Genomic DNA, 53,231 nt, shown 5'->3' with positions numbered 1-53,231 from the left:
AACGGAACGGTCCAAATACACCTTGTATGGGCCAAGCCACGCCGTCTCACGACCAGCGACGCGACACGAGATAAACTCTGTTTAATTCGGCCGGCGGAAAACCGGCCGCGTGCATCAGGCGACGAATTTCTTCCCCTTCGTCGCCGCCTCCGACCGCCGCTGCCACAGCGCCATGTCGGCATCCTTGCTGAACATGACGCGCACACCCTTTCCGCCCTGGCTGACCCGGATCTTCCCGCCGTTGCGGGACTTGTGATCGGCCAGCCATTCCAGGAATTCGGGATCCTCGCTGGTGCGTCCATCGAATTCCAGGATCCCGGCGATGTCTTCCTCTTTGCGACGCTTGACCATTGTTGCCTCCGGGACGCCCTACACGGCGTTTCGGTTGAAAGAAAGCGGACTCATATGTGCCAAAGGCACACACGCGAAGAGGACGACGACCGCGTTATCCGCGGTTGAAAAATTACTTCCGGGCCTTGCGGGCGGCGTAGCGGGCATCCCGCGCGGCCTTGCGTTCGGCCTCCAGAGCCAAGGCCCGAGCCTTCGCTTCGGCGGCGGCGATCTGTTCCGCGGTCTTGCGAGCCGCTATCTCGGCAGCGATACGGGCGGCCTCGGCTTCCTTTGCGGCTCTGCGTTCGGCGGCACGCGCCTCCCGCGCGTCGCTGATCGCCTTCAGCGCGGCTTGGCGTGCGATCTCCGCCGGGTCGTCAGGGCTCGGGCGGGCGCGGAAGCGTTCCAGCAAGGCTTGTTTGGCGGCGGCGGCGGCACTCAGGCGGTCGTCGAAATTGGTTCGTGCATGGGCAGGCTTAGTCGAGGGGGCGCGTTTCACGTTCGGCATGGGCTGCCCAATACAGCGGACAACGCAAACGGGCAACCATTCCCTACCGAGTCCTCGACTTTGCGACCGCCGCCAGATGGCGTTCGTGATCCCCGGCGAAGCGCAGCACCAGGTGGGTAGCCCCGGCGTTCGTGTAACCGGCCAGCCACGCCGCCAACCCCGCTTCCGGTCCCGCATAGGACGCCTGGCGCCGGCGCGTCGCCGCGGCCGGCTGGCCATAGTAGCGCTCCAGGAACCCGTTCAGCCGTTCGTCCGCCTTCGCCGCGTCGTCGTCGAGCGACACCGTCAGGTACATCGCCCCGCTGACGGACGAGGGATCACGGCCATTCTCACGGGCAACATTCCGCACATGGGCAAGTCCGGTGGCGAAATCCGCCGCGCTAGGGGCGATCGGAAACCACCCGTCGAAAAACTTGCCCGCGCGGTCCAGGCTGCCCTGCAGATTGCCGCCGATCCAAAGCGGAGGCCCGCCGGCACGATGCGGGGTAGGCGCCACCACCGCCTGAGCCGTCTGCCATCGTCCATCCCAATCCACCGGCTGCCCCGACCACAGCGCCTTGCACAGGCGCAGGCCCTCCAGCATGCGGCCGATCCGGTGCTCGAACGGCACCCCCGCTGCCGCGAATTCAGCCCGGATGTTGGGACGATCCGCCGCGAACCCAACCCCCAGGATCAGCCGGCCTTCGGACAATTGGTCCAGCGTGGCCACCTGATGCGCCAAAATCACCGGATTGCGCAGCATCGGCAGCAGCACGGCGGTGCCAATCGTCATCCCCGGTACCCGCCCAACCACGCCCGCCAGCAGGGTCAGCGGGTCATGCCGTGGCCGAGCGGTCAGCGAGTCGCCAACCCAGACGGAATCGAAGCCGAGTGCGCCTGCCCGCGTGGCCAGATCGAGCAGAGGACCGGTTTCCGGCCGCCCCTCCATGATCTGCTCACGAGTCGGCAAGAGATACCCAAGCTTCGGCGCCATTTTGTTTCCTTGTGTCACGGTCGAGTTCGGACAATGTGACTCACAGACCCAGATCTCGCTTCACCTGCACCCAGCGATCCAGGATTGGCAGGATTTTGTCCTCTTTCTCCGCGGGCAGACTGAACACCACCCGATCGATCCCCACCTCCTGGCAGAATCGCAGTTTCGTCAGATCATCCGGCACCCGGAAGATCGTGATCGGCAGGGAAGACGGATCACGGCCAGCCTCGACGGCCATGTCGCGGAACTGCTTGATGATCACGCCGACGCCTGCATGCTCCAACCGGTCGGCACGCGGAATCCACCCATTTCCGTACCGGATGGCGCGCTGTGCCGCATAAGGAAAGGCACCACCGACGATGATCGGCGGATACGGTATCTGAAACGGCTTCGGCCACTGGCTCATCGGACCGAATTTCACGAACTCGCCTTGATACGACGGTTCGTCCTGCGTCCAGATCGCCTGCATCGCCTCGATCCGCTCGCGTGCCAGCTTGTTGCGCGTACCAAACGCGGTGCCGTGATTCTCGATCTCGTCCCGGTTCCAGCCGTTGCCGACGCCCAACAGAAACCGCCCCCGGGAAAGTTGATCGATCGTCGAGACCATCTTCGCCGTCACGATCGGGTCCCGCTGCACCACCAGGGCGATGCCAGTCCCGATCTTCAACGTCGTCGTGGCGGTCGCGGCGGCATTCAGCGCCAGGAACGGATCGTAGATGTCGTAATACGGCCGGGGCAGGGGGCCACCGCCAATGTAAGGCGTCAGCCGGGTTGACGGCACATGCGTGTGCTCCGGCACCCACAAGGACTCGAACTCCCGCTCCTCCAGCGCTCGGCCCAAAGCCGCCGGCTGCATGGAATCGGTGGTGAAGAACATGACGGCGCCAATTTTCATATCCAACGATCCTTTGTTTTCTCGCATGATTCACGCCTTTCGGCCTCAGGCGATCACGCTCTAGGCAGAGCGAACGGCAGGAAACACTTCTTCCGAGATCAACTGCATCTGTTCCATCGCCAGGCTAGCCGGCATGCCGACCCAGTGAATGCCCAGGATCAACGTGTTGATCCCAAAACGGCGCTTCAGTACCAGGATCTGCTCTACCACCTCATTCGGCGATCCGAACAGGAACCGGTCGTTCATCAGCTCCTCGAAATCCATGCTGAACGCATCGCCGGTCGGCATGACCTTGTCCTGCCCCCAATCCTTGTAAGCTTTGTATTTCGCCTCCAGCGACGGTTTCGCCAGCCGGATCGCCTCGTCGCGATTCCTGGCCACGAATACCTCGCGCGCCATCGGCAGTTCATCCGGGAACGGCTTGCCGCAATCATCCAGCGCCCGCTTGTACACCTCCATCTGTGCCGCGATGGTGTCGATCTTGTTGTGCGGGTTGATGAACCACGTATCCGCCATGCGCGCCGCCCGCCGTATCCCGACATTGGCATTGGCGCCGATCCATACCGGAGGCATCGGCTTCTGCACCGGCTTGGTCGTGCAGTTGGCATTGTCCAGCTTGAAGTAGCTTCCCTCCATCGAAACGAATTCTTCCGACCACAGTCGTTTCACCGCGGTCAGGCACTCCTCGAATCGAGGCCCTGACTGTTTTTGCGTCGATCCGAACGCATTGAACTCCACCTCGCGGTAGCCGATGCCGGCGCCGAACACCAGCTTCCCGTCGCACATGACGTCCAGCGAACCCAGCTCCTCCGCCACATGTAACGGGCTATGCAGCGGCAGCAGCACCACGCCGGGGCACAGGCGGAGTTTAGGCGCGATCATCGCCACCTGGCAGAGATACGGAATCTGCTGGATGTACTGGAACGGATAGGAACTGTAGTGGGACCCCTTGCCGATGATGTCGTAGCCGAGTTCCTCGGCCCGCTTGGCGGCGTCGAGGTCTTCCTTCAGGCGGATACGCATATCGTCGCCCTGCGGATATTGACCGCGGATGATCAGGCCGAAGCGCATGGTGTTTTCCTCCGTCGCGTTGCCCGAAGCGTGGCATTGTGGCCGCGCCTGTCAAGGATGCGGGCACCTTTCGCCGCGCCTTTGCCCTCAGCGGGACGCAGGCCACCGCGTCATACGGCTTTCATTTCGCGTCTCGCCGTTTGCGAATATCGCTCGGCGGCCGGTGATACACCTGGGCAAAGACCGTGTTGAATCGGCGCAGGCTGCCAAATCCCGCTCGCAGCGCCACCTCCGTCATAGAAAAATCCGTTGTGACCAGCAGGTGTTTCGCCCGCTGCACCCGCATCGTTCGCACGAACTGCGACGGACCAACCCCGACATGGCGGGTGAGCAGCCGAACAAGATGGCGGGCGCCGATGCCCAGACGCGCGGCGAGAGTCTCGACCGAACCATCCTCACCATCGAGGGCACCCTACTCGATCAGCCGCAACGCCCTGTGTGCCGTGGTCAGCGACCCGTTCCAGGTACCGCGGAATGGGGCCGTTTCCGGTCGGCAACGTAAGCAGGGGCGAAATCCGTCCGCCTCCGCGGCAGCGGCCGACGCGTAGAATCGCACATTTTCGGCGCGCGCCGGTCGCACCGGACAAATCAGACGGCAGTAGATGCGCGTGGTCAACACGCCGGTGAAGAAGCGCCCGTCATAGCTGGCATCGCGCGTGACCCGAGCGCGTTCGCACTCTTTCACATCCAGCATGTTCAGCCTCGGTGCCCAGGATGGAGTCCGATTCCGGCGAGCACGGTACCCCATGCGCCTGCTATTTGGGGCGCACCAGCATTCATGAGAAGAAGTAATCATATGCCAGATCCACTGGACAACCCGATATGGCATGCGCTCATCGGTCCGCACGCCAAATTCGCCGTGGGCCGAGGCGCCGCGCGTCACTACCTGCCTGAGGTGTCGCCGTTTTCCGCCATCGCCGAACCCACCGAAGCTGCCTACGCCGACCTGGCCGCTGACTCGGCCCCTGGCGCTGACGTCAGGTTGGTCCGCCGTTCGGAAGAACCGGCACCGTCCGGCTGGGAAGCCGTAAACGCCAGGTCGCTCGAACAGATGATCCTGCCTTCCACCGCCCTGCCGCCCCACGGGCTCCCAGCCGAATCCCGAGCCGTTCCGCTCGGTCTGGACGACGTGCCCGATATGCTCGCCCTTGTCGAACTGACCAGGCCGGGTCCGTTCGGCCCCCGCACTGTCGAAATGGGCGACTATATCGGCGTGCGAGACCCGGACGGCCACCTCATCGCCATGGCCGGTGAGCGTCTCCGCTTCGACGGGCATACCGAAATCAGCGCCGTCTGCGTCCATCCCGATGCGCAAGGCCAAGGCCTGGCCGCCGCCCTGATCTTTCGCGTGGCCCGCCCGATCTTCGCCCGCGGCCAGGTGCCGTTTCTGCACGTCTTCCCGGACAACCCCGCCATGGATCTCTACGCACGACTCGGTTTTCGTTGGCGCGCGACACTGTGGCTCACCTGGTGGCGCCCCATCCGCTAATTCTCTTCGTCGGACGTCCGCGACCTCGGGATCTGCGCTTCGGATTCGGGCGCTGGCCTAAACCGGTCCGACCCGCGATGCGTCTCGGCCAATCTCAGGGTGCGCTCCGCCTCGTCCTGCTTGATCTGCCAGCCGACCCGCCATTCTTCGTAACGGATCGTGCCGCGCGGATGTGGATTTGCGGACAGGCTCTGTCCGGCGACGGCGGCTACATAGCCCTCATTCGTCCTGTTCTGGGTCTCGTTGCGCTTGGTCTGCCACCCAGCACGCCATTGTTCGTAACGGATCGTGCCACGTGGATACGGGTTCTCGGAGGCGCCCCGGCCAGCCTCGGCCGCCAGATAGCCCTCGTCTTCCTCTTTGTGGGGATTGAAAGAAGTCATACCCGCCATTCCCGTCCTCCAAGGCTGCGCCAATCTGACGAAATCCGGCGTAAATGACAAATCCGTGTACTGAGCTTCCGCCGGCCCCGCCACGAACGCCGTTTTAGGGCACTGACCCATAGCAATTACAATGGCCACCTTCGGAGAAACCCTCCACCCAGGCCCCGGCGAGCCCGATCGATACGGGTTGGAACCGGGCGTCCGCATGGGCATGTTGCACCGATGCGTCTGACTCATCCCACCATCCGGCCCACCGGCCCGATGATCTCGTTCCAGTTCGACGGCCAGCCAATCGATGCACTGGAAGGCGAGACGATCGCCGCCGCGCTGTCCGCCGCCGGCATCACGACCCTCCGCCACACCGCATCCGGCGCACCCCGAGGCGTGTTCTGCGGCATGGGTGCCTGTTTCGATTGCGTCGTCACCGTCAACGGCCGAATCGGCCAGCGCGCCTGCCTGACGCCGGCGCAGGACGGCATGCAGGTGACCGGAAGCTTCCCCGCCGAACTGACGCTGGACGTCGCCCCGCCACCGGAGGAACGCAACTGCGACATCCTGGTCGTCGGCGGCGGAGTCGCCGGCCTGTCCGCGGCGATCGCAGCCGCCGAGGCCGGCGCCTCGGTCGTGGTCCTGGACGAGCGGTACGCCCCCGGTGGCCAGTTCGCCAAACCGCTGGCCCCAAGCCACGTCGATACCGACCCGGACCCCCAATTCCGCCTGGGCACCGACCTGCGCGCCAGGGTCGAACGCGCCGGCGTGCGGCTGGAGACCGGCGCCACCGTCTGGGGCGCCTTCGCCCCGGATGAGCTTGCGGCGATCGTGCGCGGCCAGTCCATCACCTATCACCCACGCCGTCTGATCCTGGCCACCGGCGCGCACGAAGCCCCCGTGCCAGTGCTGGGCTGGACGCTGCCGGGAGTCATGACCACAGGCGGCCTACAAACGTTGGTGCGCACCCAGCGCGTCTCCCCCGGCCAACGTGTGCTGATCGCCGGCAGTGGGCCGCTCAACCTGCAACTCGCCTGTGAACTCCTCGCCGGCGGCATCACCCCCATCGCGGTGCTGGAAGCGGCCCCCCGGCCCAGCGCGTCTTGCTGGCGAGACCTGGCCCGCATGGCCAAAGCCGCGCCCGACCTTCTGCTGGACGGTTGGCGCATGCTCCGCCAACTGCGGCAAGCCAACGTGCCGCTGCTGTGGGGCACCGCGCTGGACCGGTTGACCGGCAACGGCCAGGTCCGCACCGCCATCGCCGGCGCGCACCGTTTCGACGTCGATGTCGTCGCCCTCAACATGGGCTTCCAGCCGGAGGTCAACCTGGCCCGAGCGCTGGGCGTGCCGCATCGTTTCGTTGCGCGCGGCGCCGGCTATCTCGCCTCCGAAACCGACGCCAACGGCCGCACCACCGTCGATGGAGTCTTCACCGCCGGCGACGGCGCCAACTTCGGCGGCGCCCGCGTCGCCCAGGCAAGGGGGCGCCTGGCCGGCCTCGCCGCCGCCCGTGACCTCGGGTTCGCCGCACCGCCGGATGCCGCCGCCCGCACTGCCCTGGCCCGAGCCGAGGCATTCCAATCCGCCCTGTGGCGCGTGTTCACCGCGTCGCCGCCAGCCCTGGCCGACGCCACGATGGTCTGCCGGTGTGAGGAAGTCACCGCCGCTTGGCTGCAAGCCGAGATCGCGTCAGGCCTGACCTCGCTGCCGGCACTGAAGAAGGCAACCCGCGCCGGCATGGGCCGCTGCCAAGGCCGTTTCTGCGCCGCGACGATCGCCCGCATGTGCCCCGGCAATCCCGAACCGGATGGCTTCGCCGCACCACGAGCCCCGCTGCGCCCCGTCCCCGCCGCTCCACTGATGCGGGAGGCACCGGAATTCATCGCCCCCCTGCTGACCGACCCCGCCTCGCCGACGCGCCTGCATGCGTTGCCGCCGCTTCCCGTCGAGGCACGCCATGCCGACGTCGTCGTGATCGGCGGCGGCGCGGCCGGCCTGTCCACAGCTTATTTCTTGGCCAAGGGCGGCGCCGACGTCCTGCTGATCGACCGCGACGAAGCGGCGATGGCCGCCAGCACCGCCAACGCCGGCAGCCTGCATGTCCAACTGCTGTCCTACGACTTCACCGACGACACGCCGGAAGACGGCGGCCCGGCGGCCCACACACTGCCGCTCGCCCCGCGCAGCATCGCGCTGTGGAAGGCCATCGGCGCCGCGGTGGGCGAGGACCTCGGCATCCGCACCGAAGGCGGCCTGATGCTGGCCGAGGACGAAGCCGGCCTGGCCTGGCTGCGCCGCAAATCGGCGATGGAACGCCGCTGGGGCATCGAGAGCCACGTCCTGCAAGGCAACGAATTGCGCGACCTCGCCCCCGCTGTGTCCGACCACATGGTCGGCGCCGATTTCGTTCCGGCCGAGGGCTTCGGCGATCCGTTGCGCGGCATGATGGCGTTGCTGCACCAGGCCAAGGCCCATGGCACCCGCCTGTTGCGCGGGGCGGAAGTCCAGGCGATCGAGCGAACCGGCACCACATGGACCGTCACGACCAGCCAGGGCCAGGTGACCGCCAACCGGCTGGTCAACGCCACCGGTCCCTGGGCGGCCCGCATCGGCCGTATGGTCGGCCTGGACCTGCCGGTCACCGGCACGGTGCAGCAGGTGATCGTAACGGAACCGGCCCCGAAGCTGACCCGCCACCTGATTGCGCTCGCGAACCGGCATCTGTCCCTGAAGCAGCAGGCCAGCGGCGGCTTCCTGATCGGCGGCGGCTGGTTCGGCGACTTCGATCCGGCAACCGGACGAACCAGCCCGCTGCGCCGTAACATCGAGGGCAACCTGTGGGTTTGCGAGCGCGCCCTGCCGGTGGTGAAAGCCCTGCCCATCGTCCGCGCCTGGACCGGCATCAACCCCGCGATCGACCGAGCGCCTCTGCTGGGCGAAGTACCCAGCCTGCCCGGCTTCTACAACACGGTCACCGCCAACGGCTACACGCTGGGACCCGCTGTCGGCCAGATCACTGCTGAGTCCATCCTGCACAACGAAACCGTCGACCCGCGCTACACGCTGGCGCGATTCGGCTAGCCGCCCAACCGCTGCCCCGGCTACAACCACCCTTCCGAAACCCAGGGGAATCCGATGCCCGGCACGGCGGTGAAAGACGGTTGGACCCTGGCCGATGCGCCCCGGATGGACGGCAAGGTGGCTATCGTCACCGGCGCCACCGGCGGTCTCGGCTACCAAACCGCGCTCGGTCTTGCCCGCCAGGGCGCCACCACGATCCTTGCAGCCCGTAACCCCGGCAAGGGCGCGCACGCTGTCTCCCGCATCCGCCAGGCGATCCCCTCAGCGAACGTTGAATTCGCCCTTGTGGACCTCGCCAACCTCGCATCGGTGTCCGATTTCGCCACCGCAATCACCCAACAGCACGGCGGCGTCATCGACATTCTGGTCAACAACGCCGGCGTCATGGGTTTCCCCACCCGCCGCCAGACCCGAGACGGCTTCGAGCAGCAGATCGGCGTCAACCATCTCGCCCATTTCGCCCTGACCGCGTGGCTGAAGGACGCCCTGTGTGCCGCGCCCGGCGGCGGCCGAGTCGTCACCGTGGCCAGCGTCGCCCACCGTCGAGCGGTGCTGGACTTCGACGACCTGCAATCGCAACGATCATATGTCCCCAGGGATGTCTACGCCAGAACGAAGCTCGCCACGCTGATCTTCGCGCTGGAACTGCATCGCAGAGCGCAACGGAACAACTGGAACCTGCACAGCATCGCCGCGCATCCGGGCTGGGCCCGAACCGACATCGTCACCAACGGCATTGGCGACGGCGCGCCCGGCCCCAAAGCCTGGCTGATGGACAAGATCTTCGCGGCGGTGGCGCAATCGGCCAGCGACGGCGCTCTGCCCTCGCTGTACGCCGCTACGGCCCCACAGGCGCAGGACGGCGCCTATTACGGCCCCACCGGCTGGCGCGAAACCCGAGGCGCCCCCGGGCCGGCGCAAATCTACCCCCAGGCCGCCGACCCCGATGCCGGCGCCCGCCTGTGGGCACTGTCCGAGACACTGACCGGCATCACCTTCGCCTGACATGACGCGGCCGCCGCGAACCGTTAGGCTTCGTGGATAAATTAGTGCTTCGTTGTTGGCTCGGTCGCTCAATCCCGTCATGGCAGGCGCTGGCCTGTCATCCATGCCTTTTGCCGAGACCCACGCAGCAAGGCGTGGATAGCGGCCTGCGCCCGCCATGACGATGAGAGGCCGGCGGCGCTCGCCGGACGATTCGTTTATTTCCCGGAGAATCCTTAGCATCCGGAAAAAACCGGAGGGCCGTCATGACACAACCCACGCATCGCCGCGATCTGATGCTCGCAACGCTGCTCGCGTCCGTGCCGGCCGGCCTCCTGGAAACCGCCCAGGCCAGCCCGCTGAACCCCCAGCAGACCATCATCCGCCCGCCCGGCGAACTGAAGTGGAAAGCGAACCCTGCCTACCCCGAACCCAGCGTGGAGAACTGCCCGCTGACCGGGGACACGACCCAGCCCGGCCTCTACTACGGCCTGGTTCGTTGGTGGCCCGGTTTCATGAGCGCGCCGCACACCTACACGACCGATCGGTTCTGCGTTGTCGTCTCTGGCACGTGGTGGTGCAACAGCGGTCCCGACTTCGACCCGGCGTCCTGCGTGCCGGTATCTGCCGGCAGCTTCGTCCATCGGGTCGCCCACACGCCGCACTACGATGGCGTGGTGAAAGGCCACCCCGAACCGGCGATCATCGCCATCTGCGGAGTCGGGCCGGTGAACTTCGCCCTCGTCGACTCCACACAGCCTGGTGTGCGACGGCTGTGACCCGCGCCTGGGCATCTCACGCGTCTGTTATCCACGCACTCTGTGGATAAGTCGGTGAATTAATCCCCGCGACGGCGCTGGAAAGCGCCTCAGACCCGGCGTTTTGGAGCTTGCTGAAAGTTTGTGCATACCAATAACATATTGATTTTGTGGTATTTTATATATCCAATTAAGGAGTTCTGTTAAACTATTGTTAACCTTTGGCCCAACCTGTGGATGGCTGACACGACGTAACGACGGGCGTCGTGCAAAAGCAGTCGGAAGTCGTATGCGAAAGCACCCAAAATGGTAGTATGAGAGTACCCAAAGTAGCTAATTCGAGGGTGCCCTGGAGGCACCACACGGGTCGCCTACCTCCACTCTGGGCACATGTTACTGCGACCAAAACACACGGTCAAAGCGAGACGGTCTCCACCTCACCGCGCGCGCCAGCCATACGGAGCAGCGCCGCCTCGAACCGTTTGGTGAACCCCGCGATGTCGCCCAGCGACCCGGACCAGGCCGCCTCGGAGAAGCGGGCGCGATAGGCCTTATACCGATCCCGGTCCGTGGCCAGCCCGACCGCCGCCGCCACATAGGCCTCCAGCGTCTCTGTCACCCCATCATCCGCGCCGATCGCATACAACATCCTCGCCGCCATCCGGGACGCGAACGACCGCCCGGCCAGCGTCAGCAGCGGCAGCCCCATGCGGATCGCGTCGCTGGCGATGGTGCCGGCGTTATAGGGAAACGTGTCCAGGAACACATCCGCCGCCGCCAGCCGACCCATATAGCTGGCGGGATCGGTGCGTTCGGCAAACAGAATCCTCGACGGATCGACACCCGCGACCAGCACCCGAGCCTTCAGGTTTGCCCGAGACCATTGGTTGTCGTCGACCAACCACAGCACGGAGTCGTCTGTCCCGCGCAGGATCTCCATCCAGCCTGCGAACATCGTCTCGGTGATCTTGTAGTGGTTGGAGAAACAGCAGAACACGAAACGATCATCGGGCAGCCCGACCTGCCGCCGGGTCATCGGCGCGCCAACCACCCGCTTGCTGTCGTTGGCCTGGTACAGCCCCTCGATCGGCAGTGGCACCGGCTGGTAGGCGGCGGCGACGTCCGAGGGAATAACGAAATCGTCACACAACAGAAAATCCAGCTCCGGCAAGGGCACTGGACCGATGAAACCGAGATACGTCGCCTGCACCGGTGCCGGCTTCCAGCGCAGGATCTGCAGCCGCCCACCCGAGGTCAGCCCGTTCAGGTCGATCAGGATGTCGATCTCGTCCGACCGGATGCGCCGGGCCGCCGCCTCATCGGACATCGATCGCACGGAGGTGTAACGATCAAACGCGCCGATGACCCGGTCGCGGATCGGACTGCCGTCATCCGGGCTGGCGCAGTAGCCATGCACCTCGAACCGGGACCGGTCATGCCGCTCAAACAACTCGGCGATCAGGTAGCTCATCGCATGGCTGCAGAAGTCGGACGACAAATAGCCGATCCGGATACGATCGTGCCGATAGCCGCCGACGGGTGCCAATGCCGGCTTCGGCTGGGTCTTGCGCGCAACCCAACCCGCGGCGATGGCGCATTGCGTCGGCACATCGTCGGTCAGCGCCAGCGCCGCCAGTGGACCGGACTGCGCAATCAGATCAGTTCGGGTCAGACCCGGAATGGTTTCCGCCAGCACCGGCCACTGACACATCTTCTGCCGCAGATGCAGCCAGTGCTGCACGGCATCCGGCTGGTCGTGGCGGGTCAGCAGGCTGGCGCGCAACGCGTCCGCCGCGCCGGCCAGGTCACCCGATTGCTCCAACAACCGGCCGCGCTGGTTCAGCAGCGCGATGCGGGAGTCATCGGGTTGCAGTGCCTCGGTCCAGACCTTCAGCGCGGTTTGCGGCTCACCCAGGCGTTCCAGCAGCAGCCCGAGGTTGACCGCCGCATGGGCGAACCCGGGATGCGCCGCCAAGGCAGCCCGATACGCCTGGATCGCCCCCGCCGCGTCCTCCGCGTGGCCGAGTTCGGTGCCCAGATTGAACCATGCGGCCGGCAGGTCGGGTGCGTAAGGTGCCTGCGCGGCGATCCAGGCGGTATAAAGCGCGACCACCATCGGCAGGCCGCGGCCCGACCCGATCGCCTCGGCCGCGGCGACCACGTCGCGAAAAGGGGCGGCTGCGAGCCGTGGGTCGGTTGATGCCATGTCCTGCCTGCCAGATCGTCCGGCCCCAGTCTGGCATGGCGAGTCCTAAGATTACGTTAACGGCCCGGCGGTGGTGGTCCGGTTCGGTGTGTGGCCGTTATTCTGCTGAGTCGGTGTTGGGCCTGGGATTCTTATAACACGGAGGCAGCCGGAGGGCCACGAAGCGCCACGGAGAACGCGGTATCATATGGCGAAGCGACGCCGGCTATCTTGCGGACGTGCATTTGCCACTAAAACCAAGCCGCATTTCCCGATGCCGCCGCAGCAACGAATCTTCGTGGCCCTCCGCCTGTCTCCGTGCGATAAAATGATGGAAGAACGAACGGACACGCAGCATCCACCGTCCCTCCGCTGCCCGAAACCAGACCAACCCGCATCACAAAGTCTTCAAATATTCCAGCAGCGCCTTCTTCTGCTCAGCCGTCAGCGCGGTGCCGAAGTCGTGCCCGCAATTGCTGTCGCCCGACGTCCGCTGGTCGCATCCCGTCGTCTTCAGCGTGTAATTGAACGCCGTCTGATCGGTCGCCAGACCGACATTCGCCGGATCATACGCCGGCCCGACCATGAACGATTTCGGCCGGTCCGCCGCCGGTTTCAGCAGATCGGCCAACGTCGGCACCGACCCGTTGTGCAGATACGGCGCTGCCGCCCAGATCCCGTGCAGAACCCGAGATTCATACTTGAACGGCGGTTCGCCCGCGGCCAGTTTATCGGGATTGACGAAGGCGAGCTTCAGCTCCTGCGACCGGGTGGAATGGGCGTGAACGCCTGCAGTCAGCAAATCCGATTGCCGGCCGGTGTCGGCCGCATTCGGCTCCTTCACCTTGTCGGCGACGTTGACGACCCGTTGCAAAATCGTCCCGGTAACCGACAGTCCCAACGTCGAGAACGCGCTGTCCACCGGCGTCAACGGGCTGGTCACGAACGGGATCGAGGCCCCATTCAGCACCCCGGTATCGACCTGCCAGCCGGGCCAGGCCGGATTGCCGGGCACGCCCAGCATCGTCCATTCCCGGTTGTCGGTACCGACATCCTGGATCGGCGTCTTCCATGTCGACACCAGGCCACGGAACGCACCCGGTTTTTCACCGTGACAGTCGACACAGCCACCTTGTGCGGTCGGCCAGTTGAAGATCTCCGCGCCTTCCTTCACCAAAGCCGGGTCAGTCGGCCACGGATACTTGGGCGGCCCCAGCACGGTGATCAGTTCCTCCAGCGTCAGCAAACCCACCGTGTCGGAGGAATTGACCGTCGTGTAGTCGATCTTCATCGTCGGATACTTGATCGTATCCTTGCTCGGGTGGAACAACGCAAACACCCCGATGACCTCGCCGGTGTTGCGCGCCAGCCCCAGCAGAGCGTCGCCGTTCGCCGCGAAGCCGGGCCATTGGGTGAAATCCTGCCGCGAGGCATTCCACAGGAACGGATAGCGCACCGGCGAATCGGCGGTCTTGATGTTGTTCGGAATCATGTGGTCCGGCGTCGTGCCGATATCCAGGCCGGTCAGCCGGTCGAAGATCATGCCCACCGCATCCAACCGAGCCGGCCCCCATGGGTTGTTCGCCGGCAGCGCCCTCTGCATCAGCGTATCGTACGGCGTGAACCAGGCCTGGACGTCGTCGTGCAGCTTGCGCACATCGGCGTCTGTCGGATGCCCGCCCAGCACATCAACGGCGAACGTCTGGAACATCGCCGGATCGGCCAGCAGATGCGCGACCGAGATATCCAGGTCCGTCAAAAACGTCTGGAAATCGGCGATCGCCGGGCCGCCATCGATCCGATAGCTGGTGGTGCCGACATCGATCTGCCGCGTATGGCAGGCGGCACAGTTCATGCCGACCCACTTGGCGTTGTCCGGCCCGTTCGTGGTGAAGCCGACCGGCAAGTCCGAGGTCGGTGCCTCATAATTCCGCAGGTAGCCATACCGAGCCAGCCGGCCGGCCAGGAACGACGATCCGTCCTGCCGCTTCAGAGCGCGGAACCAGTCCAACGGCATCAGCCGCGATCCCTGGTCCACGGAGTAATAGGCTGCCCTGGTCAAGCCCGACCACAGCGGCCCTTGGTCAAGGGTAACAGGCTGCCCAGGCTGGGGTGGTGGCGGTGCGCAACCAAATGGCAATAACGCGATCGCAACCGCCAACAGAAGTCGTTTCATCAACCACTTTCCCCCCGGCACCAGTATTGCGGCGCAGTTTGCCGCAAGTCCAAACCGGTTACAAGCCAGAAGCGTAATCGGCTTGACCGGCAGGAAATCCGGCCCTGGCGGACCGGATCATTAAATCAACGGAAGAAGAAGATTCAGACAATGCTTGTGACGAATCATTAACTAATCCGGCTGAGTCGCCTTATGCGCCAGCAACGCCATCAACCGCCGGTCCCGCCACTCCTGCCGCACCTTCTGCATGTTGGCCGGCAATTCGGCGCGCCGAGCGTCATGCAGGCGGCCCACCAGCCTCGCGTCCCATTCCAGCGGCTTCATCTGCTCCTGCATCGTCGCATACAGCGGTCCGTAACGATTGCAGTAATCCGCCAGCCCGTCCGGCGCGTTCAGATCGATGGTTTCCAGCGGCCCCATGAAGCTCCAGCGCAGACCCAGCCCGTGCTTCACCAGTGCATCCAGGTCGCCCGGCGAAATGACATCGTCGGCGACCAGCCGGAACGCCTCCGCCAGCAACGCACCCTGCAGGCGGTTCAGCGCGAACCCATCCACTTCCTTCTTCACCGTCGCGGGCACCTGGCCGGCCTGCACCATGATCGCGCGGGTGCTTTCGGTGACCGCGGCGTCGGTCCATGGGGCGGGACATATCTCGACCAACGGGACCAGATACGGTGGATTCACCGGATGTGCGATCAGGCAACGATTCCGCGTTTGCAGATGGGCGGTGAACGCACTGGCCGGAATGCCGGACGACGACGACGCCAGCACCGCGTCGGGCTTGGCGTTCCGTTCCAGTTCGGTGAACACGCCGGTCTTCACCTCGGTGCGCTCCGGCCCGCACTCCTGGACGTATGCCGCGTCACGCACCGCCTCCCACAGCGATGCCATCGGCTTGATGCGGGCGATCACTGTGTCGGGCTCGTCGGCCAGCAGGCCCGCGGCGCGCAGTTCCGGCAGCCGATCGGCGATGAAGGTCAGTGCCTGGGTGGTCTGCTGCGAGAACTGGTCCCACAGCGTCACGCTGAACCCAGCCCTGGCGAAAACGATGGCCCAGGCTCGTCCGATCAGCCCGGCTCCGACAACGGCGACGTTGGTCATGTTCGGTCCTCCTGTCCGGCCCCGGAATGCCACGGCCAACCCGCTCGGGCAACCGCTTGCGCGTTCGCGGCTTCGGCGTCAGGGTCCCGCCTTTCGATTCAGAAGGGACGACGCGATGAGCAACAAGAGCAAGATAGCGGTGCTGGACGACTGGCAGGGCGTGGCCCGCGGCGCCGCCGATTGGGCACCGTTGCAGGCTCGGGCCGAGGTGGTGTTCTTCCAGGATGCCTTCGCGGATGCCGACGATGCGGCCGCGAAACTGGCGGATTTCGACATCGTGCTGTCGATGCGGGAGCGGACTCCGCTGCCGGGGTCGCTGATCAACCGGCTGCCGAAGCTGCGGATGCTGGGCATGACCGGTGCCCGTAATGCGTCGCTGGATACACCGGCTTGCACCGCGCGCGGCATCCCGGTGTGCTCGACCCAGGGCGGAGGCTACAGCGACTCGGCCACCGCGGAACTGGCGCTGGGCCTGCTGATCGCCGCGGCGCGCGGCCTGGCCGTTGGAGACTCCAATATCCGCGCTGGAAAATTCCAGATGGGCGTGCCGGTGGGGATCGGGCTGGCCGGCAAGACGCTGGGCGTGATCGGGCTGGGCCGCCTCGGCGGCTACATGACGACCTATGCCAAGGCGCTGCGGATGAACGTCATCGCCTGGAGCCAGAACCTGACCGCGGAAAAGGCCGAGACAGCCGGCGCCAAGCTGGTGTCCAAGGACGAACTGATGTCCACGGCCGATGCGATCAGCATCCACATGGTGCTGTCGGATCGCAGCCGCGGCCTTGTGGGCAAGGCTGACATCGCCCGGATGAAGCCGGGGGCGATCCTGATCAACACCTCGCGCGGGCCGATCATCGATGAGGCGGCCATGCTGGAAGCCCTGCACGCCAACAAGATCGTCGCCGCGTTGGATGTGTACGACCGGGAACCGCTGCCGGCCAACCACCCGATCCGCAAGGCGCCGAACACGGTTCTGGCCCCGCACCTGGGCTATTGCGTGAAGGAGACGTGGGACGGGTTCTACCCGCAGATGATCGAGAATGCGATGGCGTTCTTAGACGGCAAGCCGGTCCGCGTCACCAATCCGGAGGCGCTGAAGGGGTAAGAGGCAGCAGCCGGTCGCCGCTGTGAATGGCAACAGCGGCGACCGCGCAGACGTGCCCGGCCGCGCGACGAAGGGACCTCACGCAAGATTTTCACTACCGACTACCCAGCAATTCGCGTTTCAGCCGGGGTGTCGGCGGCACAGGCCCAATGAACGTGGCGAGCAGTGTCTCGGCAAAGTGGGGATCGGTGATGTCACCCAGTGGCCGCCCGTCGAACGTCACATCGACGCCTTTGGGTGAGAACAGCAACATTGTCTCGTCGCCCCGGTGAATGGGGGGAATCGCCGCGAGAAAGCGTTGGACGTCCTGGGGATCAAGGTAGCATTCCGGCGGCCGGCAGTTGTTGTCGAAACCATCCTGCCAGGCTTTCCTGGCATCCGCCGCATCAACGTCGCGCAGAAATCGGATATCGAGCAACTTTCGTTCCGGCGAATGCAGGATGCTGTCCGGGTTGTTGTTTTGCCGTTCTAAATACAGACCCGCGACATAGATGTGCAACCCGAAGATCGAGTAGGTGCGAAGCCCGATCCCGTTCAGCCGCATCCGGGTCCCATCCGTCACGCGTATATCCGGCATCGCGATGCCGTCCAGCGTTGCCCCACGGGCAGCGGCGCAGGGTGCCAAGGCGATCACTGCCAGGATCAGACCGCGGACCATGGTTCCCATCCTATCGAATCAGGCAATCATCGTAGTGCCAGCCTTCATAACAGCGAGTCGCGCTTTCACGCCCCGTAATTATGGGCGGAACTTCATACGAACGAAAGACATGGCTCGCCCGGCGGTTAAATTGCTCGCGCAATTTTTTGCTACCGGTCTACGCTGAACCACCGGGGTTCATGCGCCGAGCCGATCGCCAGCACCAGGGAAGTTGCCGACGCTACGACCTTTCGTCGGGTGCGTCGATCACCGTGCCGGTGTAGGGCTCGATATAAACCATGTGGTCGTGGACGGCCTTCACCCCCCGAGTGTTCTCCACCACCACATGGATGGCGCGGCGTTCTTCCTCATTGGTAATGGTTCCCCACACATCCGCCACGGCGTTGGCGACGGTGACGTTCAGTGTCGTCATCGGCGCCCAGGATTGTGCTTCCAGCGCGTTCATGATGGCGGCGCGGATGGTCCGGTCATCGGTCGGCAGCGGTTCCGAAGTCCGCGCCCGGCCGATCAACGCGCGCAACAGGTCGGTCCGGCTGACGACACCGACGACCTTGCCATCCGCGGTGACCGGCAGGCGCTTGATGCGATTCGCCTCCATCGCCGCGACCACGCCTTCCAGCGGCGCGTCCTGGGCGATGCTGATGACGTCCTCGGTCATCACATCGCGGACGTGGCGGCCATTGGCCCGTGTGAAATCCGCGGCTTGCCGGGCAGGGGACGCGAGGAGGCGCAGCCACCAGGGGCGGTTGCGTTGCGTGCCGAGTTCGTCGCGGCGAAGCAGGTCGCCCTCGGTGATGACGCCGGCCAGGTCGCCTGCCTTGTCCACGACGAACAGGCCGGAGATGTGCCGCGACAGCATCAGATTGACGGCTTCCTCCACCGTCGCGTCCGGCGCGATGGTGATGCAGTGGCGGGTCATGACGTCGGCGACGATCATCGTATTAGCCCTTCCGATAGTGCGATCGGGGTCGGTCGCGATGGCAGATACACGCGCGTGGCGCGATGGCAGGATACACACGCATGGACGGATGGACAGCCGTTCCGCCGTCGGGCCAGACCCTCGTTCTACGCTTGCGCCGCTGGCTGGTTCGGGGCGGGTCAGGCCAGATCGTGGGCGCCATAGGTTACCCGATCGCGGTCTTGCGCGGTCCAGGCCCAGTTGATCGTTTTGCACTCGGCCCCAGTGCCGCCGAGTTGGCCCCAGTAGGCGGAGGGATAAAGATTACGGTCGAGCGGCCCGTCCACCACCACGACGACATGGCCGTGGGCGTTCCGCACGGCTTGTTCATCCCCACGCAGCCCCGCAAGGACCAGTTTGCCGGCACGGGCGCTGGCCCGCGCCGCCGGCCCGTCGGCCAGTTCAACCCAGTCGCCCCCGGCACGCAGCGTATCGACGATATCGTTCGCCGTGCCCTCGATCGTCACGCCCACATCGGCGCCGACCGCTTTGACGAAGCCGCTGCAATCGCCGCTATGCGCCCGAAATTCCCGCATACAGGCTGCTATGACTTGATCGGACATCGTTTGCCTCCCTTACGATCGCCGCATTATTAGAGTTCTGCCGGAACGAAATCCAGCGTGGAAGCCGGTATATCCGATGGTTGTGGTCTTGGACCCGAGGGAAACTGCCTCTAGGGTGGGGATCACTTTCCAACGGGATCGAAGATGGAACCTCTTGTCACGACCGAATGGCTGGCCGCCGAACTGGGCAACCCGGACCTGGTAGTGTTCGATGCAACGAAATACCTGCCGAATGAGCCCAAGGACGGCAACGCCGAGTTCCTGCGCGCGCATATCCCGGGTGCTCGGTATTTCGACATCGACCAGATCGCCGACCCTGATACGGACCTGCCGCATATGGTCCCCTCGCCGGGCCGCTTCGCGAAGCTGATGGGCGCTCTGGGTATAGGCAACACGTCGCTTGTGGTGTTTTATGACCAGAAGGGGTTGGCCTCGGCGGCGCGCGGCTGGTGGCTGATGGGATTGTTCGGGCACGACAACGCCGCGGTGCTGGACGGTGGACTGCCGAAATGGCTGAAGGAAGGCCGGACGACGCAGCAGGGCGAAGCCGGTGCGGCGATGCCGGCGGTGTTCCGCCCCGATTATCGTGCGGCGCAGTTGCGCGGGGTCGGCGACATGCTGCGCAACGTGCTAACCGGCGCCGAGCAGGTGGTCGATGCGCGGGCTGCGGGCCGTTTCAGCGGCGCGGTACCGGAACCGCGGGCCGGGATGCGCAGCGGGCACATACCGGGCGCTGTCAGCCTGCCGTACACCGATCTGCTGCATGCGGACGGCACGTTTCGGTCGGCTGGTGAGGTGCGGGGACTGTTCAAGGCCGCCGGCGTGGATGGGGCGTTGCCGGTAGTGACCAGTTGCGGATCGGGTGTTACGGCCTGCATCCTGACGTTGGGATTACGCGTCGCCGGGTGCCCGGAAGGCGCGGTCTATGACGGGTCCTGGACGGAATGGGGCGGTCGTTCCGATACGCCTGTGGAGGTTGGCTGAGCATGACTGAGGAGACCCGGAAGCGCGGCTTCCGCACCACCCTGTCGCATGTCGGACGGAGCACGAAGCGGGAGCACGGGTTCGTCAACCCGCCGCTGCTGCGCGGCTCCACCGTCCTGGTTCCGACAGTGGCCGAACGTGTGGCGATGGCCGCCAAGCGCGGCGAGCGGGTGCTGACCTATGGCACCGGGGGGTCCTCCACCCACTGGGCGCTGGAGGATGCCATCGCGGCGATCGAGGGCGGCACGCGATGCTATGTCGTTTCCACCGGGTTGGCGGCGGTGACGACTCCGCTGCTGGCGTGGCTGAAGGCGGGCGATCATATGTTGATGCCGGATCATGTGTATGGGCCGGCACGCAATTTCGCCTCGGGGATGCTGGCCGGATACGGGGTGGAAACGACATTCTATCGGCCGGAGGTCGATGAGGCCCAGTTGGCGGCGCTGATGCGGCCGAACACCAAGGTGGTGTATACGGAGAGCCCCGGCAGCCATACGTTCGAGGTGCAGGATGTGCCGGCGATCGCCCGCGCGGCGCATGCCGGCGGGGCGAAGGTGTTCATGGATAACACCTGGGGCATCCATCACTTCCAGCCGTTCACGCATGGCGTGGATGTCTCGATCCAGGCGGCGACGAAGTATCTGGCTGGGCACTCGGATGTGCTGATCGGCTCAATCACGGTAAACAATGATGCGGACTGGCAGGTTCTGCACGCGGCTGGCCGGACGCTGGGGCAGTATGCCAGCCCGGATGATTGCTGGCTGACACTGCGCGGCATCCGGACGATGGCGGTGCGCTTGCAGGCGCAGATGGAGTCCGGTTTGGCGGTGGCGCATTGGCTGCGGCAACAGCCGGAGGTCGCGCAGGTGCTGCATCCCGGCCTGTCGGGCGCGCCGGGGCACGATCTATGGCGGCGGGACTTTACTGGCGCGAGCAGCCTTTTCGGCGTGGAGTTCAAGCCGTCGTTCACCCCGGCGGCGACGCACCGGTTCGTCGAGGCGCTGGAGCTGTTCGGGATTGGGGCGTCCTGGGGTGGGTACGAAAGCCTGGCCGTGCCGACGACCGGATTTGTGACCCGGACAGCCGGCAGCGGAACGTTCGCCGGACCGGTGGTGCGGATTCATATCGGGTTGGAGGACGTCGACGACCTGATCGCGGATCTGAAGCTTGGGTTGGCCGCATTGCGGAGTTGCTAACCGGGGACTGGCTGGCGTTACGGCGGCGGCGCACCGGTTTTATCGAAAACGCATTTGTGAATGTCCGGACATCGACCAGCCCGACATACGGCCCATTGGAGCCAGAAATCGGCCATAATCATTTCCCTATTGTCTCGGCGGCGATCCGTAAAATCATATTCGCCGCAACCACCGCCGATCGAAGGAAGCCCAGAATGCGTCATTTCAGTCCGATCCTGCCGCTGGTGGCCACGCTGGCACTGCCGCTGTTTCCATCGCTGTCCTACGCCCAGACAGCAACCGATCCGGCAACAGCGGTTCCAGCCGCCGCCACTCCGGCAACCGGCTGCGGCCCCTCGGTGGCAACCGAAACGGCGGCCGTGCCGGTCACAGCTCCGCCCCCTCCGCTGCCGGTTTATGAGCAGCCGCCGATCCCGGCACCGGGCTACATCTGGACGCCCGGCTACTGGGGCAATGGTTCGGATGGCTACTACTGGGTGCCGGGAACCTGGGTGCAGCCGCCGTCACCCGGCCTGCTGTGGACCCCCGGCTACTGGGGCTGGTTCAACGGTGTCTACATCTTCTCCCGCGGCTACTGGGGTGAACATGTCGGATTCTACGGCGGCATCAATTACGGCTACGGCTACGGCGGCAACGGCTATGAGGGCGGTCGCTGGGATCACGGCGCCTTCAATTACAACCGGTCGGTCAACAATTTTGGCAACGTGCATGTCACCAACGTCTATAATAAGACGATCATCAACAACACGACGGTCAATCGGGCCAGCTTCAACGGCGGCACCGGTGGGATCAACGCTCGCCCCACCGCCGGCGAGTTGACCGCGGTCCATGAGACCCGCACCGTGCCGACGGCGGCACAGGCCCAGCATTTTCAGGCAGCCCGCAGCGATCCGGCCTTGCGTGCGGCGGTCAATCACGGAAACCCGCCCATCGCCGCGACCTCGCGGCCGGGTGAGTTGAGGGAGGGAGCGGTTCCCGCCCGCGGCGTGACGCCCGCAGCCGAGGCAGGACATCCGACCGTAGGCACGGAAGGACATCCCGCTCCAGGCGCGGAAGGGCGCCTGGCGCCCGGTGCGGAAGGGCGTCCAGGAGCCATCGCGCCGGGACGTGCGCCCGCGGTCACGGGCGGCCATGAAACCACCGCCCCGCGGGCCATCGCACCGGAGTTCCCACATGCCGGGGAGGCCGCGCGTCCGGCCGAACCCGCTCGTGCACCGGAACGCATGGCCGCGCCGCGCCCGGCCGAGGCCCCACGTCCGCAGATGGCCCCGCGCCCGGCCATGGCTCCGCGCCCGCAGATGGCGCCCCGTCCGGCCATGGCGCCGCGTCCGCAGATGGCCCCGCGTCCGGCTCCACGCGCCGAGGCGCGCCCCGCCGGACGTCCTGAGGAAAGGCGGGAGCACTGATCGACGCGCGCTGGCCCAGCCGGCGTACTGACGGCTGGGCCAGCAATGACGGTTGACTCGAAGACGGCGGCTCCCGCGATAAGCGCGAGAGCCGCCGACAGCGAAGACCGCCCCTGTTGTCGTGCCCCCTACGTTTGTCTTATCGCGCGGCGAATCAGCAGGCCGTTAGCGTCCCTTTCGCGCGATAAATTCCGGAAACGCGTCCTCTGCCTTCGCCCCTCGCATCACGTGGGTCGTGTAATTCTTTTCCGCCGCCCACTGTCCTTCCAGTCCCTCGCCAAGCTGTTGCAGTAGTAACGACTTGATGCCGGTGACGGCGCCGAGGTGGTTCCCCGCGATCATCTTCGCCAGCCACATCGTTTTTGTCCGCAGTTCGGCGCGCGGCACCAGGTGGTTCAGCAGACCGATCCGATACGCTTCCTCTGCCTCCACCACGCGGGCGCTGAACAGCAGTTCCTTCGCCATCGGCCAGCCCACCTGGTTGGGTAGGGTCCAAGTGCTGTTGATCCGCCCATAAGCCGCGGCCAGAAAGCGGAATTTGGTGCCCTCGCAGCCAATCCGCATGTCCAGGGAGGACGACAATACGGCCGCACCGCCGTACGCCAGCCCATTCATCATGCCGATGATCGGCTTGCGGCTGGCACTGATTTCGTAGCTGCGCCTGGGATCGCTCATCGCATCGAGTTGTTCCTGGGTATAGAGGCGATCGTCCGAGCGCTGCTCATGGATGTCGCCGCCAGCAGAGAAGGCGCGTTCTCCAGCGCCGGTGATAACGATGCAGCCGATGCCGTCATCCGCGTCGAGCGTTTTCACCGCGTCCGCCAGTTCGGCCGACAGCTTGCGATTCATCGCGTTCAGCACGTCCGGCCGGTTGAGCGTGACGATGCCGACGCCGTCCTGGCGGTCGAGCAGAATATGTTCGTAGGTCATGATGTGGGTCCTCCCGCCACTATGGTGGCAGAGCGTGCGCGCGGTGTCATGGTCGGGCGTGGTTGCATGGTCGGGAAATGCGTCCCAAATTCCTCGCGACAGAGAAGGAGTCGTCCAAATGTGGGAAAAACGCCAACTCGGCCGCACCAAACTGCAAGTCACGACCTTGGGCCTGGGTACCGCCACAATGGGCGGTAGCCGGATCAAGATCACCCAGGCGGAGGGCCAGGCGATCGTCGCCGCCGCATGGGACGCCGGGGTGCGCTATGTCGATACGGCACCGTTCTATGGCGTCGGCGCTGCTGAACACCGGGTCGGTGATGCCCTGCGCGACAAGGATCGCGATGAGTGGGTGTTATCCACCAAGGTCGGCCGGTTGTTGCGGCCGAAGACCGACCCGACACCCTCGCCGGACGGCCGTCTGTCGCCGATGCCGTTCAAGGTCGAGTATGATTACGGCTATGACGGCATCATGCGGTCGGTGGAGGACAGCTATCAGCGGCTGGGTCTCGCCCGTATCGACATCCTGTATGTGCATGATATCGGGGTCTATCAGCATGGGCCGGAACTCAACGACCGGTATTTCAAGCAGTTGCGGGACAGCGGATACAAGGCGCTGGAAGAGTTGCGCCGTTCCGGCGTGGTCAGCGCGATCGGCATCGGCGTGAACGAAAAGCAGGTGCTGATCGACGCGCTGGGGTTTGGCGACTGGGACGCCTTCCTGCTGGCGGGACGCTATACGCTGCTGGAGCAGGCGCCGCTGGATGACCTGATTCCGCTTTGTGTCGAACGGGGAACGTCGCTGGTGATCGGGGGGCCGCTGAACTCCGGCATCCTGGCCGGCCGCGACACCTGGAACTACGACACCGCTCCGCCAGAGATCGTTGCTCGGGTGCAAAAGATCGCCGCTGTCTGCAAGGCGCACAACGTCCCGCTGCCGGCCGCGGCACTACAGTTCCCGCTGGCGCATCCAGTCGTGGCTGCCGTCATCCCCGGCCCCCGCAACGCGGCGGAATTCGTTGAAAATCTGCCGCTATTTACGTTGAAGATTCCTGCCGGTCTCTGGTCCGATCTGCGAGCGGAAGGATTGCTGCATCCGAACGCACCGGTGCCGGCCTGATGCCGATCTATCAGACCGATCCCTGGCGGGTCCCGTTCTTCGCCGGCGTGCCGTGTCCGGATGACGTGATCATTCCGACCAAGGACTGGGAAGCCTGGACGCTGTACCCGAAGCATCGCTGGATTTACGACAAGTTGGCGGTGGCGCTGTCGCAAGGGCTGGACGCCGCCCCGCACGGGGTGATTCCACCCAGCTTCCCGGTGTTCTCCAAGCCGATGATGAACCTGCGCAGCATGGGCGCCGGCAGCCTGCCGATCCCCGACGCCGAAACCTATCGAGCCTCGCTGAATCCCGGCCATTTTTGGTGCACGCTGCTGACCGGGGCGCATGTCAGCACCGACGCGGCGATCGTCGACGGCCATGTCCGCTGGTGGCGGCACGCGACCGGCGCGACCGCGCCCGGCGGAACGTTCGATTACTGGCACATCCACGCCGAGGCGATGCCGGATATCGAGGACTGGTGCGGTGCCTGGGCACGCGAGCATCTGGCCGGCTACACCGGGATGGTCAATTTTGAAACCATCGGCAGCCGTATCATAGAGGCGCATCTGCGGTTCGCCGACCAATGGCCCGATCTCTACGGGCCGGGCTGGGTGCAGGCGCTGGTGCATCTCTATGCTGACGGGGATTGGGTGTTCGATGACTCGGGGCGCCGCGACGCTTACAGCGTCGTGCTGTTCGGGCCGCATGGGCCAGCGTATCGCCATCCGCCAGCCGAGTTGGTCGAACAGGCACGCGGAATCGATGGTGTTTCCAGCGTGCAGATCTCGTTTCACCAGGACCGCGATCCGGCGCAGCATTCGATGCCGCCAGGCGGCTTCCGGCTGGTGGTGATCAACGCGTGGATGCTGCAGGCGGGACAAGCGGCTCGGGAACGTCTGAAACCAGCATTTTTCGGATTGGAGCGGCGTTAACCCTCTCGGCGATGCGTTGTGCCAGGATGCCGGCGTAGCGGCCGGTTCGGCCGCCTTGGAGGTGCGCGGCCGTGAAACGTATCCTGGTCCTGATGGCCCTGCTGGTGCCGCTTCGTGCGTTTCCGGCGGAGTTGAAGATCGCGACCTGGAACCTGAATTGGCTGACGACCCGTTCGGCTGGCGATCCCGATCTGCCGCAGGATGTCATGCCCCGGTCCGACGGTGATTTCGCGCTTCTTGCACAATACGCGAAACAACTGAACGCCGACGTCATCGCGATCCAGGAGATCGATGGCTTTTCCGCCGCGTCGAAAGTCTTCACGCACGACCAGTACTCGATCCACATGACGCACGATCACGTCGTGCAGCGGGTCGGCATCGTCGTCCGGCGGGGTCTGCGCTACGACGTCAACCCGGATCTCACAGCGCTCAACCCCCATCATTTGCGCAGCGGCGCCGATATCACGCTGCACCTCGGCGACGCCGACCTGCGAATCCTGGCGGTGCACCTGAAGAAAGGCTGCCGGAAGGTGCCCATGCCGGACGCCAAAAGCCGTGTCTGCGAGGAACTTCGGGCGCAAATCCCCCCGCTCACCAGTTGGATCGCCGCGCGGCGGCAAGAGGGTGTACCGTTCCTGGTCCTCGGCGATTTCAATCGCTGGATGCCCAAGAACGATACGTTCCTGGCCGCGCTACGCACCGCCGCGCCACTGGTCAGCGTGACCGAGGGCCACAGTTCGCCATGCTGGGGCGGCGAGGACTTTATCGACCACATCCTGGCCGGCGGGCCAGCCGCCACCTGGGTGCAGTCGGATACGCTGAAGGTTCTGACCTATAAGGAGACGGAACGGTCCTGGCAGGATCGGCTGTCGGACCATTGTCCCCTGTCAGTTGGCTTGGCCGTGCCGAACTAACGTCGGCGGTCGGCGGTCGGCGGTTATCCGTTGGAGCGCACCAATTTGCCGGGCCGAACACCGGTTTCCTCGCCGCGTTCGAAGATCGGCTGGCCGGCGACGATGGTTGCCTCGTAGCCATCCACGCGCTGCACCAACCGCTTGCCGCCGGCCGGCAAGTCGTGTCGCAGTTCGGGGTGGTGCAGCCGCAAGGTCCCCAGATCGACGATGTTGACGTCGGCTTTCTTGCCCACGGCCAGGCGCCCGCGATCGTGAAAACCGAAAAAATCCGCGGTCTCGCTGGTCAGGCGTTTGACCACGAACTCCAGTGGGAACCGCGGTCCGCGGTGGCGGTCGCGCACCCAGTGGGTCAGCATGTAGGACGGCAGTGAGGCATCGCAGATGATGCCGCAATGCGCGCCGCCGTCGCCCAGGCCCAGCAGCGTGTCCGGGTCCTTGATCATGTCGTGTACCACGCCGTGGTCGCCATGGACGTAGTTGGTGACGGGATAAAATAGCATGCGGTCGCCGTTCTCGCCGGTCAGGTAGTCATAACAGAACTCAGCCGGGGTAAGGTTGGTCTTCGCCGCCATCACCGCGATGCTGCGGCTCTGGTCCGGTTCGTAGTCCGGCGGGTCACCCAGCACATATTGCCGGTCCCAGGTGGTCGCGATCGGTCGTTGCAGCGGCGGTTGGATCGCGAGCAGGTCCTCCGAGGCTTCCTGCGACAGGATCTCGGCTCGCACGGCCGGATCGCGCAGGCGCGCCAGCTTGTCCTTGACGGACAGCGATGATAGCGCCGCGAAGGCCGGCCGAGCGGCGAAAGGGCTCATCGATGTCGTCAGGCCGAGGATGATTCCGACGGGGCGGCCAGCAACTTGGGCCGTCACCGAGGCGCCGCCGGCCCGTGCCTTGCGCACGCCATTCATCAGCCGACGGTAACGATCCGGGTCGTATGCGCGATCCGTCAGCAAAAACCACAGAGGACGGCCCGTGGATTTCGACAGCGTGCTCATCCAGTCGAATTCGGCGGCTTCGTCGTCGAAATCGCTCAGCATCCCGAACGCGCCGGTGCGGGTCCGGCCAAGTGCAGCGCCGATACCGAAAAGTTCCTGGTTCTCGGCGAAGCGTCCGGGGACGAGGTCGCCCTTGGTGGTTTTGTGCTGTTCGGTGCGGGATGTGGTGAAACCGAAGGCGCCGGCGCGCAGGGCTTCCTCGGTCAGGCGGGACATCGCCTCGATATCCGTCGCGGTGGCGATTTCGCGGCGCACGGCGCGGTCGCCCATGACGTAGACCCGCAGCGGATGATGCGGGACCTGGGCGGCGACGTCGATGGTGCGGGGGAAACGATCGAGCGCATCGAGGTACTCGGGAAATGTCTCCCAGTCCCAGCGCAGGCCCTCGGCAAGCGCGATGCCGGGGATGTCCTCGACGCCTTCCATCAGGTCGATCAGGCAATCATGGTCGGCTTTGCGAACGGGGGCGAAACCGACGCCGCAGTTGCCCATCAGGATAGTGGTCGCGCCGTGCCAGGAGGATGGGGCCAGGACGGGATCCCATGTGGCCTGACCGTCATAGTGGGTGTGGATATCGACCCAGCCGGGGGTGACGAGTTGGCCGTTGGCGTCGATCTCCCGTTTGCCGGGGCCAGCCTTGCCGCCGACCTGGGCGATGCGATCGCCATCGATGGCGACGTCTCCGGTGTAGCTTTTGGTGCCTGTGCCGTCGACGATCGTGCCGCCTCGGATGACGATATCATGCATCGTGGTGGGTCCCTGAATGCTGCTGCGCGGCAGCATTGCCCGCGGGTCGGGAAGTTTCAAGGGACGCGGGTGTTCCTGAGCGACCGGACAGTGCGGTGATCGTCACGCGGCGGTTTGCAACCGATGAAAACGCAACTGCGAACAGCCACCTCCGCACGGCGGCCTATCGCGGGCAAACGTGCGTCAGGAATCGGGCCACAACGCAGTCATACTAAATTCCTCCAGACTTGTTCTGACGCCGATGCTACTGCATACTCTTGTATGAGGAGTGCGGGGAAATGCGAGGGTCAGCTGTATTGCAGGGTGCGTTTCTGGCGTTGACGCTGTGGCTCGGTGCGGCCGAAGCGAAGGATTTTACTTCGGATTCACTGCCGCCCTCCTCAAGCCAGTGCCCAGGTGACCACGTAGTGTGGTTGAACACCCGCTCCAGGATCTACCATTTTGCCGGCCAGACGTGGTTTGGTCACACTATCAATGGAAAGTACTTGTGCGAAAAAATAGCTCTTGCCGAAGGTGACAGGCCTTCGCGAAATGGTCAGTAGGCGATGGTGCTTCTGTCGTGGGGATATCTGTCCTTGAGCGGCACCAAGCCGTTGCTCAAGTACCTTGATGTGTGATGTGACGTCCGCTCACTCAATTATGCTGCCGTCATCCGCACCGGCAGAAACGCCATCCCGCGCAACGTGTTGTTGTAGCGCCGCTTCGGCTCCCCAACGATCTCGATCGACCCGACTTTCCGCGCCAGCGCACCCAGCACCAATTCGCCCTCCAACCGCGCCAGCACCGCACCGACACAGCCATGGATACCGGTCCCGAATCCGACATGGCCGGCGTTGCGCCGCGTGATGTCGTATTCGTCTGCCCGTTCCCATCGCCGCGGGTCCCGGTTCGCCGCGCCCAGGAACATCAGAATCTTGCTGCCTTCGGGGATCGTTTCTTCTCCGATCGTCACATCCCGGGTCGAGGTGCGGAAGAATGTCTGCACCGGGCTTTCCAACCGCACCGCTTCCTCGAACGCCAGACGAGCCAGTGATGGGTCGGCGCGGAGTTGGGCAAACACCGCGGGAAAGCGAGCCAGGCAATACACCGCCGCACACAGGCCGTTGACGGTTGTATCGACACCGGCGGTCAGCAGGGAACGCACCAGAACCTCCGCCTCCGCGGCGGAAATATCGCCGTCATCCGCCGCCGCGTGGATCGCCGCGCCGAACCCGGTGACGGACAACGCGTCGCGCTTCGACTGCGCCTGCACCCATGCCAGCACGGGTTCCGCGTCGGCGACGGCGGTTTCGAAGAACGAATTTCGCGGGCCGAAGCTATTGAATACCATGTTGCCGTAGGGCAGCAGGAAGCGCCGGTTCTCCACCGGCATGCCGACGGCGTCGGGAAACACGGTTAGCGGATAGGCTTCGGCCAGGTCGCGCACGGCGTCGAACGAGCCGCGCGCCAGCAAATCGTCGATCAGCGTGTCGGCGGCGATGGCGAACGCTTCGCGCAACGCACGCACCGCAGCCGGCGACAGCACCTTGTCCATCAGCTTCCGTGTCCGGTCGTGCAGGGGCGGGTCGGCCTCCAGCAGCAGGCTGGGCAGCCGCCACGGCTTTTCCTTCGCGAAGTCGAAAATCCCGACCCCGCGTGCGCTGGTGTAACTGCCCCAATCCATCAGCATCCCGCGCACATCGTCATAACGGGCGACCGCGTGGATGTCATAGCGCGGCAGATACACCACCGGCCCGGCATCCCGCATCGCCGCGTGCGCGGGGTACGGATCGTCGAAGAACGCCGTGCAGAACGGATCGATATCGAGTGCCGGGATCATCGCGTTGTCCTCCCTATTGCCGGAATCATGGGCTTCCGGCCTGATACGGCGTGATCAGTTCGCCCGATCGCGCCATTTTCGGCAACAACACGACCTCGGTGGCGGGTTCTTCGAACTGTGCGAGATCGTTCCCTTTGATCCCCTGGAACTGTGTCCAGACCAACCGCGAGTCCGCCCACTCGCCATCCTTGCCGTACGCGATATCGCCGACGACGGTCTTGAAAGTGTGTGTTCGAATGTAATCGGCGAGTTTGCCGTCATCCAGCGTGCCGGTTGCTTTGACCGCCTGCTCCAACACCTGCATCCTGGCATAAGCGAAGGGCGGCAGGAAAACGCCCAGCGGATCGACGCCGGCGGCAGCGGCTTTGGCGCGATAGGCAGTGAGGAAGTCCATGACGCCGGGGAATTGCAGTTTCGGCGCGGGTACCCATTGCTCGCCCAGGACGACTCCATTCAGCAAAGGTCCAAGCTGGGTCTTCATCGCCGCCGTCGCCAAGCCGACCAGGCTGCCCCCGAGCAGGCGCACCTTCAGGCCCATCTCGGCCGCGCTGCGTAGAATGCCCGCGGTGTCGGAGGGGTAGGAGGCGACGTAGACGACATCTGGATTCGTTGCGCGCACTGCTCGCACCACGGGTGCGTAGTCGGTGGTGGTCGGCGGATAGTTGCCGTCATACACGATCCGAAGTCCGGCCGCCTTGGCGTTCAATCGAGCACCGTCGGTTGCGTTGCGGGCGAATTCGGCATCGGCGCCCAGGATAGCCAGCGTCTTGGGCTTCGGCGTAAGACTCATCGCGATGTCGAAGAACCCCTGCGAAAAAGCCCGTTTGGGATCGGGTCCTGTGGCGAGCATCGCGAAACAACGCGGATAGTGGAACTCGCTGTTCACCGCCAGCGCGAACAGTGTAAGAAACAGTTTATTATGGCCGATGACGATGGGCATGGCCGGCGCCGTCATGTTGGTGGCATAGCCAGACAGAACGAAATCGACATGATCAACGTCCAGCAACTTGACATAGATGCCGGGCACATTTGCCGGATTACTTTGTGTATCGTAATAGATCAACTTGACCGGGCGCCCAAGCAGCCCGCCGGTGGCATTTATCTTTTCGGCCCATATTTCCATCGCCAAAATACCGGATTTTCCGATGGCGGCCAAACTCCCTGTTTCCGACTCCCCAAAACCGATCCGTATCGGTTCAGGCCCCGCCGCTCGGGATGAAGCCAGTCCACAAAGCAACAATACCATAACGAACGCGGCCGCGCATTGCCGGCGACAGACCCGAAATCGTGTCATATTGCCTCCCTTGCCCGACATTTCGCGGGCTTATGACGATCACGTTAGCAAAACCGTATCGTACGGCCAGTATTTTATTCCCTCGGTTCGGCTGTTCTTGACCCGACCGGGTCGCCGCGCGACGATCCTGGGTCAACATGTCCCGGCAACGGGGCAACACACGGGAGAGAACGATGCCGATCGTCGTGGAGCCATTGCATCCGGTGTTTGCCGCGCAAGTCACCGGCGTCGATCTGCGCGAAAGCCTGGATCAGCCGGACGTGACCGCGATCGACGAGGCTATCAGCCGCTTCGGCGTCCTGGTTTTCCCCGGCCAGTTCATCACCGACGAACAGCAGATGGCGTTCAGCCGCCGGTTCGGCGATCTGGAGACGACGGTCAAGATTTATCGAAAGGATTACGTGCCGCGGCTCGATCCGCACGTTTCTGACGTCTCCAATCTGGACAAGGATAGCCAGATCCGGCGGAAGGACGACCGGTTGCGGCTGAATGGGCTGGGCAACCGGCTGTGGCACTCCGACAGCAGCTTCAAGCGCGTGCCGGCGCGGTTCTCTCTGCTGTCCGCGCGCGCCATCCCATCCGAGGGTGGGGAAACGCAGTTCGCCGACATGCGTGCGGCCTGGGACGCACTGCCCGAACGGATGAAGGCACGCCTGGACGGGCTGATCTGTGAGCACACCCAGTTGTTCTCCCGCGCGAAAATCGCCTTCACCGACTGGTCGGAGGAGGAGCGCGTGAAGATGGCGCCGGTGCCGCAGGTGCTGGTGCGAACCCATCCGGGATCGGGGCGGAAATCGCTGTTCCTGTCGTCCCACGCCGGCCTTATCCGCGGGATGGAGGAGCCGGAAGCCCGCGTGTTGTTGATGGACCTGATGGAGCACGCCACGCAGCGCGAATTTGTCTACACGCATCGCTGGACCGTCGGCGACCTGGTGATGTGGGACAATCGCTGCACGATGCACCGGGCACGGGAATACGATGAGACGCAGGTGCGCGACATGCACCGCACGACGGTGTCGGATGGCCTGCCCACGGTGGCGGAGGCGGCTTAGGACTCCAAGGGGGGCTTCAGCGGTGCTGATGTCGCCGGGCGAACCGGTGGGGCAGAGGTGTTCGTAAATCAGGGCGCGCTTTTGATGACGGCGACGTCATGACCGTGCCGCTATCGTTTCGATGGTGATGATACGTCCATGGTGTCGTTGCGCTCCTGCCGGCCAACCCGTCCCCCCGCCGACGGAATCAGTAGCAGCAGGATCCGCCGGCTGATTGGCACGTCGATTTATGCGACAAGGCCGGACGGCGGGTCGTCGTCCTCGCCGACTTTGCTTATACGCACGCCCCTCTTGCGCGACCGTCCGCCTTTTTATTCATTGGTGAACCGGACCGTCAGATGTGCGATACGAACAAAGTCCGGTTTTCCTATTATTATCCTGGGCCATCATGGCCCAGACGATGCAGACCATGATGGCAAAGAATCGCAACGCCCTGGCGCGACCAGTGTTTGGACGTCATCTTACACCGGACCGGGACACAAGCTGCAGAGACGATCAGTCCCTGCTGAAGGTGCCCCGTTCGATTGACCAGACATCCGAACGGCTCAGGCCGATATCCCCCAAGTCGCGCTCGCTGAAACGGTACAGTTCCCGCATTTCCCGAGCGCGTGTGCGTCTTTTGATCCAGAAGGCACCCAGGCGATGCAATCCGGCGCGCATCGCGGATAGGGCTGTGCCGATGTCCGGGGCAATCTTCTGCCGGTCGCCGGAGATAAGATATGTATCGTCGGATAAATTCATTGTTCACGTTCCTTCGGTAATGCCGGCATGCCGGACATGGGGCGAAGGACGTTCTTCCCTGATGGTGCAATGCAGCATAGCAGGATACGCCGGAGATACGCCAGCTATTCTGACCAATTTTCACGGGGCCGTGGCGGATTCGCCATCATCGCTATCGTAGATACATAGGTAAATACAGTAGGCACTCTGAAAACATTTAGAGATTCGCGGCCGGCCCCGCGCTGATCGCGTGCCAGATCCGCGTTTTCCGGCCGGGGCGGTACTCTCGGCCGCCGCGCCTACGCCGTCCCACTCTCCGGCGGCGACTGTAGATCAGGCGGCAGAACCTCGGGCGTGGCCCTCGGCGGGGCCGTTTCCAGCAGCAGATCCTCCCGCCGCGGCAACTCGCGCAAATCCTTCAGGCCGAAATGGGCCAGGAACTCCGGCGTCGTGCCCCATAACGTCGGCCGGCCCGGGGTTTCCCGCCGGCCTTTCGGTGCGATCAGGTTCAGTTCCAGCAACGAGTCCAGCGTCTGCTGCGACAAGGCGGTGCCGCGGATGTGCTCGATCTCGGGCCGCGTCATCGGCTGGTGGTAGGCGACGATCGCCAGTGTCTCCATCGCCACGCGGGGCAGGCGGCGGGGCGACTCGATCACTTTCCGCAGGCGGGGCGCGAGGTCCAGCGCCGAACGGAACATCACGCCGGCGCCTGCATCGACCAGTTCCACGCCCCGGCCGGCATAGCGAGCCCGCAGCGCGGCCAGCACGGCGTCGGCGTCGATGTCGTCCGGCAGCACCCGGGCCAGGCCGCGCGGGGTCACCGGTTCGGCGCTGGCGAAGACCAGGGCCTCGGCGAGACGGAGGGAGTCCTCGTCCGGCTCCCTTGGCGGGGTTGGGGTGTCGGCCGCCTGGACTTCCGCCACGGGTGTTGTGGCCTCCGGCGCTTCGGACACCGGGTCGGCAGCCGATGCCGGGGTTTCGGTTACCGGCGTTTCGGCGTCTGTTGCTTCCGGCACGGGCGTCTCGGTCTCGGGGGATTGGACCGCTTGTGCTTCGGGTGTCGGGGGGGGCGGTTCAGGGTCGTCGTTCATGATCCCCGGTCTACATCACCTCCGCCACCGCGCACCAGAATGGGTGCGAACGCTGCTTCCTGGCGCAGGCGAATCGTACCGTTGCGGGCCATCTCAAGGCTTGCCAGCAGGGTACTGGACAGGGCGGCACGGCGTTCGGTCGGGCTGTCCATGTGGTCAGGCAGGAACTGCTCCAACGTGGTCCAATCCGGCAGGCTTCCCACCAGGTCGGCCAGCCGGCGAAGCGCATCCTGAACCGTCCACAAGGTCAGCGCTCGGGGGGTGTAATGGGCGGTCCTCGTCCCGCGGCGGATCGCGTCCAGGTAGGCGCGAACAAACGGACCGGCCTCAATGATGATGCGGGATCGGTCGTATTCGTAGTGGGTCTCCGGCGCGCCGCGGGCAAACACGTCCTGGCCGAGGACCGGGCGGGCGGCGAGCCAAGCGGCTAGGGTGCGGATGACGTTCATCTCCCGCAGCCGTGCGGCGAGCGCCTCCGCTGCCATCTCGCCGCTTTCCAGGTCGTCGTTGGCGGCGGCGGCGGGGACCAGCAGGCGGGATTTCAGCCAGGTCAGCCAGGCGGCCATCACCAGCCAGTCGGCCGCCAGTTCCAGGCGAACGCGCTTCGCACCCTCGATGACGGCCAGGTATTGATCGACCAGCGACAGGATGGAGATTTTCGCCAGGTCGACTTTCTGCGACCGGGCAAGGTCGAGCAGCAGGTCCATCGGGCCCTCGAACCCCTCCAGACGAAGAACGAGGTTGTCCGACGATTGTTCGGGGACGGTCAGGTCAGATGAAGTTTCCATCGACGCCATCGATGTTGCGGCCGGCCAGCCAGAACAGGGTCCGGAACGCCCAGGGCAGGACCCGCCCCAGAGCGTCCCCCACCGGATCGACCCCGATCAGCCTGGGCAGGACGAAGATCACCAGCAGGACGACCAGAATGCCAAGTTTCTCCAGTCTTGCCCAGATTTTCGCCAGTTCCAGCGGCAGCAGCCCGACCGCGATGCGGCCCCCGTCCAGCGGCGGAATTGGCAGCAAGTTGAACAGGCCGAGGACGAGGTTGGACAGCATGAAATACAGCAGGAACTGCTGGATCACCGCCTGGGTGCCGGTGGGGAAATCGGCCATCGGGATGACCAGGGCGGCCAGCCACGCCAGGAAGAAGTTCATCGCCGGCCCGGCGATCGCCACCAGGGCCATGCCGCGCCGCGGGTCCTTGAACTTCCACGCGCCCACGGGCACCGGCTTGGCCCAGCCGAACATGAAGAAGACCTTATGCGGCGGGAACAGCAACTGGCTGATCAACAGGAAGCCGGGCAGGATTATGGTGCCGACCCGGTCGATATGGCGGATCGGGTTGAGCGACAGGCGGCCGGCATCCCGTGCCGTGGTGTCGCCGAGGGCCAGGGCGGCGTAGCCATGCGCCGCCTCGTGCAAGGTGATCGCCAGGACCACCGGAATGACGGCCAGTGCGAGATTGAAAAGGAAATGGTTCACGCCAGCAGCCGTTGCCGTTCGGCGGCGAGCACCGCCGGGTCCAGGGTCAGCCGCCGATGCGTGGCGGCGTTCCGGCCGGCGCGCAGGCGTTGTTCGGCGGCTGGGGTAAGTGTGGGGCAAGCGCGCAGCACAGCCTGTGTGGGCGCAAAGTCGCCGCTGCAGTAAAGCGCGATATCGCAGCCAGCCGCCAGCGCCTGGACCGCGAGGTCCGCCGGGGGGCCGGAAAGTGCTTTCATCGCCAGGTCGTCGGTCACCAAAACTCCTTCAAAGCCGATCCGTCCGCGGATGACGGTCTCGATGACCGTAGCCGACAGGGTTGCCGGAAGATGGGGGTCGAGGACGTCATAGACTATATGGGCCGTCATCATCCATGGCAGGTCCGCGTTCAGTGCGAAAGGCCGGATATCGGCGGTCAAGTCGGTCCGGTCCACCTTCGGCAGATGCAGATGGCTGTCCACGCGCGCTCGGCCGTGCCCGGGGGCATGCTTTCCCACCGGAAGGACGCCGGCCGCCAGCAATCCGTTCGCCACAGCTCTGCCCAACCGAGCGACGGCATCGGGATGCTGGGCGAAGGCCCGGTCGCCGATAACGGCGTGGGCGCCCGGAATAGCGATATCCAGCACGGGCGTCGCGGCGACGGTAAAGCCGGCGACGCGACAGTCGAGGCCGATCAGCGCCCCCGTCAGCCACGCGGCCCGCAGCCCTGCCGCCGGATTGGTCTCGAACAGCCCGCCAAGGATCGCGGCGGACGGGTGCGCATGCCAGTGGGGTGGCTTCAGGCGTGCGACGCGGCCACCCTCCTGATCGACCATGATCTCGGCGTCCTGGGGCAGCACCCGCCGCAGCTCGATGATAAGCGCGGCCAGTTGCGCCGGATCCTGGATGTTGCGGGCGAACAGGATGACACCGGCGGGCGGGAAGGCGTGGAACAGTTCGGCTTCATCAGCCGACAGTGTTGGTTTGGCGATGCCGACGATGGCGGCGCGTGGGGACGGTGGGGTCATGGGTGCGATCGACAGCATTCCGGCCATCCGCGCTTCGTCAGTCGACGCGAAGATGACCGGGACGGAGGCGCGATCATGTGCCCATCACGGTAGAGCAGCGATGTGCCATTCCCACAGCCCGCTCGGCGCGAAAAGCGTCTAGAAATCGGCGACCGAACAGCCACCGCCTTTCTGGCGCACCTGGTCGCAGAAGGTCCGGGCCTGGGCGACATCGGCGAATCCGGAGGTGCGCAGGCGCCAGAAGGTGTGGCCATCGCGTTCGGCGTGCGAGAAGATCGGCTGTTTGCCGTTCATCAGGCCGGGGAACCGCTTCGCCAGTTCCTTCCACTCATTACGGGCGGCTTCCTCCGAGGACAGGGCGGCAAGCTGCACCATCGCCTGATGGCCGGTCACCGGCGGATGGGACTCGACGGCGGCTACGCGCGGTTTGGCGACCGGCGCGGCTGGAATGGTGGCGGCCGGCTTGGCGGCGGGTTCGGCGGTGGCAACCGTGGTCGGCTTGGTTGCGGGAGATGGCGTAGCCGCGGCAGGGCGCGCGGCCGGCGGCGCTGGCAAGGCGGCGGCGCTGCGCAAGGCCCTGGTGTCCGGGCTTTCCGACGTCGCGGCCAGCTTGGCGTTGGCCATGTCGGATCCGCCGGAGAAGACGTCGTTCTCGGCTCCGTCGATCTTCAGGCCGCCGGGATTGGCCGGCTTGATCCGAACCGGGTTGGTATCCGCGGTGATCACCGGGACGCCTTCACTGTGATGCCCGATCACGGCCGAAAGGCCGATCAACACCACCAGCACGGCGCCCACACCACCGGCGAACATCATCAGGCGACGGGTATCCGGGTCCATGCCGGACCGCTGTCTGGTCTGACCCGTGCCGTAGCGGCCGGCTCGGTTGCCCCGGTAGTCGGGATTCGGGATGCTTAGATCGTCCGACACGTTGCTGCTCTTTCCCGCTTGGCCTTGGCCGGCGGGCGTTGCCGGCTGTCAGCGCATTTCCTCGACAGGCGCGACGCCCATCACCACGAGACCCGAACGGATGACGACGGCCGTTGCCGCGACCAGAGCGAGGCGCGCAAGCGTCTCGGCCGGCTGGTCCGACTGGAGGAATCGGAGCGTCGTATCGTCCTTGCCTCGGTTCCACAGCATATGAAAGTCGGCCGCCAAGTCATAGAGAAAAAATGCAATTCTATGCGGTTCACGCGCCTGTGCGGCGGCCTCGACCGTGCGCGGCCACAAGGCGAGACGACGGATCAGGGTCAGCTCCGGGTCGCCGTTCAGGCTGTCGGTCGGGATAGCGGCCAGGTTGGTCTCGTCGAGGGCCTTGCCGGGGAACATCTCGGCCGCGGCGCGGAGAACCGAGCGGCAACGGGCATGGGCGTACTGAACGTAGAAAACAGGGTTCTCGCGGGTCGTGGCGAGGACCTTGTCGAGGTCGAACTCCATCTGTGCGTCTGAATTACGGGTCAGCATGGTGAAACGGACGGCGTCCTTGCCGACTTCATCCAGCAGGTCGCGTAGCGTGACGTAGGTGCCGGCGCGCTTGGACATGCGAACGGGCTGGCCGCCCTTCATGATGTGGACGATCTGGCACAGGACGGCGCCGAATTCCGTTTTGCCGGCCGATAGCGCTTTGACCGCGGCCTTCATGCGCGGAACGTAGCCACCGTGGTCGGCGCCGAGGATGTCGATCAGGACGTCGTAGCCGCGGCTGATCTTGTCGGCGTGGTAGGCGATGTCGTTGGCGAAGTATGTGTTGCTGCCGTCGGATTTCCGCAGCGGCCGGTCGACGTCGTCGCCGAACTGCGTCGAGCGGAACAAGGTTTGCGGGCGTGGTTCCCAGTCTTCGGGCGTCTTGCCCTTGGGTGGTTCCAGCACGCCTTCGTAGATCAGGCCGTCGGCCCGCAATTGGTCGATGATCTTGTCGGCGGCGCCGGTGGCGACCAGTTTCCGTTCGGAGCTGTAAATGTCCTGCTCGACGCCGAGACGGCGAAGGTCCTCGCGGATTTCGGTCATCATCGCATCGATGGTGAAGCCTTTTACCGTGTCGAGCCACAGCTCTGGTGATGCGATGCCCAGGTCCGGGGTGGCCAGGGAAGCCTGAAAGCGAGCGGCGAGGGCATTGCCGACTTCGACCAAGTATTCACCCTTGTATTGCAGGCCGCCAGGGACCTCGGAGGCGAATGCTTCCTCAGTCATCTTTGTGCCGGTGGCTTGGAGGTAGCGCCAGTAGGCCGCCCAGGCGAGGGCGGTGACCTGTGCCCCGGCGTCGTTGATGTAGTACTCCTTGGTGACGGCATATCCGGCCTTGGACAGCAGGTTCGCCAAGGCATCGCCGACGACCGCGCCCCGGCAATGGCCGATATGCATGGGTCCGGTAGGGTTGGCGGAGACATACTCGACGTTGATCTTGATACCCGCACCGGTGGTGGCATCGCCGTAGGCTTCGCCTTGGGTCAGGATGATGGGGAGGAGCGCGCGGAAGGCATCGGGACGCAGGCGGAGATTGACGAAGCCGGGGCCGGCAGCTTCGGCGGTCGCGATCTCGGCCCCGGCATTGAGGCGCTGGACCAGCGCGGCGGCGATCTTCGCGGGCGGCTGGCGCGCAGCCTTGGCCGAGACCATGGCCGCGTTGGTGGCCATGTCGCCGTGGGCCGGGTCCCGAGTTGGGGTGACCTCGACGCGCGCGGCGATGTCCGCCGGGAGATCGGGGATGATGTGGGTCAGCGCGGCGAGGACGGTCTCGCGGAGACGGGCGTAGAGGTCGGACGGGTTCATGGGCGGGGTCTTAGCGCGGGTTGGGGGGCGGGGTCGATGGTGATCGGAAACTGACGTCCTGGGCAGAGTTGGACGATCCCGTATCGCCATAACCAACGGTGTCGTCAGGGGGGACCAGCGGCTGCCGGAACGTGTTGACGGCCGCGATCGTAGGTTGACAGTTTCCCCCTTGGTCTGTTTCAGGCTATTGCCGCACACTCTGGCGAACCGCCGGCTCGTGTGGCAGACGCGGCAGAACCGCTGAACTCGAATGGAAAAGCGGGACGTGCCCGCGGAGGAAAATATGTCATCGACTACAGGTTCGGCGTCGTTGGGCGGCGACCGGCAAATCGCATCCGCCATCCTGGCCCGCCTCGACCGCCTGCCGGCCACGCGCCACATCTGGGTCATGGTCGTGCTACTGTCCTTGGGCGGTTGTTTCGAATTCTACGACCTGTTTATGACGGCCTATGTCATTCCCGGCCTGGCCAAGGCCGGACTCTTGAAAGACCTTGGGTTCTGGGTGTTCAAGGGTCCGTCGGTCTTCGTTTCGGCGACGTTCCTCGGGCTGTTCATCGGCACGTTCGTCCTGGGCTTCGTCGCAGACAGGTTTGGCCGCCGGCTGATCTTCACCTGCTCCATGCTGTTCTACTGTGCCGCGACCCTGATCATGGCGTTCCAGGACACCGGTTGGGGCGTCTGCTTTTGGCGCATGATCGCCGGTATCGGGATCGGCGTGGAACTCGTCACGATCGATACTTACGTCGCCGAACTGGTTCCCGCCAGCATCCGTGGCCGAGCGTTCGCGCTGAATCAGTGCGTGCAGTTCACTGTGGTGCCGGTCGTGGCCTTCATCGCCTACAAGCTGGTTCCCACATCGCCGCTGGGCTGGGAAGGCTGGCGCTGGGTCGTCGCCATCGGCGCCATCGGCGCGTTGTTCGTTTGGTTCTTGCGCCGTGCCATTCCGGAAAGCCCGCGCTGGCTGCTGACCCATGGGCGGCTGGCCGAGGCCGAGGTGGTCACCGCCCAGATCGAGACCCGGGTATTGGCCGATCGTGGCGGGGCGGCGTTGCCGCAACCCGCGTCACATGACGTGGAGGATCTGTCCGCGCGCGGATCGTTCGGCGAAATCTGGCAGGCACCGTATCGCAGCCGGACCATCATGCTGATGGTGTTCCAGTTCTTCCAGACGTTCGGCTTCTATGGTTTTGCCGCCTTTGTGCCGGCGCTGATCGCCAAGCAGGTGGGCATCAACCTGAGCGGCAGCCTGCTGTACGGCTTCATCATCGCCTGCGCCAACCCGTTCGGACCCATGCTGGCGTGGCTGTTCGCGGACAAGACGGAGCGGAAATGGCAGCTCGTCGGTGCCGCCATTGGCATCGGGGTGTTCGGCGTTCTGTTCTCGCGGCAGACGGACATAAACATGCTGATCGTGTTTGGCGTGCTGATCACGCTGTCGAACAACATCCTGTCCTATTCGTTCCACGGCTATCAGTCGGAACTGTTCCCGACCCGTGTTCGTGCCCGAGCGGTTGGGTTCACGTATTCCTTCAGCCGCATCAGCACGGTCTTTGCCGCGCTGATCATCGGGTTCTTCTTCGACAACTTCAACGGCACGACGGGCGTGTTCGGACTGATCGCATTCGCCATGTTGATGGTGGTGCTGTCGATCGGCATCTTCGGACCGAACACCAGCAATCTGGAATTGGAGAAGATCTCGCACTGATATTCGAACGGGGCGCGATCCGGTCGCGCCCCATCGCGGATCACTTCAGATTCTGCTGGTAGAACGCGATCACCGATCGTTGGAAGTCCCGCAGGAAACCGGTTCGTTCGAAGTCTTCGGGATCGCCGCAGATCTCCGGGGCGCTTTCCCGCATGGCCGCGTCGCACGGCGCCAGGTAGGCGAAGTGGCCGGCATGCGGAACCAGATGATAATTCGGCGGTGACGGCAGCAGCGGGCGGATCAGGGCGGCGTCGCGGACGATATCGTCCTCGGCGCCGACCCAAAGCTGCACCGGGACCTTGATCCCGGTCAGGCCGTCCGGTTGGAACGCAACGGCGAGGGCAGGGGCGGCGACCACGGCAGCCTTGATCCGCGTGTCCAGGCCGGAGATCGGCGCCGAAATGGTTTCCGCCGTCACGGGGGAACGTTGCGCGATGTGCCGGCATCCCCAATCGTCGGGCTTCGTCTGGCAGAACGTCATGACACGACTGGTATCGGCGACTCCGCCGATGGCGATCAGGGCCGTCGCCCCGCCCGCGGAATGACCGAAGATGCCGATGCGGCCCTGATCGATCGATCCGCGCCCGGACCAGGTGCGCAGCATGAAATCGATCGTCCGGGTGACGTGGCGCGGCCGGTCGACGAAGTTGCGGCGGGTGAATGATACGCTATGGTCTCGGCTGTTGTCGCCGGTATGGGTGATCGCGACGACGACAAAGCCGGCGTCGGCGAGTGCTTCCGCCGTATCGAAGGAGTTCAGCGCCATGCCGCCGGTGCCGTGCGACATGACGATCATCGGATGCCGGCCGGCGGATAGGGTGCCGTTCATCGCGACACCCATGTCGAACGGGCCAATCGTGGTCCGCGTCGTTGTGCTGCCGCTGGGGTACCAGATTGCGATCTGCAACGGCGGGCCATCCGTGTCGGGTGCCGCTGCCCATTGAAAGCCGGCGGCGCCGGCGGCGTGGCAACCCAGCAGGCACAACAACCCGATGGCCACGAGAAATCGTTGCATGATCAGTCTCCAACGTCGATGATTTCGCGCAAATAAGCCACGTGTTCGGCGAACGCTCGGCGTCCGGCGGCGGTGGCCTTGACCCGGGTCTTGGGTTTGCGGCCCTCGAACGATTTGTCCACGGCGATGTAGCCGGCCTTTTCCAGCGCATCGAGATGGGTGCCCAGGTTTCCGTCGGTCGTTTCGAGAATGACTTTCAGCCGGGTGAAGTCGAGCGCCGCATCCGGACCCAGCTTGTTCAGCGCGGCCATGATCCGCAGGCGTGTGGCCTGGTGGATGATCGGATTGCCGTCGGTCACAGCGCGGCCCCCTGCCGACGAAGCCACAGGCCGCCCAGGATCAGCGCGCCGCCGTCCACCACCGCCATCCAAAGCTGGAACCACGGGCCGGCCCACCAGAAGCCGACCACGATCAGCAGGGCGACAACGAGTCCGCACAGCACGAAGAACCGGCCGATCCAGATGCCGGTAAGGACGTAGCCGAGCATGAACAGCAGCGGCCAGAACGCGTCGAGTTGACGGCCCCTGAACGGGCCGAGGACCGTGACGACCGCTATGCCGAACCCGATCAGGGCGAGTTGCGCGTAAACCAGCCGCCAGCTCAATCGCCGCGACGTAACCATCAGGCCGTTGCTGTTGCGAGCCGTCATCGCCACCGTCGCGATGAGGCCGAGGGCGTTCAAAATCGGCCATGTGGCCGCCGCTCGGGCGGGGTAGGCCTGGGTGAAACAATAGCCGGCCGCCGTGATCACGCCCCACAGGATCATGAACGCACTGGCGATGCCGTAGAAGACCGCTCGCGCGGTGCGGCGTTCGACGTGTTCGATGGCGGCGAGCGACGATGCGGCGGCTTCCCGGTCGACGGTCATGGCAGTCCCTTTCCACCCCAGATAGCTCCGTATCACAGAGTTATCTGGGGTGGAAAGGGAATTGTTGCTGGCCGCGAAGGCTTCATGGCGGGAGCGGATGTCCGATTCCGCCCCCCACCACAAACGACAAATCGGTCAGCGAAGACGTTTGCTCATGTAAACGAAGACGCCGAAGTGCGGAGACGCCTCTTCCTCCCGGTCCACCTCGTAGCCCACCCGCTCATAGAGCTTCACGTTGCCGGTCAACCGGGCGCTGGTGTAGAGGCGCAGTTCGCCAAATCCGAACGAACGGGCGAGTTCCTCCGCATGTACCAGAAGGGCTCGGCCATACCCGCGGCCCTGCCAGGTGGGCGATACCGCGATGTTCACGATCAGCAGGTGGTCGGCCTCGGGGCACATTTCGATCAGGGCCGCTGGTTCCCCGTCCAGATACAGCATGTCCACGACATGGTCGCGGACGGCCGCGTCATAATCGGCGGTCATCGGCTTCGCCTCGCGGCCGAGGACCGGGACCCATTGGGCATAGGCCGCGCGGGTAAGATCGCGGACGGCGGTCGCATCCGCCGGCGTGGCACGGCGCAACCCCGTCCGGATCGCGTCTGTCAGGGGATGTTGTGAAGGCTGATTTCGCATGATCGTATCCTGAGAAAGGACAAAGAAAAACCCCGAAGCCGAGGGGGCAGCGGGGGTTCGAAGCATGGGCCGGGGCTGGAGAGGGTCGATCGCCTCAGGGAACGATCCACACCCTCAAGGAAGCCTTTCCCCACGCAGCTACGAACCCCGCCGCGGAATCACGGCGACGGCGTCGGTTGGCGGTGGGGAGATGAAGGCTGCTCATGACCTGAAGCTAGTTGTCACGCGATGCGACTGTCAACGATGGACAAATCGGACATGGAACGGGGTCGTCCTCAATCCCGGCGGGTTTGCCTTGACAGCCTGCCAGCCTCGCGGTCGATGATTTTGGCCAGGGAGGAGCCTCACGATGACCATCACCATTACCGCCTTTGAACGGTCACCCGATGGCGGCAAGGGACTGGCGCGTGATACGCGCGTTCGCTGGGCGCTTGAAGAAGTGGGCCAACCTTACGAGGTTCGCCTTGTTTCGTTTCGTGCGATGAAGGAGCCCGCGCATCGGGCGCTGCATCCTTTCGGCCAGATTCCGACCTATGAGGAAGGCGATCTCGCTTTGTTCGAGACAGGGGCGATCGTGTTCCATATCGCCGAACGCCATGCGGGCCTGCTGCCGGACGACGCCAATGCCCGGGCGCGCGCGATCACATGGATGTTTGCCGCGCTCAACACGGTGGAACCGCCGATCCTTGAACTCGTAACTGCCAGGATCACGGAGGGCGATAAGCCCTGGAGTCAGGAACGCCTGCCCCTGGTCGAGGATCGCATCCGCGACCGGCTGGACCAGCTTTCCGGTCGGCTGGGCCACGCCGATTGGCTGGATGGTGCGTTCAGCGCGGGCGATCTGATGATGGTGTCGGTGCTGCTCAGGTTGAGATTATCGGGCATTCTGGGCGAGTTTCCGAACCTGGCCGCCTATGTCGCCCGTGGCGAGGCGCGGGCCGCCTACAAGCGGGCTTTCGACGCTCAACTGGCGGTTAACACCGGCAAGCCACCGGCCGGCTGATTGAGGCCCGTCCTGGGTCCAGCCGGACCCGCCTGCTGGACCCAAATGACCTACCCGAACGACCAAGAACCACCGCGGCCAATTGGTTGATGTGGCAGTTGCCAATCCTGCGCACGGGATGTCGCGTTACAGAGTCCGCCTCAGGGTAGCTTGTCGAAAAACAGATAAAGGGCAGCAATCCGGCCGTCCTGGACAATGATGAAATCAGTCGCGGCGTAAGCTGGCGCCTCACCAGGACGGCTCGATACCCATTGGAGCCGTCCGCCATTGCCGAGTTCTTCGGGTTCGGCGATCGGCTGATATTGAAAGTCAGGGTGAGTGGCCTTGATCGCGCCCGCGACGCGATCGATCTCGTTGCGGCCGCGGCAGACGCCCCCAGGCTGGTAGAACACGCAATCTTCGGTAAAAATCTCGTCGATGGCCGCGCGCCGACGCTCGGGGTCATTTTCACCGAAAACGTCGTGAAGATTGCGGGTCAGCAAGGTCGATATGCTGTGGGACATGGCTTATCTGCTCTCGGCAGCGCGTGCGGATTGCGAAATCTCCGCCCAAACCGCTCCACTAGGCGGCCAGGGCCAGGGTATCGCGGATCATGTCGGCGGCTCTCTCGGCGATCATGATGGTGGGTGCATTGGTGTTGCCCGATGCCACGGTGGGCATGATCGAGGCATCCACGACGCGCAAACCGCTCAGCCCATGCACGCGAAGTTCCGCATCGACGACCGCCATGGGGTCGGTGCCCATCTTGCAGGTGCTGGTCGGGTGGAACACCGTTCCGCCCGTGCGGCGGGCGTGGTCCAGCATCTGCTCATCGGTCTGGACGTCGGGGCCGGGCAGGTATTCGGATTCGATGAAGTGCTGCATGCCGGGGTCGGCCAGCACGCGGCGGCAAGCTTGCAGGCCGGCGACGATGGCGCGCTGGTCGGTCTCGGCCGTCAGGTAGTTGGGGATCATCGCCGGCGGGTCGGCAGGGTTGGCGGTCTTCAGCTTGATCTCGCCGCGGCTGTCGGGGCGAAGCTGGTAGGCGATCAGGGTGAAGCCCGACCATTTGTGCAGGCCGTCCTGAGGCCGGTCGGCGCTGAACGGCGAGATGGAGCATTTGACGTCGGGCGATGCCAGCTCCGGCCGGGTGCGGATGAACATCGCGGCGGGCGAGACGCCCATGGTCAGGGCGCCGGTGCGGAACATCGCATATTGCAGACCGGCCTTCACTTTGCCGACGTTGCTGTTGACGATGTCGTTCAGCGTGACGGGAAGGCGCGCGCGCAGCTTGATCGGCGCGGAGTAGTGGTCCTGCAGGCTTTGTCCCACGCCTTGCAGATGATGCACCACCGGGATGCCGAGGTCCGTCAGATGGTCGGCGGGGCCAATGCCAGACAGCATCAGCAGTTGCGGCGAGTTGATGGCGCCGCCGCACAGGATGACCTCCCGCGTCGCGCGTATCGTGGTGGGGACGCCGTTGTGGCGGAAGGCGACTCCGGTGGCGCGCTTGCCGTCGAACAGGATGCGTTCGGAGAGTGCTCGTGTGATCACGCGCAGGTTGGGGCGTTTCATCGCCGGGCGCAGATACCCGACGGCGGTGGAGCAGCGGCGGCCGTTGCGCGTGGTGGTCTGGTGGTAGCCGACGCCATCCTGGACGGCGCCGTTGAAGTCGTCGTTGCGAGGGATGCCGCAGGCGACGGCGGCGTTGACGAAGGCCTCGGAGATCGGATCGTTGCGGGCGACGTCGGAGACGCACAAGGGGCCGTCGGTGCCATGGTAGTCGTCGCGGCCGCAGGTCTGGTGTTCGGCGCGTTTGAAATATGGCAGGCAGTCGTCGTACGACCAGCCGGCGTTGCCGAGTTGACGCCAATGGTCGAAGTCTTCCTTCTGACCGCGGATGTAGACCATACCGTTGATGGAGCTTGATCCACCCAGCACTTTTCCGCGCGGCCAGAAGATTTTCCGGCCGCCGATGCTGGGGTCCGCCTCGGTTTCGTAGCACCAGTTCACCGCTGCGTTGGCGAAGTTCTTGCCAAAGCCCAACGGGATGTGAATCCACGGATTGCTGTCGGCGCCGCCGGCTTCCAGCAGGACGACCTTGACGTTTGGGTCCTCACTGAGACGAGCGGCCATGACGCAGCCGGCTGAACCGGCACCGATGACGATGAAGTCCGCGTCTGGTTCGTTTGCCATTGGTTTCCCCTTCGTTTGCTGGTCTTGCGTGATTTTCAGGTTGAGCCGAGTTGCTTGCGCGCGAAGTCGAGAAAATCTTTTCCCACCGCGGATTCGAACTGAGCGTAGACCGGTCGTGTTGTTTCGATGAACGACGCCTTTTCCTCCGGCGTCAATTCGTTCACCTGCATCAGGGTTTTCAGCTTGGTCAGAGATTTTTCGATCTCGCCTGGCTGTTCCCGCCATTGCCAGTCCATCGCGGTTTTCAGCGCCTGCGCCATCATCCCTTGTTCGTCCTTGTCCAGGCTCTGCCATAGCGGCCGGTTGATCGCGATCAGGAAGAAGTCGGTGGTGTGGCCATCGAGCGAGAGATACTTGGTGACCTCGTAGAACTTGTAGGAGACGAGGTCGGGCAGGGGGTATTCGAAGCCGTCGACGACGCCCTGTTGCAGGGCCAGGTAGAGTTCCGACGGGTCCATCGCCACCGCGGTGGCGCCGAGCGCTCGGAAGGTCTGGATGTAGACCTGGCTGTTGATCACTCGGATTTTCAGGCCGGCGCAATCGGCGGGCTTGTGGATGGGACGCAGCTTGTTGACGATGTGGCGGCCGCCGATCAGCCAGTAGCCAATGATCTGGAAGCCAGTCGATTCGCCCATCGACGCGATGCGTTGCCCAAGGGCGCCGTCGAGTGCCGTCTTCAACTGGTCGGCTGAAGGAACGATGTAGGGCAGGGTGAACGCATCCAGCGGCTTCATGAATTTGGAAAACCACGCCGACACGGCCATGGTCATTTGCAACGACCCGGTCTGCACCGACGACATCATCTCGGGGATCGTGCCAAGTTGCGAGTCGGGATAGACCTGGACCTTCAGCTTGCCGGACGACAGTTTGGCCAGTTCGTCGCCGAACATCACACAGGCGCGGTGGTAGATGCTATCGGCTGGCAACATGCTGCCGTAGCGCAGCACGCGAGCGCGCTGGCCGATCGCCGGTGCGGCGAGGCCGCTCATGCCCGCGATACCGAGCGTGGATGCGATGACTCGTCGTCTTGTTGTTTGCATGGATGGAGTCCCCCCGTATTTCTTGTTTAGTGCATACCGAAATAGTGCGGAACCCAGACGGTGATTTGCGGGAACAGCACGACAATCACCAACCCCAGGACGAGAAACGCACTGTAAATCAGGCTGGGGCGCATCGTTGCGTTCACCGGGGCCTCGCCGATCGCGCAGGCGATGTAATAGCCGATGCCGATGGGTGGCAGGAAAACGCCGATGCCCACAGCCATGGTCAGCACTATGCCGTATTGCAGCGGATCGATGCCAGCGCGTGTCGCGACGGGCAGCAGGATCGGAGCGGCGATCAGGATCGCCGGTATGCCTTCCAGGATGAAGCCCACCACGACCATGACGATGACGGTGCCGAGCAGGAAGATGGTGGGGCTGTGCAGTGACGCGAAGGCGGCGGCAAGCGTACGCCCCAGCCCGTCGATAACGATCGCCTGCGACACCAGGTTGGAGGTGGAGACCATGAACAGCACCATGCCGGCGGTTAGCGCGGCGTCGCGCAAGGCGATGCAGCCGGTCCGCAGGCCGATGCTGCGATATACCACGATGGCGGCGGCGAAGCCGTAGACGACGGCGAAGGTTGCCGACTCGGTGGGGGAGGCGATGCCGCCGATGATGCCGCCCACGACGATCACCGGCACCAGGAAGGCCGGCACTGCCTGCGGGGTGCGGCGCAGGGCTCGGCTCAGGCGGAACGGTGGTCCCTTGAGGTGGCCGAACAGGTGGCTGCGGACGATGACCACGGCGATCAGCACCAGCGCCAGGATCGCCGCCGGCAGCAGTCCGGCCAGGAACAGCGACCCCACCGACAGGGTGGTGATGGAGCCGAGGACGAGCAGCATCAGCGAGGGCGGGATGGTTTCGCCCATGGCGGCACTCGCGGCCAGAACGGCGACGGATTCCGTTGGCGGATAGCCGTAGTCGCGCAACGGTGTTTTCATCACGCCGCCCACCGTCGCGATGTCGGCCGCCTTCGATCCGCTGAGGCCGGAGAACACGTACATCGCCACAACCTGTGCGACCAGCAGGCCGCCGGTCCAATGGCCCACCCATTCCTGCACCGTGTCGATCATGCGGCGTGCCATGCCGGTGACTTCCATCAGCGTGCCGGCGACCATGAAGAACGGCACGGCGAGCAGGATGAAGCTGGTTACGCCGTACTGCATCGAAGATGGGACGCTGGTGATCGGTGCGTCACCTGTGAGCACGAAATACAGCAGGCCGGCGAGTGCCAGGACGCCGGCGATCGGCACGCCGGTGACGAAGGCGACCACCAGTGCGGGCACGATCAGCAGGAACGGGTCGATCTCGATGACGTCGAGATAGTAGGCTCGCCGCAGCGCGACCGCGGTTAGGGCCATGGCCGCGCCGACCGCGATGCCGATGAGGATTGCGCGCCCGTTCAGGGCGCAGAGTTTCTCGATCGTGAACAAACAGAACAGCAGGAGGCCGAGGCCGAGCCACATCGCGACGAAGGCGGAGCTGAGGCCGATTACCTGCAATGTTTGCGTTAGCTGTCCGGCGAAGAACGCGGGATAGGCGGCCAGTGCGACGACGCAGACGGCAAGGAAGATGACCAGGCCGCTCGCCCGCAGCGCTTGTCTGTTGGGACTGTCTGATCGATCGATCAGTGCGGTGTAGGCCATGCCCGCGCCGCGCCGGAAATACGCCGGCGCGCCGAGGAAGGTGATGATGGAGATCAGGATGGTCCAGACATCGGATGCCCAGGGGAAGTCCTGATTGGTCAGATACCGCACAACCGCGTTGCTGAACGTGACAGCGATATTGACGATGATGGTGACGACCACCAGCGCCTCGACCGCAAAGACAAGCCTGTCCAGCGACTGACGACGAAAGACGGCCGTCATACGGCAACGACCGTGAACCACGCATTCGCGTCGTTGATCACTATTCCCCCCTGAACCCTTGCTTTGCGGCCAATCGTGGACCGCGCCGGTTGGGCCGTCCAGAGGGCGGGTGTGGATATGCCCGGAACAACCGCGGTGTGCGCCGAACGGACCTCGACGGGGCGGGGCATCAACGTCCGTTTTCCATAAACCAAAAGCCACCGGTCATGGCGGCAGCGGCTCATAATCGTCATGGCTATCGGTCAAAACGTCTGTGCGGAGGTACTAGTCGATCTAATCTGACGTTTGCATCCGATTAGGGATGCCCCTGGATTGTTGCACGTGTGAGTCCGGCGGATACGCAAATGGATCGCCACTGACATCTTGTGGCGATCGGAACAGCCCGTAAAAGCAGGTCGGGCGGCGATCAATTGCTTCCTGGCCGAGGCCAACCACAACCCATGCCCGCACCTAAGTCAGAACGCCGCTTGTCCGGAGGCGCTCAACGAATTGTAGAACATTCTTCGAAATGTTTACGGCTCGTGACCGCTGGTGCCGGGCTGCGCCAGAAAAATACGCCTTGTCGCTTCCAGCCTCTGTGTAGATTTCAGTCTTTAGCAGCTCCTGTCCAGACGCGTTTAGCACAGTATATCTAATTGAAAGTTTCCCATTGAATGATCCAAAACTCCAGGCGGCTTCGCTGGCAACCAGAACATCGGCTTTGATCTTGTACTTGATTGCAGAGTCAGGTGTAAATAGTTTCGATTTCGCCAGAGCTATATCCAGGGATTCACGAACCGACTCGTCAATGCCTTCGTAATTGTTAATCCCAGGATCGATCGTGGCGGCAATCTCGTAGGAACACGAACAGATTGGGTTCTGATTCGGTTCGACCTTGTCAAGCTGGTCTGCCGCGATTTTCGGGCCGGCACATCCTTCGAGCACGACCAGCAGGGCGAACAGCCACGCGATCCGTATCCGTCCGATATCGAAAACGATTTTCATGCTACGCCCTATCTCCGGTATCCCATCCCGTTGCCGTCCAGTTCACGGAATTCGGCTTTCCGATAAGGCGAACATCCATCTCCCGAAAATCTTAACAGCCCAGTTCGGTCGGGATTACGCTCGGTGCCAGCTAGGGGAGGGCCAAATCTCAAAAAACCGCCGCGTTTCACGCCGCTCACAGAAGCGTGATAGCACGCCGCCGCTCCGATGTCCATGCGGCCGTTACGCGGCTCGTTGAAGAACGTTCCATAATAGAGCGTGACACCGTCCAGAACGCAGGGGGGCGTCAGGATAAGCTGATCTGATCCAGCCGGTGGAAGTCGGGTTTGGATGAGGACTGGTAGATATAATCTGATGTCTGCATCCGATTGGGGCTTCCCCTGGATAGCTGCGATTGACATCTCTGATACCGACCGCCAGCGCCTTGTGGCGATTGCTAACCTCGACCCACGCCCGGCCCGATGGACAAAAGGCCCACAAAGGTCATCGCAGCGGTAAAAAGGGACACCAAGTGTTGGATTCTAGCGGCTAGCCGCGGAAGCCACATTGTCGCAGGGCGGCCAGCATGTGCGGCGGTGGTTCGGCGGAGACATCCACCGCCGGATCGAGCGGCACGTGGATCGCGCGCGCCAGCAGATGCAGGCCGCCGCCGGCCGAGCCATATCGCTCATCGCCGAGAATCGGTGCGCCGAGCGCGGCGCAATGCACGCGGATCTGGTGCGTGCGCCCGGTGCGTGGCGTCAATTCCAGCCAGGTTCTGTCCCGGGTTCGGCCACGCACCTGCCAGTCGGTGGTAGCGGATTGGCCCGACCGCTCATCAACGATCATGTGCCAGCCGCGTGGACTGGTGACCCGGCGCAACGGGGCGGCGATCATGCCCCGATCGCTGGAGACCTGGCCGGAAACCACAGCCCAATAGGTCTTGCGCACATCACCGGACGCAAACAAGGCCTGCGCCGCCAGCAACGCGGCCCGCCGCAGCGCGATGACCAGGCAACCGGCGGTATCGGCGTCCAGTCGGTGTGCCAGCCACGGTCCGTCCTTGCGGCGTGACAGCAACGGAAACCAGTCCTCGACGCTGCGGCCGCCAGCAGGACCGCCATGCACCGGCAATCCCGCCGGCTTATCGAGCACGACGAAGCGCTGGTCCTGGAACAGGATGCGTGGGTCCATCGCCCAGCCATACCGTATTCCGCCATTTGCCCGCCACCCGGCACCGGGCGTACTCTCCGCCGCCAGGAGGATTCGTCCATGAAAATCGCGCGCATCGAAACGTTCCTGTTCGACCCCGGAACCGCCAAGAACCTGCTGTTTTGCCGTGTCGAAACCGAAAGCGGCCTGCACGGTTGGGGTGAGGCCTACGTCACCCCCGGCAAGGAACCGGTCATCGAACACCTGCTGCGCGACCTGGCCAAATACATGATCGGCCGCGACGCGTTCAGCATCCGCCACACCGCCCAGGTGGTGTTCGAGGATTTCGCGATGCGCCGAACCTCGCTCGACCTGATGTCGGCGTGGAGTGCGATCGAAATCGCCCTGTGGGACATCGTTGCGAAAAATGCCGGCCAGCCGCTGTACAACATCCTCGGCGGCGCCTCCCGCGAACGCGTGAAGGTCTACGCGAACGGCTGGTCCAGCGGCACCGACAGCATCGAGAAAAACCTCGAACGCGCTCTGGCGGTCAAAGCCGCCGGCTACACCGCGTTGAAGTGGGACCCGTTCCCCGGCCCGTGGCGTAATTTCATCCATCGCGAGGACGAAGACCACGTCGTCAACTACGTCCGCCAAATGCGTCAGGCGCTCGGCCCTGACTTTACTTTGCTGGTCGAAGTACACCGCCGCCTCGCCCCGATGCACGCCATCCGCATCGGCCAGCGTATCGCCGAATATGATATCGGTTGGTACGAAGAACCTTGCTTATGCGACAACATCGAGCTGGTAGCCGAAGTCCGGCGCGCGTTGCCGATGCCAATCGTTACGGGCGAGGCAATCTACTCCAAGGAGGGATTCGCCCAGGCCCTGGCGGCCCGAGCCGCCGACATCATCAACCCGGATATCTGCAACTGCGGCGGCATTTCCGCGATGCTCGACATAGCCGCGATGGCGCAGCCGCACGCGGTAGCGATTTCCCCGCACAACTACAATTCGACATTGGTCGGCCTGGCCGCGACGGTGCAGCTTTCCGCCATGATCCCGAATTTCTGGATCGCCGAGTGCTTCATCAACCTGAAACCCGCCTGCGACGAAATCGCGGTGACGCCGCTGACCGTCCACGACAGTTTCGTCGATCTGCCGAC

Annotated in this window: 50 protein-coding genes (1 of these 50 cut by a window edge); 15 read left to right on the top strand and 35 right to left on the bottom strand. The window is 64.4% G+C overall.

Annotated features, from left to right (window positions below):
• Nucleotides 1-114: 114 nt before the first annotated feature.
• The 7 genes from GSQ89_RS25715 to GSQ89_RS39425 form a co-directional block, all read right to left on the bottom strand.
• Nucleotides 115-351, bottom strand: coding sequence for a hypothetical protein (locus GSQ89_RS25715; protein WP_158930619.1), 237 nt, complete (start codon nt 349-351; stop codon nt 115-117).
• A 112-nt stretch (nt 352-463) separates the two neighbouring features.
• Nucleotides 464-838 carry a DUF6481 family protein gene (locus tag GSQ89_RS25710; protein WP_158930617.1) on the bottom strand — a complete coding sequence of 125 codons (375 nt, stop codon included), beginning with the start codon at nt 836-838 and terminating at the stop codon, nt 464-466.
• A gap of 43 nt (nt 839-881) precedes the next feature.
• Nucleotides 882-1,811 (bottom strand): LLM class flavin-dependent oxidoreductase, encoded by a 930-nt coding sequence (locus tag GSQ89_RS25705; protein WP_158930615.1) that lies wholly within the window; start codon nt 1,809-1,811, stop codon nt 882-884.
• Between the two features lie 40 nt (nt 1,812-1,851).
• Nucleotides 1,852-2,706: an LLM class F420-dependent oxidoreductase gene (locus GSQ89_RS25700; RefSeq protein ID WP_158930613.1), complete on the bottom strand. Its 855-nt coding sequence runs from the start codon at nt 2,704-2,706 to the stop codon at nt 1,852-1,854.
• Nucleotides 2,707-2,766: 60 nt separating this feature from the next.
• Nucleotides 2,767-3,777, bottom strand: a complete 1,011-nt coding sequence (locus tag GSQ89_RS25695) for an LLM class flavin-dependent oxidoreductase (RefSeq protein WP_158930611.1) — start codon at nt 3,775-3,777, stop codon at nt 2,767-2,769.
• A 121-nt stretch (nt 3,778-3,898) separates the two neighbouring features.
• Complete coding sequence (locus GSQ89_RS39430; RefSeq protein ID WP_256367344.1) at nt 3,899-4,141, bottom strand: helix-turn-helix domain-containing protein; 243 nt, start codon at nt 4,139-4,141, stop codon at nt 3,899-3,901.
• A gap of 48 nt (nt 4,142-4,189) precedes the next feature.
• Nucleotides 4,190-4,471, bottom strand: coding sequence for an Ada metal-binding domain-containing protein (locus GSQ89_RS39425; protein WP_254073368.1), 282 nt, complete (start codon nt 4,469-4,471; stop codon nt 4,190-4,192).
• A gap of 102 nt (nt 4,472-4,573) precedes the next feature.
• Between GSQ89_RS39425 and GSQ89_RS25685 the strand changes: the two genes are divergently transcribed.
• Nucleotides 4,574-5,266, top strand: coding sequence for a GNAT family N-acetyltransferase (locus tag GSQ89_RS25685; RefSeq protein WP_158930607.1), 693 nt, complete (start codon nt 4,574-4,576; stop codon nt 5,264-5,266).
• Here GSQ89_RS25685 and GSQ89_RS25680 read toward each other — a convergent pair.
• Complete coding sequence (locus GSQ89_RS25680) at nt 5,263-5,658, bottom strand: hypothetical protein (protein ID WP_158930605.1); 396 nt, start codon at nt 5,656-5,658, stop codon at nt 5,263-5,265. The genes GSQ89_RS25685 and GSQ89_RS25680 overlap by 4 nt on opposite strands.
• Nucleotides 5,659-5,871: 213 nt before the next feature.
• Here GSQ89_RS25680 and GSQ89_RS25675 point away from each other — a divergent pair, with 213 nt between their 5' ends.
• From GSQ89_RS25675 to GSQ89_RS25665, 3 genes are all read left to right on the top strand, one after another.
• Complete coding sequence (locus GSQ89_RS25675; RefSeq protein ID WP_158930603.1) at nt 5,872-8,718, top strand: FAD-dependent oxidoreductase; 2,847 nt, start codon at nt 5,872-5,874, stop codon at nt 8,716-8,718.
• A 54-nt stretch (nt 8,719-8,772) separates the two neighbouring features.
• Nucleotides 8,773-9,723, top strand: coding sequence for an oxidoreductase (locus GSQ89_RS25670; protein WP_174254927.1), 951 nt, complete (start codon nt 8,773-8,775; stop codon nt 9,721-9,723).
• A gap of 245 nt (nt 9,724-9,968) precedes the next feature.
• Nucleotides 9,969-10,481: a hypothetical protein gene (locus GSQ89_RS25665; protein ID WP_216856392.1), complete on the top strand. Its 513-nt coding sequence runs from the start codon at nt 9,969-9,971 to the stop codon at nt 10,479-10,481.
• Nucleotides 10,482-10,875: 394 nt separating this feature from the next.
• Here GSQ89_RS25665 and GSQ89_RS25660 read toward each other — a convergent pair whose 3' ends face one another.
• From GSQ89_RS25660 to GSQ89_RS25650, 3 genes are all read right to left on the bottom strand, one after another.
• Nucleotides 10,876-12,666 (bottom strand): acetylglucosamine transferase, encoded by a 1,791-nt coding sequence (locus tag GSQ89_RS25660; protein ID WP_158930601.1) that lies wholly within the window; start codon nt 12,664-12,666, stop codon nt 10,876-10,878.
• Nucleotides 12,667-13,042: 376 nt separating this feature from the next.
• Complete coding sequence (locus GSQ89_RS25655) at nt 13,043-14,821, bottom strand: di-heme-cytochrome C peroxidase (protein ID WP_158930599.1); 1,779 nt, start codon at nt 14,819-14,821, stop codon at nt 13,043-13,045.
• A 171-nt stretch (nt 14,822-14,992) separates the two neighbouring features.
• Entirely contained in the window at nt 14,993-15,922 is a 930-nt protein-coding gene (locus GSQ89_RS25650) for a 3-hydroxyacyl-CoA dehydrogenase (protein ID WP_158930597.1), read from the bottom strand.
• A 115-nt stretch (nt 15,923-16,037) separates the two neighbouring features.
• Between GSQ89_RS25650 and GSQ89_RS25645 the strand changes: the two genes are divergently transcribed.
• Complete coding sequence (locus GSQ89_RS25645) at nt 16,038-17,027, top strand: D-2-hydroxyacid dehydrogenase family protein (protein ID WP_158930595.1); 990 nt, start codon at nt 16,038-16,040, stop codon at nt 17,025-17,027.
• Between the two features lie 94 nt (nt 17,028-17,121).
• On the opposite strand, the gene GSQ89_RS25640 is transcribed toward GSQ89_RS25645, so the two are convergent.
• From GSQ89_RS25640 to GSQ89_RS25630, 3 genes are all read right to left on the bottom strand, one after another.
• Nucleotides 17,122-17,685 (bottom strand): chalcone isomerase family protein, encoded by a 564-nt coding sequence (locus GSQ89_RS25640; protein WP_158930593.1) that lies wholly within the window; start codon nt 17,683-17,685, stop codon nt 17,122-17,124.
• 220 nt (nt 17,686-17,905) lie between these two features.
• Nucleotides 17,906-18,622, bottom strand: coding sequence for a CBS domain-containing protein (locus GSQ89_RS25635; protein WP_158930591.1), 717 nt, complete (start codon nt 18,620-18,622; stop codon nt 17,906-17,908).
• A gap of 161 nt (nt 18,623-18,783) precedes the next feature.
• Nucleotides 18,784-19,206 carry a hypothetical protein gene (locus GSQ89_RS25630; RefSeq protein WP_158930589.1) on the bottom strand — a complete coding sequence of 141 codons (423 nt, stop codon included), beginning with the start codon at nt 19,204-19,206 and terminating at the stop codon, nt 18,784-18,786.
• A 144-nt stretch (nt 19,207-19,350) separates the two neighbouring features.
• Here GSQ89_RS25630 and GSQ89_RS25625 point away from each other — a divergent pair, with 144 nt between their 5' ends.
• From GSQ89_RS25625 to GSQ89_RS38720, 3 genes are all read left to right on the top strand, one after another.
• Complete coding sequence (locus GSQ89_RS25625; RefSeq protein ID WP_158930587.1) at nt 19,351-20,190, top strand: sulfurtransferase; 840 nt, start codon at nt 19,351-19,353, stop codon at nt 20,188-20,190.
• Between the two features lie 2 nt (nt 20,191-20,192).
• Complete coding sequence (gene metC / locus GSQ89_RS25620) at nt 20,193-21,386, top strand: cystathionine beta-lyase (protein ID WP_158930585.1); 1,194 nt, start codon at nt 20,193-20,195, stop codon at nt 21,384-21,386.
• Nucleotides 21,387-21,580: 194 nt separating this feature from the next.
• The gene (locus tag GSQ89_RS38720) at nt 21,581-22,792 is read left to right on the top strand and encodes a YXWGXW repeat-containing protein (protein WP_216856391.1); all 1,212 of its coding nucleotides are present in this window, start codon (nt 21,581-21,583) and stop codon (nt 22,790-22,792) included.
• A gap of 165 nt (nt 22,793-22,957) precedes the next feature.
• Here GSQ89_RS38720 and GSQ89_RS25610 read toward each other — a convergent pair whose 3' ends face one another.
• Nucleotides 22,958-23,722, bottom strand: a complete 765-nt coding sequence (locus tag GSQ89_RS25610; RefSeq protein WP_158930583.1) for an enoyl-CoA hydratase/isomerase family protein — start codon at nt 23,720-23,722, stop codon at nt 22,958-22,960.
• A gap of 118 nt (nt 23,723-23,840) precedes the next feature.
• On the opposite strand from GSQ89_RS25610, the gene GSQ89_RS25605 reads away from it, so the two are divergent.
• The 3 genes from GSQ89_RS25605 to GSQ89_RS25595 all read left to right on the top strand — a co-directional run bounded on the left by GSQ89_RS25605 (nt 23,841) and on the right by GSQ89_RS25595 (nt 26,670).
• Complete coding sequence (locus GSQ89_RS25605) at nt 23,841-24,842, top strand: aldo/keto reductase (protein ID WP_158930580.1); 1,002 nt, start codon at nt 23,841-23,843, stop codon at nt 24,840-24,842.
• Complete coding sequence (locus GSQ89_RS25600; protein ID WP_158930578.1) at nt 24,842-25,756, top strand: hypothetical protein; 915 nt, start codon at nt 24,842-24,844, stop codon at nt 25,754-25,756. The genes GSQ89_RS25605 and GSQ89_RS25600 overlap by 1 nt, the downstream gene beginning before the upstream one ends.
• A gap of 71 nt (nt 25,757-25,827) precedes the next feature.
• Nucleotides 25,828-26,670, top strand: a complete 843-nt coding sequence (locus GSQ89_RS25595; RefSeq protein WP_158930576.1) for an endonuclease/exonuclease/phosphatase family protein — start codon at nt 25,828-25,830, stop codon at nt 26,668-26,670.
• Between the two features lie 23 nt (nt 26,671-26,693).
• Here GSQ89_RS25595 and GSQ89_RS25590 read toward each other — a convergent pair whose 3' ends face one another.
• From GSQ89_RS25590 to GSQ89_RS25580, 3 genes are all read right to left on the bottom strand, one after another.
• Nucleotides 26,694-28,472, bottom strand: coding sequence for an amidohydrolase family protein (locus GSQ89_RS25590; RefSeq protein WP_216856390.1), 1,779 nt, complete (start codon nt 28,470-28,472; stop codon nt 26,694-26,696).
• Between the two features lie 577 nt (nt 28,473-29,049).
• The gene (locus GSQ89_RS25585; RefSeq protein ID WP_158930574.1) at nt 29,050-30,231 is read right to left on the bottom strand and encodes a cytochrome P450; all 1,182 of its coding nucleotides are present in this window, start codon (nt 30,229-30,231) and stop codon (nt 29,050-29,052) included.
• A 25-nt stretch (nt 30,232-30,256) separates the two neighbouring features.
• Complete coding sequence (locus GSQ89_RS25580; RefSeq protein WP_158930707.1) at nt 30,257-31,477, bottom strand: amino acid ABC transporter substrate-binding protein; 1,221 nt, start codon at nt 31,475-31,477, stop codon at nt 30,257-30,259.
• Nucleotides 31,478-31,698: 221 nt separating this feature from the next.
• Between GSQ89_RS25580 and GSQ89_RS25575 the strand changes: the two genes are divergently transcribed.
• Nucleotides 31,699-32,577: a TauD/TfdA family dioxygenase gene (locus GSQ89_RS25575; protein WP_158930572.1), complete on the top strand. Its 879-nt coding sequence runs from the start codon at nt 31,699-31,701 to the stop codon at nt 32,575-32,577.
• A 495-nt stretch (nt 32,578-33,072) separates the two neighbouring features.
• Here the strand turns inward: GSQ89_RS25575 and GSQ89_RS25570 are convergent, their stop codons facing one another.
• The 7 genes from GSQ89_RS25570 to argS all read right to left on the bottom strand — a co-directional run bounded on the left by GSQ89_RS25570 (nt 33,073) and on the right by argS (nt 39,640).
• Nucleotides 33,073-33,318: a DUF1127 domain-containing protein gene (locus GSQ89_RS25570; RefSeq protein ID WP_158930570.1), complete on the bottom strand. Its 246-nt coding sequence runs from the start codon at nt 33,316-33,318 to the stop codon at nt 33,073-33,075.
• A 278-nt stretch (nt 33,319-33,596) separates the two neighbouring features.
• Complete coding sequence (scpB, locus tag GSQ89_RS25565) at nt 33,597-34,388, bottom strand: SMC-Scp complex subunit ScpB (RefSeq protein ID WP_158930568.1); 792 nt, start codon at nt 34,386-34,388, stop codon at nt 33,597-33,599.
• The gene (locus tag GSQ89_RS25560) at nt 34,385-35,176 is read right to left on the bottom strand and encodes a ScpA family protein (protein ID WP_158930566.1); all 792 of its coding nucleotides are present in this window, start codon (nt 35,174-35,176) and stop codon (nt 34,385-34,387) included. The genes scpB and GSQ89_RS25560 overlap by 4 nt, the downstream gene beginning before the upstream one ends.
• Entirely contained in the window at nt 35,160-35,870 is a 711-nt protein-coding gene (locus GSQ89_RS25555; protein ID WP_158930564.1) for a site-2 protease family protein, read from the bottom strand. The genes GSQ89_RS25560 and GSQ89_RS25555 overlap by 17 nt, the downstream gene beginning before the upstream one ends.
• Complete coding sequence (nagZ, locus tag GSQ89_RS25550; protein WP_254073367.1) at nt 35,867-36,892, bottom strand: beta-N-acetylhexosaminidase; 1,026 nt, start codon at nt 36,890-36,892, stop codon at nt 35,867-35,869. Before nagZ ends, GSQ89_RS25555 begins: the two co-directional genes overlap by 4 nt.
• Before the next feature lie 120 nt (nt 36,893-37,012).
• Nucleotides 37,013-37,801 carry an SPOR domain-containing protein gene (locus GSQ89_RS39905; RefSeq protein ID WP_158930562.1) on the bottom strand — a complete coding sequence of 263 codons (789 nt, stop codon included), beginning with the start codon at nt 37,799-37,801 and terminating at the stop codon, nt 37,013-37,015.
• A gap of 48 nt (nt 37,802-37,849) precedes the next feature.
• Complete coding sequence (gene argS, locus GSQ89_RS25540; protein WP_158930560.1) at nt 37,850-39,640, bottom strand: arginine--tRNA ligase; 1,791 nt, start codon at nt 39,638-39,640, stop codon at nt 37,850-37,852.
• A 283-nt stretch (nt 39,641-39,923) separates the two neighbouring features.
• Here argS and GSQ89_RS25535 point away from each other — a divergent pair, with 283 nt between their 5' ends.
• Complete coding sequence (locus GSQ89_RS25535; protein ID WP_158930558.1) at nt 39,924-41,345, top strand: MFS transporter; 1,422 nt, start codon at nt 39,924-39,926, stop codon at nt 41,343-41,345.
• Between the two features lie 40 nt (nt 41,346-41,385).
• Here GSQ89_RS25535 and GSQ89_RS25530 read toward each other — a convergent pair whose 3' ends face one another.
• The 4 genes from GSQ89_RS25530 to GSQ89_RS25515 all read right to left on the bottom strand — a co-directional run bounded on the left by GSQ89_RS25530 (nt 41,386) and on the right by GSQ89_RS25515 (nt 43,861).
• The gene (locus GSQ89_RS25530; RefSeq protein ID WP_158930556.1) at nt 41,386-42,360 is read right to left on the bottom strand and encodes a dienelactone hydrolase family protein; all 975 of its coding nucleotides are present in this window, start codon (nt 42,358-42,360) and stop codon (nt 41,386-41,388) included.
• A gap of 2 nt (nt 42,361-42,362) precedes the next feature.
• Nucleotides 42,363-42,659, bottom strand: coding sequence for a transcriptional regulator (locus tag GSQ89_RS25525; protein WP_174254926.1), 297 nt, complete (start codon nt 42,657-42,659; stop codon nt 42,363-42,365).
• Entirely contained in the window at nt 42,656-43,228 is a 573-nt protein-coding gene (locus GSQ89_RS25520) for a hypothetical protein (RefSeq protein WP_158930554.1), read from the bottom strand. Before GSQ89_RS25520 ends, GSQ89_RS25525 begins: the two co-directional genes overlap by 4 nt.
• Before the next feature lie 135 nt (nt 43,229-43,363).
• Nucleotides 43,364-43,861, bottom strand: coding sequence for a GNAT family N-acetyltransferase (locus GSQ89_RS25515; protein ID WP_158930552.1), 498 nt, complete (start codon nt 43,859-43,861; stop codon nt 43,364-43,366).
• A gap of 349 nt (nt 43,862-44,210) precedes the next feature.
• On the opposite strand from GSQ89_RS25515, the gene GSQ89_RS25510 reads away from it, so the two are divergent.
• Complete coding sequence (locus GSQ89_RS25510) at nt 44,211-44,864, top strand: glutathione S-transferase family protein (RefSeq protein ID WP_158930550.1); 654 nt, start codon at nt 44,211-44,213, stop codon at nt 44,862-44,864.
• A gap of 140 nt (nt 44,865-45,004) precedes the next feature.
• Here the strand turns inward: GSQ89_RS25510 and GSQ89_RS25505 are convergent, their stop codons facing one another.
• The 6 genes from GSQ89_RS25505 to GSQ89_RS25480 all read right to left on the bottom strand — a co-directional run bounded on the left by GSQ89_RS25505 (nt 45,005) and on the right by GSQ89_RS25480 (nt 52,107).
• A complete protein-coding gene (locus tag GSQ89_RS25505; protein WP_158930548.1) occupies nt 45,005-45,367 on the bottom strand; it encodes a nuclear transport factor 2 family protein in 363 nt (120 codons plus the stop codon).
• A 58-nt stretch (nt 45,368-45,425) separates the two neighbouring features.
• Nucleotides 45,426-47,039: a GMC family oxidoreductase gene (locus GSQ89_RS25500; RefSeq protein ID WP_158930546.1), complete on the bottom strand. Its 1,614-nt coding sequence runs from the start codon at nt 47,037-47,039 to the stop codon at nt 45,426-45,428.
• Nucleotides 47,040-47,074: 35 nt separating this feature from the next.
• The gene (locus tag GSQ89_RS25495; protein ID WP_158930544.1) at nt 47,075-48,079 is read right to left on the bottom strand and encodes a TRAP transporter substrate-binding protein; all 1,005 of its coding nucleotides are present in this window, start codon (nt 48,077-48,079) and stop codon (nt 47,075-47,077) included.
• Nucleotides 48,080-48,105: 26 nt separating this feature from the next.
• Nucleotides 48,106-49,950, bottom strand: a complete 1,845-nt coding sequence (locus GSQ89_RS25490) for a TRAP transporter large permease subunit (protein WP_158930542.1) — start codon at nt 49,948-49,950, stop codon at nt 48,106-48,108.
• Nucleotides 49,951-50,400: 450 nt separating this feature from the next.
• Nucleotides 50,401-50,934: a hypothetical protein gene (locus GSQ89_RS25485; protein WP_158930540.1), complete on the bottom strand. Its 534-nt coding sequence runs from the start codon at nt 50,932-50,934 to the stop codon at nt 50,401-50,403.
• A 528-nt stretch (nt 50,935-51,462) separates the two neighbouring features.
• On the bottom strand, nt 51,463-52,107 hold the full coding sequence (locus GSQ89_RS25480) for an RluA family pseudouridine synthase (RefSeq protein WP_158930538.1): 645 nt from the start codon (nt 52,105-52,107) through the stop codon (nt 51,463-51,465).
• Nucleotides 52,108-52,185: 78 nt separating this feature from the next.
• On the opposite strand from GSQ89_RS25480, the gene GSQ89_RS25475 reads away from it, so the two are divergent.
• On the top strand, nt 52,186-53,231 hold the 5' portion of the coding sequence (locus tag GSQ89_RS25475; RefSeq protein WP_158930536.1) for a mandelate racemase/muconate lactonizing enzyme family protein. It continues 154 nt past the right edge of the window; the window shows 1,046 of its 1,200 coding nt (coding positions 1-1,046); its start codon is at nt 52,186-52,188; the stop codon falls past the right edge of the window.

The sequence above is a fragment of the Acidisphaera sp. S103 genome, from assembly GCF_009765975.1.
Taxonomy (GTDB): domain Bacteria; phylum Pseudomonadota; class Alphaproteobacteria; order Acetobacterales; family Acetobacteraceae; genus Rhodopila.
This window is presented reverse-complemented; position numbering and strand designations above follow the sequence as displayed.

Excerpts from the sequence above, each read along its gene's own strand:
- GSQ89_RS25715 (WP_158930619.1), bottom strand. The coding sequence starts at position 351 with ATGGTCAAGCGTCGCAAAGAGGAAGACATCGCCGGGATCCTGGAATTC.
- GSQ89_RS25710 (WP_158930617.1), bottom strand. The coding sequence starts at position 838 with ATGCCGAACGTGAAACGCGCCCCCTCGACTAAGCCTGCCCATGCACGA.
- GSQ89_RS25705 (WP_158930615.1), bottom strand. The coding sequence starts at position 1,811 with ATGGCGCCGAAGCTTGGGTATCTCTTGCCGACTCGTGAGCAGATCATG.
- GSQ89_RS25700 (WP_158930613.1), bottom strand. The coding sequence starts at position 2,706 with ATGAAAATTGGCGCCGTCATGTTCTTCACCACCGATTCCATGCAGCCG.
- GSQ89_RS25695 (WP_158930611.1), bottom strand. The coding sequence starts at position 3,777 with ATGCGCTTCGGCCTGATCATCCGCGGTCAATATCCGCAGGGCGACGAT.
- GSQ89_RS39425 (WP_254073368.1), bottom strand. The coding sequence starts at position 4,471 with ATGCTGGATGTGAAAGAGTGCGAACGCGCTCGGGTCACGCGCGATGCC.
- GSQ89_RS25685 (WP_158930607.1), top strand. The coding sequence starts at position 4,574 with ATGCCAGATCCACTGGACAACCCGATATGGCATGCGCTCATCGGTCCG.
- GSQ89_RS25680 (WP_158930605.1), bottom strand. The coding sequence starts at position 5,658 with ATGGCGGGTATGACTTCTTTCAATCCCCACAAAGAGGAAGACGAGGGC.
- GSQ89_RS25675 (WP_158930603.1), top strand. The coding sequence starts at position 5,872 with ATGCGTCTGACTCATCCCACCATCCGGCCCACCGGCCCGATGATCTCG.
- GSQ89_RS25670 (WP_174254927.1), top strand. The coding sequence starts at position 8,773 with ATGCCCGGCACGGCGGTGAAAGACGGTTGGACCCTGGCCGATGCGCCC.
- GSQ89_RS25665 (WP_216856392.1), top strand. The coding sequence starts at position 9,969 with ATGACACAACCCACGCATCGCCGCGATCTGATGCTCGCAACGCTGCTC.
- GSQ89_RS25660 (WP_158930601.1), bottom strand. The coding sequence starts at position 12,666 with ATGGCATCAACCGACCCACGGCTCGCAGCCGCCCCTTTTCGCGACGTG.
- GSQ89_RS25655 (WP_158930599.1), bottom strand. The coding sequence starts at position 14,821 with ATGAAACGACTTCTGTTGGCGGTTGCGATCGCGTTATTGCCATTTGGT.
- GSQ89_RS25650 (WP_158930597.1), bottom strand. The coding sequence starts at position 15,922 with ATGACCAACGTCGCCGTTGTCGGAGCCGGGCTGATCGGACGAGCCTGG.
- GSQ89_RS25645 (WP_158930595.1), top strand. The coding sequence starts at position 16,038 with ATGAGCAACAAGAGCAAGATAGCGGTGCTGGACGACTGGCAGGGCGTG.
- GSQ89_RS25640 (WP_158930593.1), bottom strand. The coding sequence starts at position 17,685 with ATGGTCCGCGGTCTGATCCTGGCAGTGATCGCCTTGGCACCCTGCGCC.
- GSQ89_RS25635 (WP_158930591.1), bottom strand. The coding sequence starts at position 18,622 with ATGATCGTCGCCGACGTCATGACCCGCCACTGCATCACCATCGCGCCG.
- GSQ89_RS25630 (WP_158930589.1), bottom strand. The coding sequence starts at position 19,206 with ATGTCCGATCAAGTCATAGCAGCCTGTATGCGGGAATTTCGGGCGCAT.
- GSQ89_RS25625 (WP_158930587.1), top strand. The coding sequence starts at position 19,351 with ATGGAACCTCTTGTCACGACCGAATGGCTGGCCGCCGAACTGGGCAAC.
- metC (WP_158930585.1), top strand. The coding sequence starts at position 20,193 with ATGACTGAGGAGACCCGGAAGCGCGGCTTCCGCACCACCCTGTCGCAT.
- GSQ89_RS38720 (WP_216856391.1), top strand. The coding sequence starts at position 21,581 with ATGCGTCATTTCAGTCCGATCCTGCCGCTGGTGGCCACGCTGGCACTG.
- GSQ89_RS25610 (WP_158930583.1), bottom strand. The coding sequence starts at position 23,722 with ATGACCTACGAACATATTCTGCTCGACCGCCAGGACGGCGTCGGCATC.
- GSQ89_RS25605 (WP_158930580.1), top strand. The coding sequence starts at position 23,841 with ATGTGGGAAAAACGCCAACTCGGCCGCACCAAACTGCAAGTCACGACC.
- GSQ89_RS25600 (WP_158930578.1), top strand. The coding sequence starts at position 24,842 with ATGCCGATCTATCAGACCGATCCCTGGCGGGTCCCGTTCTTCGCCGGC.
- GSQ89_RS25585 (WP_158930574.1), bottom strand. The coding sequence starts at position 30,231 with ATGATCCCGGCACTCGATATCGATCCGTTCTGCACGGCGTTCTTCGAC.
- GSQ89_RS25580 (WP_158930707.1), bottom strand. The coding sequence starts at position 31,477 with ATGGTATTGTTGCTTTGTGGACTGGCTTCATCCCGAGCGGCGGGGCCT.
- GSQ89_RS25575 (WP_158930572.1), top strand. The coding sequence starts at position 31,699 with ATGCCGATCGTCGTGGAGCCATTGCATCCGGTGTTTGCCGCGCAAGTC.
- GSQ89_RS25570 (WP_158930570.1), bottom strand. The coding sequence starts at position 33,318 with ATGAATTTATCCGACGATACATATCTTATCTCCGGCGACCGGCAGAAG.
- scpB (WP_158930568.1), bottom strand. The coding sequence starts at position 34,388 with ATGAACGACGACCCTGAACCGCCCCCCCCGACACCCGAAGCACAAGCG.
- GSQ89_RS25560 (WP_158930566.1), bottom strand. The coding sequence starts at position 35,176 with ATGGAAACTTCATCTGACCTGACCGTCCCCGAACAATCGTCGGACAAC.
- nagZ (WP_254073367.1), bottom strand. The coding sequence starts at position 36,892 with ATGCTGTCGATCGCACCCATGACCCCACCGTCCCCACGCGCCGCCATC.
- argS (WP_158930560.1), bottom strand. The coding sequence starts at position 39,640 with ATGAACCCGTCCGACCTCTACGCCCGTCTCCGCGAGACCGTCCTCGCC.
- GSQ89_RS25535 (WP_158930558.1), top strand. The coding sequence starts at position 39,924 with ATGTCATCGACTACAGGTTCGGCGTCGTTGGGCGGCGACCGGCAAATC.
- GSQ89_RS25530 (WP_158930556.1), bottom strand. The coding sequence starts at position 42,360 with ATGCAACGATTTCTCGTGGCCATCGGGTTGTTGTGCCTGCTGGGTTGC.
- GSQ89_RS25520 (WP_158930554.1), bottom strand. The coding sequence starts at position 43,228 with ATGACCGTCGACCGGGAAGCCGCCGCATCGTCGCTCGCCGCCATCGAA.
- GSQ89_RS25515 (WP_158930552.1), bottom strand. The coding sequence starts at position 43,861 with ATGCGAAATCAGCCTTCACAACATCCCCTGACAGACGCGATCCGGACG.
- GSQ89_RS25510 (WP_158930550.1), top strand. The coding sequence starts at position 44,211 with ATGACCATCACCATTACCGCCTTTGAACGGTCACCCGATGGCGGCAAG.
- GSQ89_RS25505 (WP_158930548.1), bottom strand. The coding sequence starts at position 45,367 with ATGTCCCACAGCATATCGACCTTGCTGACCCGCAATCTTCACGACGTT.
- GSQ89_RS25500 (WP_158930546.1), bottom strand. The coding sequence starts at position 47,039 with ATGGCAAACGAACCAGACGCGGACTTCATCGTCATCGGTGCCGGTTCA.
- GSQ89_RS25495 (WP_158930544.1), bottom strand. The coding sequence starts at position 48,079 with ATGCAAACAACAAGACGACGAGTCATCGCATCCACGCTCGGTATCGCG.
- GSQ89_RS25490 (WP_158930542.1), bottom strand. The coding sequence starts at position 49,950 with ATGACGGCCGTCTTTCGTCGTCAGTCGCTGGACAGGCTTGTCTTTGCG.
- GSQ89_RS25485 (WP_158930540.1), bottom strand. The coding sequence starts at position 50,934 with ATGAAAATCGTTTTCGATATCGGACGGATACGGATCGCGTGGCTGTTC.
- GSQ89_RS25480 (WP_158930538.1), bottom strand. The coding sequence starts at position 52,107 with ATGGACCCACGCATCCTGTTCCAGGACCAGCGCTTCGTCGTGCTCGAT.